60 protein-coding genes and 5 pseudogenes (2 of these 65 cut by a window edge) are annotated in these 53200 nt (G+C 62.7%); 25 read left to right on the plus strand and 40 right to left on the minus strand.

What is annotated here, in order from left to right; all coding sequences use genetic code 11:
- Positions 1-58, minus strand: the start of a protein-coding gene (locus tag MUU54_RS00585) for a magnesium and cobalt transport protein CorA (RefSeq protein ID WP_247242081.1). The gene continues 908 nt to the left of window position 1, outside the view; the window shows 58 of its 966 coding nt (coding positions 1-58); its start codon is at positions 56-58; its stop codon lies beyond the left edge, outside the window.
- A 187-nt stretch (positions 59-245) separates the two neighbouring features.
- On the opposite strand from MUU54_RS00585, the gene MUU54_RS00590 reads away from it, so the two are divergent.
- Positions 246-401, plus strand: coding sequence for a hypothetical protein (locus MUU54_RS00590; protein WP_247242082.1), 156 nt, complete (start codon positions 246-248; stop codon positions 399-401).
- Positions 402-410: 9 nt separating this feature from the next.
- Here the strand turns inward: MUU54_RS00590 and MUU54_RS00595 are convergent, their stop codons facing one another.
- From MUU54_RS00595 to MUU54_RS00610, 4 genes are all read right to left on the minus strand, one after another.
- The gene (locus tag MUU54_RS00595; protein WP_247242083.1) at positions 411-3056 is read right to left on the minus strand and encodes an outer membrane protein assembly factor BamB family protein; all 2646 of its coding nucleotides are present in this window, start codon (positions 3054-3056) and stop codon (positions 411-413) included.
- Positions 3057-3235: 179 nt separating this feature from the next.
- Positions 3236-3748 (minus strand): GNAT family N-acetyltransferase, encoded by a 513-nt coding sequence (locus MUU54_RS00600; protein ID WP_247242084.1) that lies wholly within the window; start codon positions 3746-3748, stop codon positions 3236-3238.
- 71 nt (positions 3749-3819) lie between these two features.
- Positions 3820-4488 carry a PAQR family membrane homeostasis protein TrhA gene (gene trhA / locus MUU54_RS00605; protein ID WP_247242085.1) on the minus strand — a complete coding sequence of 223 codons (669 nt, stop codon included), beginning with the start codon at positions 4486-4488 and terminating at the stop codon, positions 3820-3822.
- 75 nt (positions 4489-4563) lie between these two features.
- Entirely contained in the window at positions 4564-4941 is a 378-nt protein-coding gene (locus tag MUU54_RS00610; protein ID WP_281433160.1) for a universal stress protein, read from the minus strand.
- A 229-nt stretch (positions 4942-5170) separates the two neighbouring features.
- Between MUU54_RS00610 and MUU54_RS00615 the strand changes: the two genes are divergently transcribed.
- Together MUU54_RS00615 and MUU54_RS00620 are read left to right on the plus strand one after the other, a co-directional pair.
- Positions 5171-6034, plus strand: coding sequence for a VOC family protein (locus MUU54_RS00615; RefSeq protein ID WP_247242087.1), 864 nt, complete (start codon positions 5171-5173; stop codon positions 6032-6034).
- A gap of 55 nt (positions 6035-6089) precedes the next feature.
- Positions 6090-7247, plus strand: a complete 1158-nt coding sequence (locus MUU54_RS00620; protein ID WP_247242088.1) for an AI-2E family transporter — start codon at positions 6090-6092, stop codon at positions 7245-7247.
- 6 nt (positions 7248-7253) lie between these two features.
- On the opposite strand, the gene MUU54_RS00625 is transcribed toward MUU54_RS00620, so the two are convergent.
- Positions 7254-7649: a DUF930 domain-containing protein gene (locus MUU54_RS00625; RefSeq protein ID WP_376742030.1), complete on the minus strand. Its 396-nt coding sequence runs from the start codon at positions 7647-7649 to the stop codon at positions 7254-7256.
- A 559-nt stretch (positions 7650-8208) separates the two neighbouring features.
- Between MUU54_RS00625 and MUU54_RS00630 the strand changes: the two genes are divergently transcribed.
- The 3 genes from MUU54_RS00630 to MUU54_RS00640 all read left to right on the plus strand — a co-directional run bounded on the left by MUU54_RS00630 (position 8209) and on the right by MUU54_RS00640 (position 12179).
- A complete protein-coding gene (locus tag MUU54_RS00630; RefSeq protein WP_247242089.1) occupies positions 8209-10332 on the plus strand; it encodes a S9 family peptidase in 2124 nt (707 codons plus the stop codon).
- 132 nt (positions 10333-10464) lie between these two features.
- Positions 10465-11724: a DUF2254 domain-containing protein gene (locus MUU54_RS00635; RefSeq protein WP_247242090.1), complete on the plus strand. Its 1260-nt coding sequence runs from the start codon at positions 10465-10467 to the stop codon at positions 11722-11724.
- A 170-nt stretch (positions 11725-11894) separates the two neighbouring features.
- Positions 11895-12179 (plus strand): hypothetical protein, encoded by a 285-nt coding sequence (locus tag MUU54_RS00640; RefSeq protein WP_247242091.1) that lies wholly within the window; start codon positions 11895-11897, stop codon positions 12177-12179.
- Positions 12180-12195: 16 nt separating this feature from the next.
- Here the strand turns inward: MUU54_RS00640 and MUU54_RS00645 are convergent, their stop codons facing one another.
- Entirely contained in the window at positions 12196-12945 is a 750-nt protein-coding gene (locus tag MUU54_RS00645) for a cation efflux transmembrane domain-containing protein (protein WP_247242092.1), read from the minus strand.
- Between the two features lie 86 nt (positions 12946-13031).
- Between MUU54_RS00645 and MUU54_RS00650 the strand changes: the two genes are divergently transcribed.
- The 4 genes from MUU54_RS00650 to MUU54_RS00665 all read left to right on the plus strand — a co-directional run bounded on the left by MUU54_RS00650 (position 13032) and on the right by MUU54_RS00665 (position 15154).
- Positions 13032-13445, plus strand: a complete 414-nt coding sequence (locus MUU54_RS00650; protein ID WP_247242093.1) for a MerR family transcriptional regulator — start codon at positions 13032-13034, stop codon at positions 13443-13445.
- A gap of 586 nt (positions 13446-14031) precedes the next feature.
- Positions 14032-14520: a GNAT family N-acetyltransferase gene (locus MUU54_RS00655; protein WP_247242094.1), complete on the plus strand. Its 489-nt coding sequence runs from the start codon at positions 14032-14034 to the stop codon at positions 14518-14520.
- 22 nt (positions 14521-14542) lie between these two features.
- The gene (locus MUU54_RS00660; protein WP_247242095.1) at positions 14543-14821 is read left to right on the plus strand and encodes a DJ-1/PfpI family protein; all 279 of its coding nucleotides are present in this window, start codon (positions 14543-14545) and stop codon (positions 14819-14821) included.
- Between the two features lie 9 nt (positions 14822-14830).
- Positions 14831-15154: a type 1 glutamine amidotransferase family protein gene (locus tag MUU54_RS00665; RefSeq protein WP_247242096.1), complete on the plus strand. Its 324-nt coding sequence runs from the start codon at positions 14831-14833 to the stop codon at positions 15152-15154.
- Here the strand turns inward: MUU54_RS00665 and MUU54_RS00670 are convergent.
- Positions 15116-16072 carry a cation diffusion facilitator family transporter gene (locus MUU54_RS00670; protein ID WP_247242097.1) on the minus strand — a complete coding sequence of 319 codons (957 nt, stop codon included), beginning with the start codon at positions 16070-16072 and terminating at the stop codon, positions 15116-15118. The two genes, MUU54_RS00665 and MUU54_RS00670, sit on opposite strands and share 39 nt — an antisense overlap.
- Positions 16073-16144: 72 nt before the next feature.
- The gene (locus MUU54_RS00675; RefSeq protein ID WP_247242098.1) at positions 16145-17026 is read right to left on the minus strand and encodes a LysR family transcriptional regulator; all 882 of its coding nucleotides are present in this window, start codon (positions 17024-17026) and stop codon (positions 16145-16147) included.
- Between MUU54_RS00675 and MUU54_RS00680 the strand changes: the two are divergent.
- A pseudogene (locus tag MUU54_RS00680) lies at positions 16994-17512 on the plus strand (NmrA family NAD(P)-binding protein); the annotation flags it as partial. The gene MUU54_RS00675 and the pseudogene MUU54_RS00680 sit on opposite strands and share 33 nt — an antisense overlap.
- A gap of 53 nt (positions 17513-17565) precedes the next feature.
- Here the strand turns inward: MUU54_RS00680 and MUU54_RS00685 are convergent.
- From MUU54_RS00685 to MUU54_RS00705, 5 genes and pseudogenes are all read right to left on the minus strand, one after another.
- On the minus strand, positions 17566-18006 hold the full coding sequence (locus MUU54_RS00685; RefSeq protein ID WP_247242387.1) for a P-type ATPase actuator domain-containing protein: 441 nt from the start codon (positions 18004-18006) through the stop codon (positions 17566-17568).
- Positions 17901-18515, minus strand: a complete 615-nt coding sequence (locus MUU54_RS24745; RefSeq protein WP_247242099.1) for a cation-transporting P-type ATPase — start codon at positions 18513-18515, stop codon at positions 17901-17903. Before MUU54_RS24745 ends, MUU54_RS00685 begins: the two co-directional genes overlap by 106 nt.
- A gap of 128 nt (positions 18516-18643) precedes the next feature.
- A complete protein-coding gene (locus tag MUU54_RS00695) occupies positions 18644-19561 on the minus strand; it encodes a cytochrome c (RefSeq protein ID WP_247242100.1) in 918 nt (305 codons plus the stop codon).
- A gap of 102 nt (positions 19562-19663) precedes the next feature.
- Positions 19664-20107: a c-type cytochrome gene (locus MUU54_RS00700; protein WP_247242101.1), complete on the minus strand. Its 444-nt coding sequence runs from the start codon at positions 20105-20107 to the stop codon at positions 19664-19666.
- Between the two features lie 135 nt (positions 20108-20242).
- Positions 20243-20667 (minus strand): annotated as a pseudogene (locus tag MUU54_RS00705) (LysE family translocator).
- A 130-nt stretch (positions 20668-20797) separates the two neighbouring features.
- On the opposite strand from MUU54_RS00705, the pseudogene MUU54_RS00710 reads away from it, so the two are divergent.
- A pseudogene (locus MUU54_RS00710) lies at positions 20798-21494 on the plus strand (helix-turn-helix transcriptional regulator).
- Here the strand turns inward: MUU54_RS00710 and MUU54_RS00715 are convergent.
- On the minus strand, positions 21491-22333 hold the full coding sequence (locus MUU54_RS00715; protein ID WP_247242102.1) for a metallophosphoesterase: 843 nt from the start codon (positions 22331-22333) through the stop codon (positions 21491-21493). The pseudogene MUU54_RS00710 and the gene MUU54_RS00715 overlap by 4 nt on opposite strands.
- A 113-nt stretch (positions 22334-22446) precedes the next feature.
- The gene (locus tag MUU54_RS00720) at positions 22447-23049 is read right to left on the minus strand and encodes a superoxide dismutase (protein ID WP_247242103.1); all 603 of its coding nucleotides are present in this window, start codon (positions 23047-23049) and stop codon (positions 22447-22449) included.
- Positions 23050-23218: 169 nt separating this feature from the next.
- Between MUU54_RS00720 and MUU54_RS00725 the strand changes: the two genes are divergently transcribed.
- Together MUU54_RS00725 and MUU54_RS00730 are read left to right on the plus strand one after the other, a co-directional pair.
- The gene (locus MUU54_RS00725; RefSeq protein ID WP_247242104.1) at positions 23219-23542 is read left to right on the plus strand and encodes a hypothetical protein; all 324 of its coding nucleotides are present in this window, start codon (positions 23219-23221) and stop codon (positions 23540-23542) included.
- A 91-nt stretch (positions 23543-23633) separates the two neighbouring features.
- On the plus strand, positions 23634-24377 hold the full coding sequence (locus tag MUU54_RS00730) for a sulfite exporter TauE/SafE family protein (protein ID WP_376742031.1): 744 nt from the start codon (positions 23634-23636) through the stop codon (positions 24375-24377).
- 33 nt (positions 24378-24410) lie between these two features.
- On the opposite strand, the gene MUU54_RS00735 is transcribed toward MUU54_RS00730, so the two are convergent.
- The 3 genes from MUU54_RS00735 to MUU54_RS00745 form a co-directional block, all read right to left on the minus strand.
- The gene (locus tag MUU54_RS00735; RefSeq protein ID WP_247242105.1) at positions 24411-25289 is read right to left on the minus strand and encodes a branched-chain amino acid aminotransferase; all 879 of its coding nucleotides are present in this window, start codon (positions 25287-25289) and stop codon (positions 24411-24413) included.
- A gap of 190 nt (positions 25290-25479) precedes the next feature.
- Positions 25480-25638, minus strand: a complete 159-nt coding sequence (locus tag MUU54_RS00740) for a hypothetical protein (protein ID WP_247242106.1) — start codon at positions 25636-25638, stop codon at positions 25480-25482.
- Between the two features lie 166 nt (positions 25639-25804).
- The gene (locus MUU54_RS00745; protein ID WP_247242107.1) at positions 25805-25957 is read right to left on the minus strand and encodes a hypothetical protein; all 153 of its coding nucleotides are present in this window, start codon (positions 25955-25957) and stop codon (positions 25805-25807) included.
- 131 nt (positions 25958-26088) lie between these two features.
- On the opposite strand from MUU54_RS00745, the gene MUU54_RS00750 reads away from it, so the two are divergent.
- Positions 26089-27543, plus strand: a complete 1455-nt coding sequence (locus MUU54_RS00750; RefSeq protein ID WP_247242108.1) for a phospholipase D-like domain-containing protein — start codon at positions 26089-26091, stop codon at positions 27541-27543.
- Between the two features lie 157 nt (positions 27544-27700).
- Here MUU54_RS00750 and MUU54_RS00755 read toward each other — a convergent pair whose 3' ends face one another.
- Positions 27701-27919 carry a hypothetical protein gene (locus MUU54_RS00755; RefSeq protein ID WP_247242109.1) on the minus strand — a complete coding sequence of 73 codons (219 nt, stop codon included), beginning with the start codon at positions 27917-27919 and terminating at the stop codon, positions 27701-27703.
- Positions 27920-28249: 330 nt separating this feature from the next.
- On the opposite strand from MUU54_RS00755, the gene MUU54_RS00760 reads away from it, so the two are divergent.
- On the plus strand, positions 28250-29074 hold the full coding sequence (locus MUU54_RS00760) for an aldo/keto reductase (RefSeq protein ID WP_247242110.1): 825 nt from the start codon (positions 28250-28252) through the stop codon (positions 29072-29074).
- A gap of 78 nt (positions 29075-29152) precedes the next feature.
- On the opposite strand, the gene MUU54_RS00765 is transcribed toward MUU54_RS00760, so the two are convergent.
- Positions 29153-29542: a hypothetical protein gene (locus tag MUU54_RS00765; RefSeq protein WP_247242111.1), complete on the minus strand. Its 390-nt coding sequence runs from the start codon at positions 29540-29542 to the stop codon at positions 29153-29155.
- Positions 29543-29635: 93 nt separating this feature from the next.
- On the minus strand, positions 29636-30616 hold the full coding sequence (locus tag MUU54_RS00770) for a YihY/virulence factor BrkB family protein (protein ID WP_247242112.1): 981 nt from the start codon (positions 30614-30616) through the stop codon (positions 29636-29638).
- Between the two features lie 113 nt (positions 30617-30729).
- Here MUU54_RS00770 and MUU54_RS00775 point away from each other — a divergent pair, with 113 nt between their 5' ends.
- Entirely contained in the window at positions 30730-32268 is a 1539-nt protein-coding gene (locus MUU54_RS00775) for a helicase HerA-like C-terminal domain-containing protein (protein WP_247242113.1), read from the plus strand.
- A 33-nt stretch (positions 32269-32301) separates the two neighbouring features.
- Here MUU54_RS00775 and MUU54_RS00780 read toward each other — a convergent pair.
- A pseudogene (locus MUU54_RS00780) lies at positions 32302-32603 on the minus strand (alkylphosphonate utilization protein).
- Positions 32604-32810: 207 nt separating this feature from the next.
- On the opposite strand from MUU54_RS00780, the gene MUU54_RS00785 reads away from it, so the two are divergent.
- Positions 32811-34076 (plus strand): cation:proton antiporter, encoded by a 1266-nt coding sequence (locus MUU54_RS00785; RefSeq protein ID WP_247242114.1) that lies wholly within the window; start codon positions 32811-32813, stop codon positions 34074-34076.
- Here MUU54_RS00785 and MUU54_RS00790 read toward each other — a convergent pair.
- The 7 genes from MUU54_RS00790 to MUU54_RS00820 form a co-directional block, all read right to left on the minus strand.
- Positions 34073-34873 (minus strand): ion transporter, encoded by an 801-nt coding sequence (locus tag MUU54_RS00790; RefSeq protein ID WP_247242115.1) that lies wholly within the window; start codon positions 34871-34873, stop codon positions 34073-34075. The two genes, MUU54_RS00785 and MUU54_RS00790, sit on opposite strands and share 4 nt — an antisense overlap.
- Before the next feature lie 67 nt (positions 34874-34940).
- Positions 34941-35465, minus strand: a complete 525-nt coding sequence (locus MUU54_RS00795) for a sigma-70 family RNA polymerase sigma factor (RefSeq protein WP_247242116.1) — start codon at positions 35463-35465, stop codon at positions 34941-34943.
- An 86-nt stretch (positions 35466-35551) separates the two neighbouring features.
- Positions 35552-35794, minus strand: a complete 243-nt coding sequence (locus MUU54_RS00800) for a hypothetical protein (protein WP_247242117.1) — start codon at positions 35792-35794, stop codon at positions 35552-35554.
- A 106-nt stretch (positions 35795-35900) separates the two neighbouring features.
- Positions 35901-36245: a hypothetical protein gene (locus tag MUU54_RS00805; protein WP_247242118.1), complete on the minus strand. Its 345-nt coding sequence runs from the start codon at positions 36243-36245 to the stop codon at positions 35901-35903.
- Positions 36246-36362: 117 nt separating this feature from the next.
- The gene (locus MUU54_RS00810; RefSeq protein WP_247242119.1) at positions 36363-37175 is read right to left on the minus strand and encodes a VOC family protein; all 813 of its coding nucleotides are present in this window, start codon (positions 37173-37175) and stop codon (positions 36363-36365) included.
- A gap of 62 nt (positions 37176-37237) precedes the next feature.
- The gene (locus MUU54_RS00815) at positions 37238-37708 is read right to left on the minus strand and encodes a DUF1579 domain-containing protein (protein WP_247242389.1); all 471 of its coding nucleotides are present in this window, start codon (positions 37706-37708) and stop codon (positions 37238-37240) included.
- Positions 37709-37750: 42 nt separating this feature from the next.
- A complete protein-coding gene (locus MUU54_RS00820; protein WP_247242120.1) occupies positions 37751-38503 on the minus strand; it encodes a DUF899 domain-containing protein in 753 nt (250 codons plus the stop codon).
- A 49-nt stretch (positions 38504-38552) separates the two neighbouring features.
- Between MUU54_RS00820 and MUU54_RS00825 the strand changes: the two genes are divergently transcribed.
- Positions 38553-38996, plus strand: coding sequence for a MarR family winged helix-turn-helix transcriptional regulator (locus MUU54_RS00825; protein WP_247242121.1), 444 nt, complete (start codon positions 38553-38555; stop codon positions 38994-38996).
- A gap of 49 nt (positions 38997-39045) precedes the next feature.
- On the opposite strand, the gene MUU54_RS00830 is transcribed toward MUU54_RS00825, so the two are convergent.
- On the minus strand, positions 39046-39468 hold the full coding sequence (locus MUU54_RS00830) for an organic hydroperoxide resistance protein (protein WP_247242122.1): 423 nt from the start codon (positions 39466-39468) through the stop codon (positions 39046-39048).
- Between the two features lie 185 nt (positions 39469-39653).
- Here MUU54_RS00830 and MUU54_RS00835 point away from each other — a divergent pair, with 185 nt between their 5' ends.
- A complete protein-coding gene (locus MUU54_RS00835; RefSeq protein WP_247242390.1) occupies positions 39654-40067 on the plus strand; it encodes a MarR family winged helix-turn-helix transcriptional regulator in 414 nt (137 codons plus the stop codon).
- Positions 40068-40074: 7 nt separating this feature from the next.
- On the opposite strand, the gene MUU54_RS00840 is transcribed toward MUU54_RS00835, so the two are convergent.
- Together MUU54_RS00840 and MUU54_RS00845 are read right to left on the minus strand one after the other, a co-directional pair.
- Positions 40075-40785 carry a L,D-transpeptidase gene (locus MUU54_RS00840; RefSeq protein WP_247242123.1) on the minus strand — a complete coding sequence of 237 codons (711 nt, stop codon included), beginning with the start codon at positions 40783-40785 and terminating at the stop codon, positions 40075-40077.
- 169 nt (positions 40786-40954) lie between these two features.
- On the minus strand, positions 40955-41785 hold the full coding sequence (locus MUU54_RS00845) for a L,D-transpeptidase (RefSeq protein WP_247242124.1): 831 nt from the start codon (positions 41783-41785) through the stop codon (positions 40955-40957).
- A 269-nt stretch (positions 41786-42054) separates the two neighbouring features.
- On the opposite strand from MUU54_RS00845, the pseudogene MUU54_RS00850 reads away from it, so the two are divergent.
- Positions 42055-42633: pseudogene (locus MUU54_RS00850) on the plus strand (IS5 family transposase).
- 136 nt (positions 42634-42769) lie between these two features.
- Positions 42770-45004, plus strand: a complete 2235-nt coding sequence (locus MUU54_RS00855; protein WP_247242125.1) for a methyl-accepting chemotaxis protein — start codon at positions 42770-42772, stop codon at positions 45002-45004.
- A 39-nt stretch (positions 45005-45043) separates the two neighbouring features.
- Here MUU54_RS00855 and MUU54_RS00860 read toward each other — a convergent pair whose 3' ends face one another.
- Complete coding sequence (locus tag MUU54_RS00860) at positions 45044-45328, minus strand: hypothetical protein (RefSeq protein ID WP_247242126.1); 285 nt, start codon at positions 45326-45328, stop codon at positions 45044-45046.
- A 171-nt stretch (positions 45329-45499) separates the two neighbouring features.
- Positions 45500-45664 (minus strand): hypothetical protein, encoded by a 165-nt coding sequence (locus MUU54_RS00865; RefSeq protein WP_247242127.1) that lies wholly within the window; start codon positions 45662-45664, stop codon positions 45500-45502.
- Here MUU54_RS00865 and MUU54_RS00870 point away from each other — a divergent pair.
- Positions 45663-46412, plus strand: coding sequence for a PAS domain S-box protein (locus tag MUU54_RS00870; protein WP_247242128.1), 750 nt, complete (start codon positions 45663-45665; stop codon positions 46410-46412). The genes MUU54_RS00865 and MUU54_RS00870 overlap by 2 nt on opposite strands.
- Entirely contained in the window at positions 46318-46656 is a 339-nt protein-coding gene (locus MUU54_RS00875) for a sensor histidine kinase family protein (RefSeq protein WP_247242129.1), read from the plus strand. Before MUU54_RS00870 ends, MUU54_RS00875 begins: the two co-directional genes overlap by 95 nt.
- A 36-nt stretch (positions 46657-46692) precedes the next feature.
- Here the strand turns inward: MUU54_RS00875 and MUU54_RS24750 are convergent, their stop codons facing one another.
- From MUU54_RS24750 to MUU54_RS00895, 4 genes are read right to left on the minus strand one after another with little or no spacing between them, the layout of a single operon-like run.
- The gene (locus MUU54_RS24750) at positions 46693-46965 is read right to left on the minus strand and encodes a hypothetical protein (protein ID WP_312038787.1); all 273 of its coding nucleotides are present in this window, start codon (positions 46963-46965) and stop codon (positions 46693-46695) included.
- A gap of 59 nt (positions 46966-47024) precedes the next feature.
- Positions 47025-48650 carry a cisplatin damage response ATP-dependent DNA ligase gene (locus MUU54_RS00885; RefSeq protein WP_247242130.1) on the minus strand — a complete coding sequence of 542 codons (1626 nt, stop codon included), beginning with the start codon at positions 48648-48650 and terminating at the stop codon, positions 47025-47027.
- Positions 48650-49660, minus strand: a complete 1011-nt coding sequence (locus MUU54_RS00890) for a ligase-associated DNA damage response exonuclease (protein WP_247242131.1) — start codon at positions 49658-49660, stop codon at positions 48650-48652. The genes MUU54_RS00885 and MUU54_RS00890 overlap by 1 nt, the downstream gene beginning before the upstream one ends.
- Positions 49661-49702: 42 nt before the next feature.
- Entirely contained in the window at positions 49703-51217 is a 1515-nt protein-coding gene (locus MUU54_RS00895; RefSeq protein ID WP_247242132.1) for an MDR family MFS transporter, read from the minus strand.
- A gap of 114 nt (positions 51218-51331) precedes the next feature.
- Between MUU54_RS00895 and MUU54_RS00900 the strand changes: the two genes are divergently transcribed.
- Complete coding sequence (locus MUU54_RS00900) at positions 51332-51838, plus strand: MarR family winged helix-turn-helix transcriptional regulator (RefSeq protein WP_247242133.1); 507 nt, start codon at positions 51332-51334, stop codon at positions 51836-51838.
- A 13-nt stretch (positions 51839-51851) separates the two neighbouring features.
- Here MUU54_RS00900 and MUU54_RS00905 read toward each other — a convergent pair whose 3' ends face one another.
- Positions 51852-53200 carry the 3' portion of a diguanylate cyclase domain-containing protein gene (locus MUU54_RS00905; RefSeq protein ID WP_247242134.1) on the minus strand. 163 nt of this gene lie beyond the right edge of the window, so only the last 1349 of its 1512 coding nucleotides appear in the window; its start codon lies off the right edge, out of view — the gene reads right to left on this strand; the stop codon is at positions 51852-51854.

The raw sequence follows: 53200 nt of genomic DNA on the forward strand, positions 1-53200 counted from the left end.
GCGGAACCAGTTCGCTCCGTTTGCCGCCACGGTAGACGTGTGAGGCGATAAGAGTCATGGGAAAACCTTTAACGAAGATCTGCGGAAGCGGGCAAGACGTGAGAGGCAGCGGCTGCTCAATACACTACTCGCTGCCCGCAGCGCTAGGCGGAAGCAGACCAGCTATTCCCTCCGGTTTCTCCCGCTGATATCCAAGGCGGACGGCGGCCATCGTGCCGCCTGTCCGGAATTGCGCAGGAGAAACGATGTCGAATGTGGTAAAGTTCAAGCGCCCGCCGAAGCCGAAGGAGCCGAAGCCGGCGCGCAACCCCACCCCGGGGCTGCGCAAATTCGTCACGCTGGCCGGCGTCGTCGCCGCTTTCGTGCTGGCCTGGGCCTATTTCCAGTATGTCGGCGGCTGAGACTGCCCGTTAGCCTTCAGGCAGCGCGTAAGCGATGATGGTATCGCTGATCGGCGTTTCCATGAAGTGGTGACCGCCGGGATAGATGATCACGAACTCGCGTCCGGCGACTTCCACCACCAGTGGGTTTGCCTGACCGCCGCCTGGAAGCACGTCGGTCCACAGCGTTTCGCCGGTCTCGATGTCGATCGCGTGGATCAGGTTATCGGTGGTTGCGGCGATGAAGATCAGGCCACCTGCCGTGACGGCCGGACCGCCATTGTTGGGCGTTCCAATGGTGATCGGCAGCATGGAGGGGATGCCGAAGGGGCCGTTGCGACGCGCGGTGCCAAAGGGGCGATCCCAGACAGTGTCGCCGGTGGCGAGATCGATGGCCCGGATGCCGCCATAGGGCGGCTCCTTGCAGAGGAGTCCGGTGTATTTCACCCGCCAGCCGGCATTGACGTCGATGGCGTAAGGCGCGCCGATCTGAGGACCAGCTTCACCGAGTGGGCCTTCGCTCTCGGCCGGCGGCTCATAGATCGCCCTGAGCCCCGCTTCGTCGGCCTCTTCGCGCGGCACCAGCCGGTTGTGGTTCGGCATGTTGTTGTAGTTGGCGATCAACAGGCCCCGTTCTGGGTCGACCGCAACGGAACCCCAGTCATTGCCGCCGTTATAGCCGGGATACTGGATCCAGTGCTGGTCGCTCGTCGGCGGGGTGTAGATGCCGTCGTAGTGGGAGCGGCGGAACTGGATGCGGCACCACAGCTGGTCGATCGGCGACATGCCCCACATGTCCTCCTCCTCCAGACGCGGGAAAGCCAGCGTGTGGTAGGTGGAAAAGGGCTGGGTCGGCGAGAGGTAGTCCGGCTCGACGCCGCCCTGCGGCACCGGCCGCTCCTCGACCGGAAACAGGGATTCGCCCGTTTCGCGGTTGAGGATGTAGATGTCGCCTTGCTTGGAGGCGAGGATGATGGCCGGCACCGTGCCGTTGTCGGTCGGGAAATCGATCAGCGTCGGCTGGCTGCCGAGGTCGTAGTCCCAGACGTCGCGATGGACAGTCTGGAAGTGCCAGGCAGGTTGGCCGGTGGTGACGTCCAGTGCCACGAGCGAAGTGGAGTATTCGTTCTCCTGCTCGCTTCGGTTCGAGCCGTAGTAATCGACGGCCGAATTGCCCATTGGCAGGAACACGTAGCCGAGCTCCTCGTCGCCAGCGGCGATCGTCCACATGTTCGGCGTTCCGCGGGTATAGATTTCCTCCGGGCCGGCCTGGCTGGTATCGCCGGGGCGGCCCAGGTCCCAGGCCCACTCGAACTCGCCGGTGACGGCGTCGAAGCCGCGGATGACGCCGGAGGGGGAATCCTCGGCATTGCCGTCGGTCACCTGCGCGCCGACGACGACCACGCCGCGCACGATGGTGGGTGGCGACGACATGGCGTACCAGCCGGGCACAGTTTCACCCAGTCCACGTTCGAGATAAACCATGCCGTAGTCGCCGAACTCCAGGCAGAGCCGGCCTGTCTCGGCATCAACCGCGATCAGGCGGGCGTCGAGCGTGCCCCAGATGATGCGGGTTGTGCAAGGGTCGTAGGGATCGGCATCTGGCACCTCGAAGTAGGATACGCCGCGGCAGGTTGCGCCATAGGGAATGGCGTCTACCGGCACCTCGGGGTCGAAATGCCATTCCTCTTTCCCCGACTGCGCATCAATGGAGATGATGCGGCCCATCGGGGTGCAAGCGAAAAGCTTCTCACCGATCTTCAGCGGCGTATTTTCCGGCGAATATTTGCCTTCCGCCTCTGGTGACGGCAGGTCGCCGGTGTGGAATTCCCAGATGCGCTCGAGCTGGTCGACGTTTTCGGGTGTGATCTGCGTCAGCGGCGAATATTTCGTACCGTGCAGGTTGCCGCCCCAGGCCGGCCAATCGGCGCCTGTTTCGCGCATTGCAAGGGCCGGCCTGTCCTCTTCGGCGGACTGGCCTTCGGGCGCGGGATCACGGGGGACCTCGGGATTGATGACGACATCGCTTTCCGTATCGAGCGCGGGCTGACGTCCCGGGATCTGATCGGCCAGAGGCTCGGCAGGCTCTGCCGGAGCGACGATACCGCTACCGGCCGGCGGTGCCGGAGAGACGATGCCGCTGTCGGCCGGGGGCTGAACCGGCGTCTGGGCGGCGGGAGCGGCCCCCTCCTCCGTCTCGGCCTGGGCGAGGACTGTGGTCGGTCGAATCCAGGGGGCAGCGATCAAGCCGATACCCAGCGCCGCCAGGATGGCCATCGCGGTTGCCATTCCGTGGCGCGTGCCGGGGTGCGGGTCGCGACGGCGTAGCGCCGGGATGGCGAAGAAGACGAGCAGCAGGATAACCGTCGGTGCGACAAGGCGGGGAACGAGGGGCCATCCCTGAAGTCCAACCTCCCAGAGCGCCCAGATGACGGTAAAGACATAGGTTGCGCCGTAGACGAGCCCACTCGAATAGCGCCCCATCACCATCAGCACGCCCGAGATCAGCAGGCCGATTCCGGCGACGGCGTAATACCAGGAGCCGCCAAGCGCGATCAGCCAGATACCACCGATGCCGATCGCGAGGCCGAGAAGCACCAGAAGAGCACCAAGCAGGATGGAATACCACCGACTGACGGGATGGGAGGTGTCGCGGTGTGCTGAACGGTTACTCATAGGTGGCTGCCCCCTCGGTTGTTCGCCTTGGATCAGCTTTAGGCAACATGACAGGATACCGATTGTTCCCAATCTGGCTGCAAAAAAAGCCGCAATCGGGCAAGGGCGACAGCCAAGCTGCGTCCGCTTCGGTGGTCGGCTCAGGAGTGCCGACGACGTGGAGGCGCGGGTAGAGCTTCTCAGCCGTGCGGCGGAACCCGCAGTTCAAGGCAGGTGAGATCGAGCCAGCGGCCGAACTTCGTGCCGACCTCGCTGAAGGTGCCGACATTGCGGAAGCCTAGGCTTTCATGCAGCCGCACGGAGGCGGCATTCCCCGCTTCCACGCAGGCGATCATCACGTGGATGCTCCGCTCGCCGGCCACCGCGATCAGCGCCGTCATCAGATGCCGGCCAAGGCCCGCGCCTCTGTGCTCCTTGTGCACGTAGACAGAGTGCTCGACGGAATGGCGGAAGCCTTCGAAGGCGCGCCAGTCGCCGTAGGAGGCGTAACCGGCGACCTGCCCGCCAAGCTCCGCAACCAGCACCGGAAAGTTCTTCGCCTGGCGCGCCTTAAACCACTCCTGCCGGTTCGCCAGATCCACCTGGTTGTCGTTCCAGATCGCCGTCGTGTTGGCGACAGCGTCGTTGTAGATCTCCATGATGGCGGGCAGATCGGCTTCGGTAGCGGCGCGGATGACCGGGACGGACGTCATGTGTTTTTCCATTATAGTTGTCACATGTCCACTATAGCGGACGCCTCCTGGTAACGAAGCGTTTCAGGGCATCAAAGGCCGGCCGGCTTGAAGCTGAAGCAGGTGATGACCGCGCCGTAATGCACGGCGGAGGCCGCGACGACGAAGGCGTGCCAGATGGCGTTCTGGAAGCGCAGCTTTTCCCAAACGTGGAAGATCACCCCGAGCGAGTAGATGATGCCGCCGGTAACGATCAGCCAGACGGTGATCGGCGGCAGGTACTGCGAGATCGGCGCGGCCACAACGACGCCGCTCCAACCCATGGCGAGATAGAGGAGGATCGCCAACCGATCACAACGGCCGGGGAACAGGCATTTCAGCATGATGCCGCCCGCCGCAGTGATCCAGATCGCCACCAGCATGAACAGGATCAGTGGGTCATGCGCGCCGCGCTGAAGGAAGGGCGTGTAGGTGGCGGCGATCAGCACGAAGATGGCCGAATGGTCGAAGCGGCGCAGGATCCATTTGGTGCGCGATATCGGCCAGATATTGTAGGTAAAGGAGATGGAGAGACAGAGAAGCAGACCAAGCCCGTAGATCCAGGCAGCCGCGATCTCGCCGTAGCTCGACCAGACGGTGGCATAGAAGATCATCGCCGTCACACCGATGAGCGCCAGCACGATTCCGATCCCATGCACGATGCCATCGGCAACGATCTCGTGAAAGTCGTAAGGTCTCCCGAACCGGAACAGGTCAGTCATACATTCCTCGCAACGCGTCTCCTTCAGATTTAATGGAGAGGCGATGCGAGGCAAGTTGTTTTGTAGTCGGTTGTTTCACAATGCATTTAAGCTGGTCATATTGACGCAGCTTTTGCAGAAAGGCGTGTGCGGGACGACATCCAGCCGCTCAAGCGAAATCTGCGAAGCAAGCATGATGAGGTCGGCCTTATGCGCCTCGGCAGCCTGCAGGATTTCGCGCGCCGGTGCGCCCTGGCGCACCTCAACATCCGCCGCAGTCTCATAGTGCCCGCGGAGGTCATCAGGCTTGGCTTCCGCTTCGCGCCGCGCATCGAAGGAGATGTCGGCCGGCACCTCGGCGAGCACATAACCGGGCAGGTCTTCGACGACCGCAACAAGGACGAACTTGCCCCCCTTCGCGCAGGAGCTTCCTGGCGCGCGGGACGATCCGCTCCGCTCTCTCCGGCGCTGCAACGTCGATCGCGACGATGATGGTGTTGTTCATTGTTTGCTCCCCTGACGACGATGACCTCTGTCAGCGCCAATGTCGTCTTCGGGGGCATTGCTGCATTGATCATGATCGAGTCGGCGGGAGCGTCGTCAACATTCGCTGAACGAGCTATCAATGCTTCAGGGGCTTGGCCAAACCGTCGTGCCGCGGCACAGTGAGGCAGGCCCAGATACGGTGCCCTCGGAGCTTGGCATGAACGCGCAGAACCTCCCCTTCGCCCTTACCCGGCCGGTCCATGCGGCGCATGTACGTCTCCTCGTGTCCGACCTCGACCTTGTGTCGCGCTACTATCAGACGATGATCGGCCTGGCGCTGATCGAGAATGGTCGTGAAGGGCACGTCCTCGGTGCGGGCGGCGAGCCTCTCTTGACGCTCGTCCACATGCCGGGCGCGAAGCCAGCACCGCGCGGGACGGCGGGGCTCTTCCACACAGCCTTCCTCGTGCCGGACCGCCGTGAGCTTTCGCGCTGGCTTTCGCATGCGGCCGAACTGGACGTGCGGCTGGAGGGTGCCTCGGACCATCTGGTGAGCGAGGCGGTCTACGTCAGCGACCCGGAAGGCAACGGCATCGAAATCTACCGCGACCGCAGGCCGAACGAGTGGCGCTACAATGAGGACGGGACTGTGCAGATGGCGACGGGGAGGCTTAACCTGCACGAACTGCTCGCCAGTGCCCCGGACGAGAAATGGCGTTGCATCGCTGACGGCACGATGATCGGACACATCCACCTGAAGGTTGGCAACCTACCGAAGGCGGAGCGCTTCTATTGCGACGTGATGGGTCTCAAGGTCATGGCGCGATACCCCGGCGCTAGCTTCTTTGCCACCGGCGGTTATCACCATCATCTGGCAGCCAACATCTGGAACAGCCGCGGCGCTGCTGCGCGTGCCGACGGCATGACCGGACTGGGCGGCTACACGCTGCATTTCCACGACCAGCAGGCGCTCGATGCAGTGCTGAAAGCCGCTGCCTCTCAGGAGATATCGGTGGAGCGGACGGCGGAGGGCCACCGCCTCACGGACCCTTGGGGCATCGAGGTCACCCTTTCGTCATAGGCCGCGGAACCGGCGCCTTCCCTGCGCGTTGATGGCGCGCATCGGGGACACGATCATGGCGACTACAGGCGCACAGGGCCGGCGACAGAAAAAAGGGGCGGCCGAATTGCGTCTGGCGCGCGCCGAGGCCGCATTGCCCGGCGAAGACGCCGACATCACCGACTACACGCCACTCGGGCGCGAAGCGCTGGAGGTGGCCGCAAGCTGGGCACTGATCGGAATCTTCTGCCTGCTCGGGCTTGCCGTCGTTTCCTACATGAAGCTGGTGCTGATCCCGATCACGCTTGCCATCGTCGTCGGCATCATTCTCGGCATGGCGGCGGAGCGGCTCGGAGAGATGGGCGTGCCGCGGTTCGGCACCGCGCTCATCCTGTCCTCGGCGGTGGCCGTCGTCCTCTTCCTTCTGATCAACGCGCTTGCGGGACCGATCGGCTTCTTCGTCGAAAACGGTCCCGACATCATCGAGCAGATGATCGACCGGGTGATGCCGTTTCTGCAGCGGCAGGAGTGGCTAAATATCAGCCCCGTGACCTTCCAGACGGGTCCGATGTCGATGGAAAAGCTGCTGGAGAACAGCAGCAGTGTGCTGGCCGTGCTGACCGCTAGCCTGACGCCCGCCATCATCCAAGCGATGATCTTCTTTGCCGCGCTGATGCTCTTTCTCTATGGCCGAGTGCGTTTGCGCCGGACGGTCATCATGGCCTTCCCGCGTCGCCACCAGCGGCTGATCGCCATCCGCGTGCTGAACTCGATGGAAGAGGTTCTCGGCTACTATTTTGCCACCGCCGCGATGCTCTACCTCGCGCTCGGCGTTTCGATGACGGTGATCGCCTACCTGGGCAATCTTGGCTCTCCCGTGATGTGGGGCATCTTCGCCTTCATCTCGAGCTTCATTCCTTATCTCGGCATTACTCTAATGACGGCTTCGGTGGCTTTGGGTGGGGTTTTAACCCATGACACGCTGATCCTCGGCCTCCTGCCGGCCTTCGTCTTCTTCGTCGTGCACTTGCTGATGGAAAACCTTGTGTTTCCCGCGATCATGGGCCGGCAGTGGGAGATCAACCCCTTCCTGGTGTTCATCGCCATCATCTTCTGGACCTGGATGTGGGGGGCCGTCGGCGCCATGCTAGCGCTGCCGCTGTCGCTGATCGTCATGACGATTGCCAACGAACTCTTTCCGGAGCGCAAGACGGTACCGCATTTGCCCGGCTGAGCGCGCTTAGTCGTAGAGGTAGTACTGTTCCCATTCCCCTCGCGGGATCTTGGCGCCGACCTTGTAATGGAACGACCGGATATCCAGTCCGCGCTCACCGGTCACGCACTTGAACTTCAGGCGATACCAGTCTCCGCCACTGCGGAAGGCGGCACCGGGTGCCCTGACGGAATTGCCCTCCTCGACCGGATCGGAGAAGGTGTAGGCGATCACCTTGTCCGGCTTGAGTCCCTTCTGCTCGTCCGCAATCCGCTTCATTGCCTCGATATCACAGCGCTGCTCGCGCCGTTCCTCCGGCGCCAGCGCCTTCAACTGCTTGACGATGCGGGCATCCATGGCCTGCGCGGGACAGACGGCCGCCAGCACCAGAAGCGCCAGGGCTGCAATCTTCTTGTTTCTCAACTTGGCCTCATCCGATGGGATTCGAACGGTCGGAAACTAGGAGACGGGGGCGCAATTCGCCACCTACCAGAGCGGGAAATAGGATCTAGCGGCCGCTGTTGGAGATCATGAGATGAATGGCGTGATGCTTTCGGACGCGGAGAAAGAGAAGATTAAGCTCCGGGCAGAATTATTACGATGGCTTGGACATCGGCGTCATGTTGATTGGTGTGCTGATACCTACTACGCGGCTCATCTACGGCGACATCAGCGCAAGCGTCAGTGCGCGACCTGGCTGGTCGATTCACCGTTGCCTTGTTTCCTGCTCGGTTTGGGTCCTACATTGATTGGAGCGAAAGCACTAGAAAGGTTGAAGACATAACTGATAAACTGATCCTCTTCCTGACGCCAATCATTGGTGTTGCCTGCTTGGCCGCTTTCGTCTGGTGGCAAAACGAGCGCGATGCCGCTTTGCGCGAGTCTCACAGCGAGAAAAAGTAACCCGGTTCTACACGCCTTGCCTCTCGGCAAGCCGCCTCCTATCTCTGGCACTCCCTTCCGTACCAACCGGAGTGCTTCCTTGTCCGTCTCCCGCAAGCCCGTCTTCGCCGACCTTCCCTCCCCGCCCGCTGCTGAAAAGAAGCCGGCATCGGACACGCGCCACGGCATCACCCGCACCGACGACTATGCCTGGATGCGGGCGGGAAACTGGCAGGCGATGTTCAAGGACCCGAGCCTGCTCAACCCCGAACTGCGTGCGCACCTGGAGGCGGAGAATGCATATGTGGGCGCCGCCATGGCGGACACCAAGGCGCTGCAGAAGACGCTGTTTGCGGAGATGAAGGGGCGCATCAAGGAAGACGACAGCTCGGTGCCGATGAAGGACGGTCCTTACGCCTATGGGACCTCCTTCGTCACCGGGGGGGAGCAGCCGCGATATTTTCGCATTCCGCGCGACGCCGACCACAAGGATGAAGCAAGCCGGAAGCTGCTGCTCGATGGCGACAAGGAAGCAAGCGGCAAGGACTATTTTCGCCTCGCCGGCCTCGACCACACCACCGACCACCGCTTCGGCATTTGGGGCTATGACGACAAGGGATCGGAATATTTCACGCTGCGCATCCGCGATCTGGAGACCGGCGAGGATCTCTCCGACGTTATCGAGAACACCGGCGGCGGTGGCGTCTGGGCTCCGGACGGCAAGAGCTTCTTCTATACGCTGCAGGACGAGAACCACCGGCCGTCCAAGGTCTTCCACCACATCGTGGGCCAGCCGCAGTCAGAAGACCGGCTGGTCTACGAGGAGAAGGACCCGGGCTTCTTCATGGGGGTCGGCGGCTCGCTGCTCGACGACTTCATCTATATCGACGTGCATGATCACGAGACGTCGGAATATCGCCTGCTCTCGACGAAAGACCTGATGGCCGAACCGACACTGGTGGCGGAACGGGTCGAAGGCATCGAATATTCGATGACGGAAGGCGGCAACGTCTTCTATATCCTGACCAACGACGGCGGCGCCAAGGATTTCAAGATCATGGAAGCGCCGGCTGATGCGCCGACGAAAGAGAACTGGCGCGAGGTCGTGCCGCACGAAGCGGGACGGCTGATCATCAGCCATATGGCCTTTGCCCGCCACCTCGTCTGGCTGCAGCGCAAGGACGGCCTGCCGCAGATCGTCATCCGTGATAGGCAAAGCGGCAACGAGCACACCATCTCCTTCGACGAGGAAGCCTATTCGCTTGGCCTTCAGGGAGCCGCGGAATACGACACCGACACCATCCGGTTCTCCTATTCGTCGATGACAACGCCGTCGCAGCTCTACGATTACAACATGGCGACGCGCGAGCGGACGCTTCTGAAGACGCAGGAAGTGCCCTCGGGGCACAATCCGGACGACTACGTTACCCGGAGGGTGATGGCGCGGGCGCATGACGGCGAACTGGTGCCTGTCTCGCTGCTCTACCGGACGGATACGCCGCTCGATGGCTCTGCGCCCTGCCTGCTTTACGGCTACGGTGCTTACGGTATCACGATTCCAGCCAGCTTCTCCACCAATGCGCTGTCGCTCGCCGACCGCGGCTTCGTCTACGCCATTGCCCATATCCGCGGCGGCAAGGACAAGGGCTTTTCGTGGTACGAAGACGGGAAGATGAAGAAGAAGGAGAATACCTTCAAGGACTTCATTGCGGCGGCTGATCATCTGGTGGAAGAGAAGTTCACGTGCTACGCGAACATCATCGCCGAGGGCGGGTCTGCCGGCGGCATGCTGATGGGCGCAGTCGCCAACATGGCGCCGGAGAAATTCGCCGGCATCGTCGCCGCCGTTCCCTTCGTCGATGTGCTCAACACCATGCTCGACGACACGCTGCCGCTCACCCCGCCGGAATGGCCGGAATGGGGCAATCCGCTGGAATCGGAAGAGGAGTACAGCTGGATCGCCGCCTACAGCCCCTACGACAATGTCGCGACCAAGCCCTACCCGCCGATCCTGGCGATTTCCGGCCTGACGGACCCTCGCGTCACCTATTGGGAGCCGACCAAGTGGATCGCCAAGCTGCGCGAGACGGCGCCGGAAGCAGGCCCCTATCTGCTGAAGACCAACATGGCGGCAGGGCACGGCGGCAAGTCCGGACGCTTTGAGCGGCTGGAGGAGATCGCCTTCGAATACGCCTTCGCCATCAAGGTGGCGGGAAAGATGTAATATCAACGGCTCCAGCCAACCTCGGGGCCGCTTCCTCTCCTCTAAACTCGACAGGAGCCTTGACGTGACGCCGCGGAACCGGAACGCTGCGGCGGAATTATCCGCTGGAGCGGACATGGAGGCAGCCGGGGCGTGATTTCAAAGCAGTGGTGGATCCTTGTGCGGTTCCTGCGCCGGCTATGGGTGCGGGCGACGCTCTATTGCGTCGTTGCGATATTCGTGGCGCTCGCCGCCATTGCGCTTGATCCCTTCATGCCCTCGGAGCTTCCGCGCAAAGTCGGCACGGATGCCGTCGATGCCATTCTTTCCATCATCGCCTCGAGCATGCTGGCGGTGACGACCTTCTCCATGACGACGCTGGTCTCTGCCACCACGGCTGCCTCCAACAATGCGACGCCGCGCGCGACATCCCTCCTGCTGGAGGACAGCACTTCGCAGAGAGCGCTTTCCACCTTCCTCGGCAGTTTTCTCTTCTCCCTCGTCGGGCTGATCGCGCTCAACACGGAGCTCTACGGGGCCGGCGGTCGCTTCGTTCTCTTCATTGCGACATTGGTCGTCGTGGCATTGATCGTCGTCACGCTCCTCCAGTGGATCGACCACCTGGCGGGGCTCGGGCGGGTCGCGGAAACCATCAGCCGAGTCGAACGTGCCGCTTCCAAGGCCTATCAAGCCCATCGTCGCATGCCCTATCTGGGCTGCGTGCCGCTGCGGGGGGAGGTTCCGGACGGTGCGATCGAGATCCAGCACAACCGTGTGGGCTACCTTCAGCATCTCGACATACAAGCGCTGTCTTCAATTGCCGAGGAGGCAGGTGCCGACATCTATGTGAGGCGCAGGCCCGGCGGCCTTTGCGATCCCTCAACGCCCATTGCCGGTTTGGTTCTGCGTGACAGTGGCGCAACCTACGACCCCAGCCTGACGGAACGCATCCGTGCCGCCTTCACGCTTGGCGAGCGCCGCTCCTATGACCAGGATCCCCGCTTCGGGCTGATTGCGCTTTCCGAGATCGGGTCGCGCGCCCTCTCCCCCGGACTGAACGATCCAGGCACTGCGATCGATGTCCTGGCGACGCTGGTGCGGGTGCTGCTTCCCGATGCCGAGGAGGAGGAGCCGGAAGATCACGAGGTGCAGCATCCGCATGTCCACCTGACGCCGCTCAGCGAAGATGACCTGATCGATTCGGCCTTTATGCCGATCTCCCGCGACGGGGCCGGCATGATCGAGATCGCGATCCGACTGCAGAAGGCGCTCGCGGCCGTCGCCGCTGCGGCCCACCCGGATCTTCGCCTCGCCGCAACGCGATTATCCAAGATTGCCGAGCGGCGGGCACTGGAACACCTGGACTTCGAAGTGGACCGGGAACGGCTGACAGCCGAGGTGGCGAAGCTCTAAGTCTCTGCCCGACAGTCGCCTTGCGCTGCACAACCAGCGGGCGCAAATCACCCACATTCTACTCTTCACCATCTGTCAAGCCACCGATTCGGCTCCGCCACGGTCGTCGCAAGCCTCGCGCAAGGTTCCCGCGTTAACCATTTATTAACGATTGAACCAGGTGTCTTCCCATGAAGATCGACAGCGGACTGAGCAGCTACAACTACCAAAGCCGATCCTCAGATGTCGAGCGGCGGCCGGAAGAGACTGCCCTGCGCGAAAGTGAAACGCCGAAGCGAACGAGTTCCTTTACTGTTGAGAGCAGCACCCTTCTTTCCACCTCGCTGGCCAATGCTCTGTGGATGGTCGGTGATGCGACGAAGCCTGCAACCGAAGCTCCGGCCCCCGTGAATGCAGCGGCAGCTCCGCAAGGCGAATGGGTTGCAGAGCGCTATCGAGAGTTCAGCGAGTTCTGACTTCGGCTTGCGCCCGTCAGTGACTGTGCGCTCGTGCCGCCGTTGAAGATGCGCAGCACTGAGCTTCTCCACGCTCATCATCGACCGTTTTTGCCAAGGCTTGCTCAACTGATCCATGACTGTGGCCGGCATGGGGGTCGAGGGTGACCTCGCCGCCCGACTGCCACTCCTTCCATGACTGGCGCAGGATCTGCAGCGAAGAAGACAGGAAGAGGCCCGCCATGATGGTAGCGACGGCAAGATCCGGCCAGGCGGTGGCGGTGCCCCAGACGCAGAGAGCCGCTATCATAACGATAACATTGCCGATCGCATCATTGCGCGAGCAGAGCCAGACGGAGCGGACATTGGCGTCGCCATCCTTGTAGCTCATCAACAGCAGGACACTTAGAAGATTGGCGGCGAGCGCGAGCAGGCCGATCAGTCCCATCACCGGCGCTTCCGGCACGCCGTTGTAGAACACGCGCCATATCGTCGAGCCGAAGACCCAGAGCCCCATCAGGAAGAGGCTGATCCCCTTGGCAGCAGCGGCCGTGGTGCGGATGCGGATCGATGCGCCGATGACGGCGAGCGAGATGCCGTAGGTGACGGCATCGGCGAAGAAGTCAAGGGCATCCGCCTGCAGCGCCTGCGAGCGTGCCATCTGTCCGGCCGTCATCTCGACGAAGAACATCAGGCCGTTGATGGCGATGACCGCCCAGAGCCGGCGCTTGTAATCGGCCGAAAGGCCTTCGAAGGTAGTGTTCTCGTGGCCGCAGCATGCACTCATGGTCGTCACCTTTTCCTTGCAGAACTCTTGATGACGCCATAGCTAATCCCTCTAGCCACTATAGGTTCAAGAGGGAATTTTGCAAAATGTACTCCATCGGGGATCTCTCACGGCTCACGGGTGTGAAGGTGCCGACCATCCGTTACTACGAGCAGGTGGGGCTGATCAGTGCAGCGCAGCGGTCGGAAGGCAACCAACGGCGCTACGAAAAAAACGATCTCGAGCGCCTTGCCTTCATCCGCCACGCACGAGACCTGGGCTTCGACGTGCCCGCCATCCGAGACCTTATTGCGCTAAGCCACCATCCCGATGCACCCTGCGCCGGTGCCGACAGGATCGCCGAGGACCATCTCGCTGCCGTGCGCGAAAAGATTGCCAAGCTCAGGAAGCTCGAGCGGGAACTGGAGCGGATCGTCTCCCATTGCAGCGGCCATTCGGTGGAAGACTGCTATGTCATACGGGCGCTGTCCGAGCACGGGCTCTGCGAGGCAGAGCATTGACGAGGTCACGCTGTTGTAGCGAACTTCAACAATGAAGGCGAAGGTCGCCATGGACAGCTTTGATGTCGCGGCCGACCCGCCGCGGCGCACGGCCATAGCGCACTGACCTGCCATTGCCTGGAGGGTAACCAAACGCTTCGCCGTTCGCGCCTTCCAGAGAAGTTCGACTGAGGCAAAGTCAATTCACGTCCCCTGAGCCTGCCCGCGGAAGGCGGCAGCAACCTGCCTTCTGGTTTCCTCTATGGAGGAAAGGCCAAGTGTCAACACCGATCGCGATCATTCATCCATAGTTCCACCTCCTTCCAGGAATCACCCTGTAGCCGCTCCAAGTCCACAAAGGCGATTGTACCCTGAAGGCGGCATAGCCGCATGCTCTGCGAATGGTAGACACGCTTGACAACCTCCGCAATCCGGCGCATCAATCGCGGCATGATCGACGCACGCGCACCCATCTCCTGCACGTATTTTTGGGCCTACCGGTAACGGGCGGCTCGACAGATCACAATGTCAACAAGCCGCCGTCAGGCGGCTTTGTTGTTCCAAGACGGCTCCTCCTGACGGCAGAAGAACCAGAAGGAAGCCAAAGATGACGGAAGATACCGAAACTACACTGCCCCGCCCGCCGGTCGTCACCATTCGTGCCGCCAAGCGCCATGACCTGCCGGAACTGAACGAGATGATCATGGCGCTCGCCGCCCATCATGGTGATGCTGCGGGCATGACACAAGACAAGCTCGAACGCGACCTGTTTGGCCCCTTGCCGTGGATCCAGGCGCTGGTGGCCGACAGCGGCGATGGGCTGATGGGCTACGCGATCCTGGTGCCGCTCTACAGGGCGCAGGAAGGTCGTCGCGGCATGGACCTGCATCACCTCTTCGTCCGGGACGGCCAGCGCGGCAACGGCATCGGCCAGCACCTCGTCTCGCGCGCCAGGGAGATTGCCCGCAGCGCCGGCTGCGATTTCCTTTCCGTCAGCGCCGCCACCGGCAATGTCGCCGCCCATCGCTTCTACGAGCAGATGGACTTCCTGGCGCGCCCCGTGACCGGTATGCGTTACATGCAGGCGCTCGCCTGATCGCCCCTGACGGAGGCCTTGCATGGCTCGCATGGCAATTGCACTGACACCGGAGTTCGCCAACTGGGAAGCCGCGCTGCTAATAGCGGTGGCGCGCGGCTATCTCGAGGTGGAGATCATTACCGCTTCGCCCGACGGCGAGCCCGTCACCTCCATGGGTGGGCTCAAGGTGGTGCCGGACATTGCTTATGCCAGCCTCGATCCGGCAGCCTTCGATGCGCTGGTCATTCCGGGCGGTCTTGCCTGGGAAAAAGGTGCGGCACCCGATTTCACCGACCACGTCCGCTCCTTCCACGACTGAGGCAAGGTGGTGGCAGGCATCTGCGCGGCGGCCAGTGCGATCGCGGGAACCGGCCTGCTGAACAGCGTCGCCCATACCGGCAATTCGCTTGCCGCACACCGGCAATACCCTGGTTACGCAGGAGACACACTTTATCGCGACCAGCCGCAGGCGGTCTCGCATGCGCGGGTGATCACCGCGCCCGGCTCCTCTCCGGTCACGTTCACGAAGGAAATCCTCAAGCGCTCGATCTCTGGGGGGCGGAGGCGGAAGCCGCAATCGCCGCGTTCTCCCGCGAACATTGCTGACCTTTCTTCAATCAGCGTGCGCGTGACCCCCACTCTTGGAAGATGACCTGATCGCATGCCCTATCTTGCGGGCATCGTCGCCATTGCAGCAGGCATGTCTGGCCAGTTCCAGCGTGGAGTGTCCGATGCCGAATTCCTTAGAGGCGAGCTCCTTCAGCCGCGCTTTGACCGCCTCGGCCGCTTCTCCGTGCCCCTCCGCCAGCACGACATGTGCTTCCATCGCCGCCAATTGCTCGTCGATCGCGAAGACATGCACGTGGTGGATGTCCACCACGCCCTCCACCCCTGACAGCCGGTCGACCAGTTGCGTCACGTCGATATCGGAGGGCGTGCCGAGCATCAGCATGCGGATCGCGCCGCCAATCTCGGCGAAAGCCTGCCAGAGGATGTAGGCCGCGATAGCCAGCGTCACGATCGGATCGACGATCTGCCAGTCGTAAAGCAGGATCAGCGTGCCGGCGACGATGACGCCGACGGAGCCGAGCGCATCGGCAACATTGTGCACGAAGGCCGCACGGATGTTCATGCTGCCCTTCGACATGGCATAGGTGAGAAAGGCCGTTACCAGATCGACCACCAGCGCCACGACGGCCACCCAAACGACGATCCAACCCTCTACCGACTCCGGCGTGATGAACCGCATAACCGCCTCGTACACGAGGTAGAGGCCGATCACGATCAGGGTGGTGTAGTTGATCAGCGCCGCCACCACTTCCGCCCGCACATAGCCGAAGGTCATCGCCGCATTGGAGGGCCGGCGTGCAATGCGACGGGCATAGGCGGCGATGCCGAGCGAGGCGGCATCGCTGAAATTGTGAAGCGCATCGGCGATCAGCGACAGGCTGCCGGACAGGATGCCGCCGGCAATTTGCGCAAAGGTCAGGCCGACATTGACGAGGATGGCAAGCACCATGCGCTTGTCGCCGCTCGCCGCTTCGGAATGGTGATGATGGTGGTGCGCCATGGGAGATCCTTTCGCCGATCAACCGGTATGCGGCAGGCTTCGTTCCACTCAAGCACTTCTGCGGCGTCTGCATCAATTGACAGCGTATGCCGAGAGTTCTTCCGGATCCCCATTCGGAAATGCCGCCTTCAGATGATCGAGGAAGGCCGAGACCCGGGCATTAAGCAGGCGTCGTGACGGGTAAAGTGCCCAAAGCGAAATGTCGGAGCCTTCCACGTCTCCCCAGCAGACGAGCCGTCCGCCGGCAAGATCGCGGCTGACGAGAGAGATCGGCAGGCGCGCAGCACCCACCCCCGACCGTACGGCATCCCGGATCATCAAAAGCGACGACAGGTGAAGGACGGGCTGAACGACAATCTGAGACTTGCCGGCTGAGGTGGAGACCTGCCACTCGCTCAGCTGTCGGCCACCACTGCGCACCACGGCAGGGGTGGCCGCTTCGTCCCGTGGTGCACACAGGCCAGGGCTCGCGACCACCACCAGCCGGTCGTGCAGGAAGACGCGGCCGACGAGCGTCTCGTCGGGATCCGGATTGACCCGAATGACGAGATCGTAGCCCTCCTCGATCATGTCGACCGGCCGGTCCTCCGTCGTCACCTCCAGCTGCACCTGCGGATGCTTAAGCGCGAATTCGGCGGCGAGCTTGCCCATGGCAGTCTGCGAGAAGAGCAAGGGAGCACTGATGCGCAACCGGCCGCGCGGCGTGCTGCCACCGGCCGCGATCGCGGCCGCCGCCTCATCCAACTCAGTGAGCAGGGCCGCCGTGCGCTGGAAGAGTGCCCGGCCTTCTTCCGTCAGCTTCAGCACCCGGGCGCCGCGCTCGAAAAGGCGCAGATCCAGTGCGGCTTCCAACTCCGCCACGCGGCGCGACAAGGTCGCCTTCGGCCTACCGGATGCTCGCGCGGCTTTGCCGAAACCCCCGTGGAGCGGATGATCGAGCAGATGGGACTGCACGCCACGATCCTGCGGCCCGCCTACTTCATCGGCAACGACCTGACGATCAAGGACGTGGTGACGCAGTACGGCATCTACCCGATGCCGATCGGCAACAAGGGTCTGGCGATGGTCGACACGGCCGACATCGCCGAAGTCGCAGCGCTCGAACTTATCCGGCGAGAGCAGTCGGCGGATGTCCTGCCGCTCGAGCGGATCAATGTCGTGGGTCCTGACACGTTGACCGGGACGGATGTCGCTGCGATCTGGACAGAGGTACTCGGCCGCCCGATCGCCTACCCGGGCGACGACACGGCCGGCTTCGAGCAGACGCTGCGCGGCTTCATGCCGGGCTGGATGGCCTATGACATGCGCCTGATGAGCGAGCGCTTCCTGACGGATGGCATGCTGCCCGAAGAAGGTGATCGCGAGCGGCTGACGGCACTGCTGGGACGTCCGCTCCGCTCCTATCGCGACTTCCCCGCCAAGGTCGCAACCTCGGCCTGACGGCCAAGACGCGGCGCTCGGGCGCAAGCATTCATCCGCCCGACCCGCCGCTATCACTCAACCGCATGAAGATCAAATACGGGCAGGCCTTGGCGCCTGCCGATGGGAGTAACGACCATGCAGATATCCGACAAAGAACCCGTCTCATCTGTCCGCCGCAAGATCACCATGAAAGTTTCGGCAAAATCACGATGGCCGACGAAATAGGCATAGGCGAGCAGCAATGCAGCGGCGAGAAGGATCAGGAAGGACAGCCAGCGGGCGAAATGATCCATCTGCTGCACCAGCGGCGTGGTGATCTGCTCCACCCTCGCCAGCAGGCCGCCGATCCGGCCGATTTCTGTCGCTTGTCCGGTCGCCACTACCAGCCCGCGCGCCGTCCCCTGCGTCACCAGCGTGCCCGACCACAGCATCGAGTGGCGGTCGCCGAGCGCCGCATCCTCAGCCACGGCGGGAACGCACTTTCCGACCGGCACGGATTCCCCTGTGAGGATCGCCTCCTGTGCCGCAAGCCCGTGCGCATCGAGGATGCGCAGGTCCGCCGGCCCTTGTCGCCGGCTTCCAGAAGGACAATGTCGCCGGGCGCGAGGTCTGCCCCCTCCACCGTCGTGCGCCGGCCGTCGCGCAGCACCGCTGCCCGGGGCGCCAGCATGTTGCAGATCGCGGTCATCGCCGCCTCGGCCTTGCCCTCCTGGATGAAGCCGATAACCGCATTGGCGAGCACCACCGCCAGGATCACACCGGTATCCACCCAGTGCTGGAGAGCCCAGGTCACGCCGGCCGCCGCCACAAGCACGTAGATCAGCACATTGTGGAACTGCAGGAGGGAGCGTCGTAAAGGGCCCGGCCCTGCGGCGGTGGGAAGCTGGTTGGGGATATAAGCCGCCAGGCGCTGCTTAGCTTCGGAATCCGTAAGCCCCTGCGGACCCGACGCCAGGGCCGTGAAACGGTCTTCAGGCGGCCTTGCATGCAGGTTCGGGAGATCGGCAAGGTTGACGGTCATAGTGGCGTTCTCTCCCGGGTGCTGGCGTGTGTCAGGAGACGCCAACTTAAGGAAAACTAACCGTGCACTCTTGATCAAGATCAACTTGGCCGGAGCCAGATCTCACTTCAGCTCTGATCCACAGGCCGCTACTCCCGCGCCGGCACCGCCTTCAGATAGGCCGCGATCGCCTGCAGGTCCGCCTCCGGCAGATGAGAGAGGTTCTTCTGCACCTCCACCATCGACCCGCCGGCGGAATCGTAGTCGGGGGTGAAGCCGGTCTGGAAATAGCTGACGAGATCGGATTGGCTCCACGAGCCGACGGAGTCCGAGCCGGGGGTGATGTTCGGGATCCGGCCCTCCCCTTCCGGATTGGGTCCACCGGCGAGCCACAGGTCCGTCTGGAGGCCGCCGAGCGCATTGCGGGGCGTGTGGCATTCGCCGCAATGGCCGGGGCCTTCCACCAGGAACTGGCCCCGCTGTACCGTTTCATCGGCCGAGGCAAGCTCCACCCGCGGGCCCTTGTCGAAGAACAGGAGCTTCCAGGGCCCAAGCGCAATGCGCATATTGTAGGGGAAGGAGAGCTCGTGCGGCGGCGCCACATTGTCGCTCGCCGGCAGCGTCTTCAGGTAGCCGTAGAGGTCGTTGATATCCTCCGGGCTCATGCGGGCATAGGAGGTATAGGGGAAGGACGGGTAGAGGTGCTCGCCCTCGCGCCCGACGCCCTCCGTCATGGCGTTGCCGAAATCGGCAAGCGTCCAGGCGCCGATGCCGGCTTCGGGATCCGGCGAGATGTTGGGCACGTGGAAGGTGCCGAAGGGGCTGGTCAACGCCAGGCCTCCGGAAAGCACCTTGACCTGATCGCCGCTTGCGCCGTCGGCCGCATGGCAACCGGTGCAGCCGCCGGCCCAGAAGAGTGTTTCGCCGTGGGCGAGGTTCGGCTCGCCGAGGCCCTCCCAGCGATCGGCGGCCACAGTCTTTGGCGCCGCAAGATACCAGACCGCAACCGCGCCCAGCGCGATCACGGTCGCCCCGGCACCCATCACCCGTCCCCAACGCAAAGCCATGTATTCTCCAGCTCGCTTGTCGTAAGAGACCGGCGGCAGAAGGCCCGCCGCCAGTCATGCTCAAGTTATTCCACGTGCGCCGACCCTGCCGGCCGCACACCCTTAGCGCTTGAGGCGGTAGGTTTCGTGGCAGGTGCCGCAGGTGGAGCCGAGCGTTTTCATCGCGGCACCGACGGCAGCCTGGTCGGCCGGCATGGAAGCGAGCAATGTCTCAGCCTCGCTCGAGAGTTCTTCTGCCTTCGTGCGGAAATCCTCCATATTCTCCCAGATCGCCGGGGCGGCTTCCGTTTCCATGCCCGTCTCGGAACCCTCAGGGAACTGGTCCGGGAACGCCTTCGCATTGGTGGCGATGGTTTCCAGCGCCGTCTGCACGACGGAGGCCTCGTACGGTTTCTCGCCCTTGGCGATCGCGCCGAGAGCGCCCATAGACCGCCCGATTTCCTTCATCAGGTTCTGGCGAACCACCTGCGGCTCTTCCTGAGCGGCGGCGGGCGAGAGACAGAGGCAGCCGAGGGCGGCCGCGAGTGCGAGAGACGTCAGGCGCATGCAGTGATTCTCCTTGATGACAGCGGACCGAGAGGGCCGCGAGAGCGCGCCGCAGCATCGCCTTCCGCGCCGCCGGAACAAAGTAACAAAGCGGTGATATCGTCAAGAGAATCAAGCGGCTATGTCGTCCTTCCGTCACGTGCGCCAGCTGGCAAAACCCTCCCACAGCGTGACTATCGATACCACCACGAGGAGCAGCCCCGCGCTGCGGCCGATCCAGATGGTGAGGCCGTCATTGCCGACAATTGCCTCTCTGGCCTTGCCGGCGGCAAGCGCCAATCCGCCATAGACCACAACCTGGGTGGCGGCGGTCATCAGCGCCATGGCCAGCGCCTGCGGCGCAAGCGGGCCGAATTCCGGCCGCAGGAACTGCGGATAGATCGCCAGCATGAAGAGATAGGCCTTGGGGTTCATCAGGCAGGTGATCGCTCCACGACGGAAGGCTTGCCAGTGGCTTGCTGGAGCGAGTTCGCAAGCACGAAGATCATGTCCATCCCCGGCACGACGATAACGCCAAACAACAGGGTGAAGAAGAGCCAGAGATTTTCGCCGTAGGTCATGTCAGTTGTTCCTGTCTGCCGGCCCTCCCGAGAAGAGCGTGCAGCTTGTGTTTCAAGCAGATGTGAGGCGATACGGCAGGCCAACTGACAGCGTTCTGTCAGTTGCGGTGAGGGCGGAGGATGGGGAAGCATGCGCAAGGCGTCACGGCTGTTCGAGATCATCCAGATCCTGCGACTTGCCCGCAAGCCGGTGACGGCGGCTCAGATTGCGGCGCAGCTGGAGGTAACGGTGCGCTCCATCTACCGCGACATCGTCGCGCTGCAGGCGATGCGGGTACCGATCGAGGGCGGGCGCGGCATCGGCTATATCCTGCGGCCCGGCTTCACGCTGCCGCCGCTGATGCTGACGGTGGACGAGACCGAAGCGATTCGTGCTGGCGCTGGCGCTTCTGGAGCGGACGGGCGACACGGGGCTCCGGCAGGCCGCGAAGCAGGTGAACCGCAAGATCGCGGGCGCCGTGCCGGCACCGCTTGCCGCAACTTTTTCCGGCTCCGCGCTCCATGCCTGGGGAAGCGTCGCGCCTGCCCCCGAAGCCGCGGACCTGGCGCTGATCCGCCGCGCGATCCGGTGTGAACAGAAGCTCCTCCTCGATTACCGCGACGAGTTCGGCCGGCTGACGGAGCGGATGATCCGGCCGATTGCGCTGATCTATTATTCGCAGACCGCCAATATCGTCGCCTGGTGCGAGCTGCGGCAGGCGATCCGCAACTTCAGGACGGACAGGGTGGAGCACTGCGATCTGGCCGACGACTTCTTTCCTGGCGAGGGCGAGGCGCTGCGCAAGACCTGGATGGACGGGTGGCGGCAGGACGCCGGGGCAGCCTAGAACGGCAGCGTGCGGCTTTCCTCGCGGCCGAAGCCGGTGATCTCCAGCCGGTCTTCATGTATGGCGACCACGGCGAAGGTGTTCTCCGACTCCGTGTCGACCATGCCCTTAAAGTTGACGTACCAGGTCGAGCCGTGGCGCCCGAGATTGCCGACATGGTTGTGGCCGCTGAGATAGACGAGCACATTGCCGGAGCGTTCGAAGAGGCCGACCAGTTCCTGCCATTCCCACAGGTTGTGGGAATTTTCCGGATAGAGCGGGTAATGGCCCATGACGACAACCTTTTCACCGGCCGCCGCGGCATCCGCGAGCACGTTGGAGAGCCAGGCGAGCTGCTCGCGGCTGATGCCGCCGTTCCAGGTCTGGGCGTTCATGGCGCTTGCGGCTTCCAGTGCCGCCAGCCGGGCGACGGCCCGCTCTCGGCGCGGATCGTCCTTGGCCGTATAGAAAAGGCTTTCCTCGTTGCCGTCGATGACGACAAAACGCAGGCCGTTGCGTGAGAAATGGTGATAGGGCGCCGGCATGGAAAGCTTAGCACGAACGTCCGGCAGCTGCTCCGGCGCGACGATGAAATCATGGTTGCCGGGCAGGAAGATGCTGTCGTGGCGCAGCGGCGCGTAACGGGCGAGCACCGCGTCGAAGTTCTCGAACCCCCGGTCGACGAGATCGCCTAGCGTCACGACGAAGGAGAGCTCCTCGGCGTTGAACGCGGCGACGGCCTCGTCAAGCTTTGCCAGACTGTTGGCGAAGTAGCGATTCAGTCCGAGATTGGGCGGCAGCGGCGCGTATTGCGGGTCGGCAATGACGCCGAAGCGGATGAGAGGTATTTCGTGAGGCATGCGCGGCAGTTAAGCCCCGGCCGTGACATCCGTGTGACGTACAACGCGGGCCATGACAAAGGCCCGGGCAGTGACTGCACCGGGCCTTTGATCAAGAGCTTTGAGGGACGCGCTTACTTTGTCGCGGCTTCGTAGCGCTCGAGCACGTAATCCCAGTTGATCAGGTTGTCGACGAAGGCTTCCAGGTACTTCGGACGCGCGTTGCGGTAGTCGATGTAGTAGGAGTGCTCCCACACGTCGACGCCGAGGATCGGCTCGCCACCGTGAACCAGCGGGTTTTCGCCGTTCGGAGTCTTGGAGATTTCCAGCTTGCCGTCCTTGACGGAGAGCCAGGCCCAGCCGGAGCCGAACTGCGTGGTGCCGGCGGCAATCAGGTCGGCCTTGAACTTGTCGTAGCCGCCGAGATCGGAAGCAACCGCGCTTTCCAGTTTGCCCGGAAGCTTGGTGCCGCCGCCGTCCTTCTTCATCCACTTCCAGAAATGGATGTGGTTATAGTGCTGGGCGGCGTTGTTGAAGAGCGTCTGGTGCGTGCCGTAGGATTTCTTGACGACTTCCTCGACCGAAAGATCGCCCATGCCTGCTTCGGACGCCAGCTTGTTGCCGGTGTCGACATAGGCCTTGTGGTGCTTGTCGTGATGGTATTCCAGCGTCTCTGCCGACATGAAGGGCGAGAGAGCGTCGTATGCATAAGGGAGTTCGGGAAGTTCAAAGGCCATGATCTTACTCCTTTTCGGCAAAAGCACCGCAAACAGCGTCGAGCTGGAACATAGGTTCCAAGCGGAGCCGAGGCAACGGGCGGTTTGCCAAAAATGAGGTGGAACGGGGCAAAGACTTGCTGCACTCTCCGGACGGAACGAAACCGCTTGGTACCCAAGGACGACCATCATGCGCCTCCCCTTCCCGCTTGTCGCCTTTGCCATTCTCGGCACAGCAACGACTGCAGTCGCCTCATCGGATGACGCGTGGAAGGAATTTGCGGCCACGGTGGAGCAGAAATGCCTTGCGGCTGCCGGAGACATGCTCGACGCGCCCGAGGCGGTCGTCGATCCCTTCGGAAGTGCGCGCTTCGGGCTGGCGATTGTTACCGGCAAGGCGAAAGGCACCGACACCATGGCCAGCCATATCTGCGTGTTGGACAAGCAGAGCGAGACGGTGGAGATCGGCAGCGAGCTTTCGGCGGAGCAGGTGCGGATAAAAGCTGATAAATGAGCCCTACGCTCCGCCGCGGCACAATGCCCCTTGCGGAACCTTGCGATAGTCGGCGAGTTTGTGGCGACCCCAACGGCCGAGGCTGAACGTGATGCCTGACCTGCTGAGTTCCGAATTCCTGACCTTCGTCGCGATCGGGTTTTTCGCACAGATCATCGACGGTGCGCTCGGCATGGCCTTCGGGGTGCTCGCCACCACCAGCCTTCTGGCGGTCGGCATGCCGCCGGCGGTTGCCAGCGCCATGACGCATGTGACGGAATGCTTCACCACTGCGGCATCCGGGCTGTCCCACCTCTACCACCGCAATGTCGACTGGCGCCTGGTGGTACGGCTCGCCCCGGCCGGCATGCTGGGCGGCGCGATAGGCGCCTATCTTCTCTCCAGCATCGATGCCGAGATGATCGCGCCGCTCGTTTCACTTTACCTGATCGGGGTCGGGATCTTCATCCTCTACAAGGCCTTCCGCCCGAGATGGCCGCGCGACGTGCGCGACTGGATCATTCCTTACGTCGGGGGTGCCGGCGGCCTGCTCGACGCCATGGGCGGCGGCGGATGGGGGCCGATCGTGACTAGCAGCCTTCTCGGCCGCGGCCACGACTTGAAGAAGGTGATCGGCTCGACCAACCTCACCGAATTCGCCGTCACCACAGTGATCTCCCTCACCTTCATCCTGGCGCTCGGCTGGTCGGAACTGTCGTCGGCGCTCGGCCTCATCCTCGGCGGCGTCGTCGCCGCCCCCCTCGGCGCCCTCGTCGTCAACAAGCTACCGGTCAAGCCGCTGATGATCGCCGTCTCGCTGATCATCATCGGTACGGCCGCGGTCAGGCTGTTTTAGGCGGCGCAATCGGCGCCGCCTGCAGATGACGCCTCAAGCAGCCGTCGTGCGGGCCCAGTCCATGTAGAGTTCGAGCGCCTTGCGGGCGACGGGGCCTTCCTGGAGGTCGTGGTCGTCGAGCTTGGTCACCGGGACGATCTTGGAATAGTTGCCGGAGGCGAATATCTCGTCGGCATTCTTGAAGTCTTCCACCGTCAGCGTCACCTCGCGCACGTCTAAACCCGCCTGGCGCAGCAGCGTCATGACCCGCGAGCGGGTGATGCCGGAGAGGAAGGTCCCGTTGGCGATCGGCGTCATCACCACGCCGTCCTTGACCATGAAGATGTTGGAGGAGGCCGTTTCGGCGACATTGCCGTTCAGGTCGCGCATCAGGGCATTGTCGAAGCCGCGGCCCCTCGCCTCGATGATGGCGCGGCCGCTGTTGGGATAAAGGCTGCCGGTCTTGGCGCTGGTCATCGCCACTTCCGGGTTCGGGCGGCGGAAAGGCGAAACGGTGAGCGAGGAGGGCTTTGCCGTATTCATCGGCGCCTCGAACAGGCAAAGGGCAAAGCGGGTGGAGCCGGGATCCGGCGCCACGACGCTGAAGGCGGTGCCGTGTTCGGCCCAGTACATCGGCTTGATGTAGATCGCCGTCTTGCCGTCGAACTTCTTGACGCCTTCGAGCGCCAGCCGCTCGATCTCTTCCGCCGTCATCGTCGGCTTCATGCCCATTGCGGTGGCCGAGCGGTTGACGCGCTGGCAGTGCAGGTCGAGGTCCGGCGAGATGCCGTCGAACCAGCGCGCGCCATCGAACACGGTGGAGCCCAGCCACATCGCATGTGAGGTCGGCCCGATCAGCGGCGGATTTCCTTCCAGCCATTCACCCTCGACAAAGGTCCAGGTGGCGGTGCGGGGGGCGGTATTCACGGGCATTTCAGTCTCCTTGCGATCTCGGGCGAGTGAAGGCTCGCGACGCCCGCGAGGTCAAGGGGATTTTTGCCCGCAAGCCGCCGCGCTGAAGCTCATTTCACCCACTCCACACGTTGAATTCTAACGATATTTTCTGATCCACCGCACCACGGCAAATAAGTGCATCACAAAAAATCATGCAATGAAGAGATCATCAGGAGCGAGAAGGCAGCGGCACAAGGAGGTGCTGGCGGGGCTCCACCGACTCGAAAGGTCCAAGCTCCATACGCGAAGTGGCGACGCGATCGAGCAGGACGAGGCTCAGCACGCTAGCCAGCAGGAACAGAAGGAAGACGAGAAAAGGCCAGCGCATGACGGCTCTCCGGGTTGGAACGCAAAACAAATCCACGGATGACGGCCAGCCGCGGATGCTCCGCTGCCGGCAAATCCAGTTCAGCGCAGAATTGCGTCCACCCGATGGCGAGGCCCGGGAGCGGGCCCCGCCCGCTCCGCCTTTGGTTCAACTTGCGGGTTGCCGCTTACGGTATGGCGGACAAGGCCTCTTCGCGCTGCAGAATGGTCGAGGTGGTCAGCGGATCAACCGTCTCCACCGGCTGCGGCGCAATCATCAACAGTGCGCCAAGTGCTAGGATCATCAGCAGGAGCAAGGTCACCGGAAGCGCCATCTGCATCGATCTTCCCCCTTTTCCCGCATTGCACAGCCCAGCCACCCGCGGAACTCTCGGATAATTGATACGTTCCCGGATTGGTAAGCCGCTACGGCGGCATCAGGCGATATTTCAGAGGACTGGGGCTGCACACCATGACGACGATCCTGGCCGAGGGCGAAAGCTGCTGGCAGAAAGCCCGCGCCGACCGTTTCTCGGTGATCATCGATGCGGCGGACTTCTTCAGGTTCGCCAAGCAATCCATGCTGAAGGCAAAGCGGTCGATCTACCTGATCGGCTGGGACTTCGACACGCGCATCAGGCTCGAGCCCGGCAACAAGAACGCCGACCGGCCGGACAAGCTCGGGCGATTCTTGAGCGCGCTTGCCAGGAAGAACAAGGACATCGACATCCGCATCCTCAAGTGGGATCTCGGACTGATCGCCTCGTTCACGCGCGGAGAGACCCCCTTCTACCTGCTGCGCTGGCTGTTCAACAGCCGCATCCACCTGAAGCTCGATGGCGCTCATCCACCGATGGCGGCGCATCACATGAAGCTTCTGGTGATCGACGACAAGGTCGCCTTTTGCGGCGGGATCGACATGACGATCTGCCGCTGGGATACGCGCGAGCACAAGGAGAACGATCCTGCCCGGCATTCGCCGCGGGGATATCAAGAACCGCCCTGGCACGACGCCACCTCCTGCTGCTCGGGCGCGGCGGCCGCAGTCCTCGCCAATCTTGCCCGCAGCCGCTGGAAGATGGCGACGGAGGAAGAGCTCGAGCCGACGCAGGCGGATGGCGACCCCTGGCCGGACGATCTCGAGGTGGAATACAAGGATGTCGAGATCGGTGTTGCGCGCACGGCACCCCGCTATGGCGGACGCGAGCAGGTGGTGGAGATCGAGACCGTGACGCTTGCCATCATCGCGGCGGCACGGAAATCCCTCTATATCGAGAGCCAGTATTTCGCGTCGCGGCGGATTGCCGAGGCGATCGCCAAGCGGCTGAAGGAGCCGGATCCGCCGGAGGTGGTACTGGTAAATCCGGAGAAGGCAGATGGCTGGCTGGAATCCAAAACGATGGATTCGGCGCGTGTCCGGCTGATGAAGCTGGTCAAGGATGTTGATCACCGCGACCGCTTCCGAATCTTCTACCCCGTCAACGCGGCCGGCACCTCCATCTATGTCCATGCCAAGCTGATGATAGCCGACGACCGCATCCTGAAGATCGGCTCGGCCAACCTCAACAACCGCTCAATGGGCTTCGACACCGAATGCGACGTCATCCTGGAGGCCAAGGACGACGAGGCGGACCTGCAGCAGAGCATCCTCAACGGGCGCAACGGACTGCTTGCGGAGCATCTCGGCCGCTCGCTGGAGGAAATCGAGGCTGGGCTCGTCGCCTCCGGCGGGTCGCTGATTGGGCTGATCGACAAGCTGAACCGGCCGGAAGGCCGAAGCCTGCGGGCGGTGCCGATGCGCGAACTGACGGCCGACGAGCAGATGGTGGCGGAATCGAACATGACGGACCCGGAACGTCCCTCCGGCGTGCACTATCGGCCGTCCCGGTTTTTGCGCAACAGGTTCCGCCAAAAGGCCGCCGTCTAGGCGGCGGGCGCGCCATCAACTCCGACGTCGGATGGCGGTTGTGCCCGTCAGAACCGGGCGCCTCCCGAGCGGCGCGGCCAGAGTTCGCGCACCGGGTCGGCCGGCTCATCGCTTTCCGTCAGCGTGCGGAACTCCTTGAAGATCGCCCACATGATCTTCACCTCGCTCTGCAGGATCGCGGTAGGGCGATGCCGCCGCTGGCAAAGTTGCGGTACTTCTCGCCATAGGCCCTGAGGAAGGCGGTCGCGGCATCGAACATTTCCATGGCCTTGGCCGAGCGCCGCTGCAGATCCACATGTTCGCGGTCGAGCGCCTCGATACGCTCAAGCAGCAGGCGCACCTCCGAGACGTCCAAGGTGACGGGCGCCGCATTCATCTCTTCGAGGTGAGCACGCAGGCGGCGGCCTCTTGATGAGTCTTGCTCATGGGCATTTCTCCGGCGGAGTGTCTGGTGATTCCTATCAAAGTCGCGGCTGCCTGGCTGCTGCGTTCTGTGACGCTCTTGTGCAGGAAGCGTCGCTCCAGCGTCTTTGGCAAGACCGGGAATCGGCGGATGACGCTTCTATGAGACCTTCGCCCGCTCCGCCAGAATTCACGCGCCTTCCCGGCACTGCCGCACCGGTTGAACGACGGTCCGTGCGCCCCATGTAAAGCATGCCTCTTTCTTCCCGGCCCCCGTGGCGGCGCATACCCAAAGGAGCTTTTCATGCATTCAGTCAGCGCCAATGGCGCCAATATCCCGGCTCTCGGCTTTGGCACCTTCCGCATGCCCGATGAGGACGTCTACCGCATCCTGCCGGAGGCCCTGAAGCTCGGCTTTCGCCATGTCGACACCGCCCAGGTCTACAAGAACGAGGCGTCCGTCGGCGATGTCATCCACAAGTCAGGCATTGCCCGCGCCGACATCTTTCTCACCACGAAGGTGTGGGTCGACCGCGTCGGCCACGACGCCTTCATTGCCTCTGTGGACGAAAGCCTGACGAAGCTGAAGACCGATTATGTCGACCTGCTGCTCCTCCACTGGCCGCAGAGCGAGATGCCGCTTGCCGACCGTATCGGAGCGCTGAACGAGCTGCGCCAGGCGGGCAAGGTGAAGAACATCGGCGTCTCAAACTTCTCCACCGCACTGATGGCCGAGGCGGTTCAGCTTTCGGATGCGCCGATCGTCACCAACCAGATCGAATACCACCCCTATCTCGACCAGACCAAGGTGATCGAGGAAGCGCGCAAGACCGGCATGTCGATCACCGCCTACTACCTGATGGCCGACGGAAAAGTGCCACAGGATCCCGTGCTGAAGGAGATCGGCGCGCGCCATGGCAAGACGGCCGCGCAGGTGGTGCTGCGCTGGGCCGTGCAGCAGAAGGACGTGATCGCCCTTTCCAAGACCGCAACCGAAAGCCGACTTGCCGAAAACTTCGACATCTTCAACTTTGCCCTCGGCGATGGCGAGATGGCCGAGATCCACAAGCTGGCCCGCCCCGACGGCCGCATCGTCAGCCCGGGGCATCTGGCACCCGAATGGGATTGATTTACATTGATGGTCAGCCCTCAACGGAAAAGCCGCCGGGCAGCCCCGGCGGCTTTTCAATGGACGTTGATCAGCAGCTCAAACGAACTGGCTGAGCCCTGGAACCGAGGCGACAACGGTGTCGACCGTTTCGTCGCCAGCGTGCTCGCGGGCGACCTTGATGGTTTCCTTGGCAAGCGAGGTGATCTCGCCCATGCCGAGACCGAGGCTCATCAGCTGCTGGCCGAGCGCCATCACGCCGCCGCCGAAGCTCGACATCAGACCACCGAGCAGGCCACCGCCACCCTGGCCTTCGCCGTTGAACTTCGCCACGAGTTCTGGCGCGCCGGGGATGGACTCGATCATCCGGGCAACCGCGGCCTCGTCGGCTTCACGCTGCAGGAAGCCGAGCATCATGCCGACGGCCTTTTCCGCCGTGTCGGGAGCGATGCCAACATTATCGGCGACGCGGGTGACGAGTTCGTTCATCAGTCATTCTCCTCGATATTTGACGTTGACGTCAAGGTAATACGGAAGCGCGCACGGCGTCCAGCGGCAAATGCGCAGATCGGCTGGGTTCGATCAAGAGGATGCCTTGCCCACGTGGTCGGCCATGTAGGCGCCGCGCTCGCCCATCGGCTGCTCTGCCCCAGTAGTGGTGTCCTGCGCCGTCTGGTGCTCGAGTTCGGCATTCAGCTCGGCGCCGATGATGACGATGATCACCGAGATCCAGGTCCAGAACATGAAGCCGATCAAGGCCCCCAGCGTGCCGTAAGTGGCGTTGTAATTGGCGAAGTTGGCGAGATAGTAGGAGACGGCGATCGAGGCCAAGAGCCAACAGATCGTGGCAAAGGCCGTACCCCAGCTCAACCAGGGCGCCCGAGCCGGCTCCCGACTCGGCCCGTATCGGTAGAGCAGTGCAATGCCGCCCATCACAAAGAGCAACAGCACCGGCCAGCGCAGCAGGCTGATCAAGGTCTCGGCCCAGCTACCGATCGACAGGAAGGTGAGGATCGCCGGGACCACGCCAACGGCCACGGTCAGGACGATTACAAGGATCATCACACCGAGCGTAAACAGCAGGGAAATGCCCGTCAGCTTCAGGAAGCTGCGCTTTTCGTCCTCCTCGTAAGCCACGTTCATGGCCTGGAAAAGCGCCTTCATACCGTTGTTGGAGCTCCACAAGGCGATGCCAAGACCGGCAAGCAGGCCGATGCTCAAGGTAGAGCTGTCCTGGCTGGCGAGCGAACGCAACTGCTCGATGAAGATGTCGAGAGCATCGCTCGGCATGACCGTGCTCAGGAATTGAATGCGCTCCGCGATCTGGCTTGGATTGGCAAAAAAGCCGTAGAGAGAGACCAGCGCCGAAATGGCAGGAAACAAGGCCAGCAGCAGATAATAGGTTACCCCCGCAGCAACCAGCATCACGCGATCTTCGTTGATCGCGGCATACAGGCGCCAGAAGACGTCCTTCAGGCCCTTGGAAGGAATCTGATGCGGATTCTTCGCTTCCCGCCCACGACCTGGTTCACGCTTTTCGGCCTTGACTGCGTCGTCCTGCACATCCCTGCTCCCTTACCCTTTGACTCGCAGGTGCTTTTGGGCAGCCGTTGCCGGGCCCTGCTGCGCCATCTATAACCCTTGGCAGCCTAACGCCGCGAGGGAGGGCCGGTTGCATGACGGATGAAGGAAAACTGTTTCTCGGCGGCAGCCGAAACCCCGACGATTCCTTCAAAAAGGCCGAATATCTGGAGCTGAAGTTCGGCAACCGCCACGGTCTGATCACCGGCGCCACCGGGACGGGCAAGACGGTGACGCTGCAGATTCTGGCAGAAAGCTTTTCCAAGGCGGGCGTGCCGGTCTTCTGCTCCGACATCAAGGGCGACCTTTCCGGCATCGCCATGCGCGGGGAGGAAAAGGACTTCCTCCTCAAGCGTGCCGAGCAGATCCAGTTCTCCGACTACGATTTCGCTGACTTTCCGACGATCTTCCTCGACCTTTACGGCGAGAAGGGCCACCGCGTCCGCACCACGATTGCTGAGATGGGCCCTCTCCTGCTCGCCCGGCTGATGGATGCGACGGAGGCGCAGGAAGGCGTTCTCAACATTGCCTTCAAGATCGCCGACGAGGGCGGCATGGCACTGCTCGACCTCAAGGACCTGCAGGCGCTGCTGAACTACATGGGCGAGCACACCAGCGAGATCTCGAGCCGCTACGGCTTCGTTTCCAAGGCTTCTGTGGGTTCGCTGCAGCGCAACCTGCTGGTGCTGGAACAGCAAGGCGCGGAGCATTTCTTCGGCGAACCGGCGCTCGACATCCGCGACCTGATGCGCACGGCGCAGGATGGGCGCGGCATGATCACCGTGCTTGCCGCGGAAAAGCTGATGAACAATCCGCGGCTATACGCGACCTTCTTGCTCTGGCTGCTGTCGGAACTCTTCGAGGAACTGCCGGAGGTCGGGGATCCGGAAAAGCCAAAGCTCGTTTTCTTCTTCGACGAAGCACATCTCCTGTTCAACGAGGCGCCGAAGGTGCTGACCGAACGCATCGAGCAGGTGGTGCGACTGATCCGCTCCAAGGGCGTCGGCGTCTATTTCGTCACGCAGAACCCGCTCGATGTGCCGGAGACCGTGCTCGCACAGCTCGGCAACCGTGTTCAGCATGCGCTGCGTGCCTATACCCCGCGGGAGAAGAAGGCGGTGAAGACTGCGGCGGAAACCTTCCGCGCGAACCCCGCTTTCAATACGGAAGAGGCCATTACCGCACTCGGGACCGGGGAAGCGCTGGTTTCGACGCTGGTGGACGAGGGTGCGCCTTCCATGGTGGAGCGGACGCTGATCCGCCCGCCCTCCTCCCGCATCGGGCCGCTCATCGAGGCGGAGCGGCAGCAGGTGATCAACCGCAGCCCGATTGCCGGCCAGTACGACCGCGATGTCGACCGGGAGTCCGCCTACGAGATCCTGATGGCGCGGGCGAAGAAGGCGGAGGCGGAAAAGCACGAGAGCGAGGCTGACGGCAGCGCCGCCGGCCGATGGACTCTGCCGGGCTTCGGCGACGATCCGGAGGACAAGCTGGCATCGCGGCGCAGTGCCGGCCGCTCGGGCTATCAGCGGGAAACCGTGGTCGAAGCGGCGATGAAAAGTGCGGCACGCTCGATGGCCAACTCGCTTGGCCGTGCCATTGTACGCGGGATATTGGGCAGCCTGAAGCGCTAGGAATAAAGGCGCCCGCGTAGGCCGCCTGGCGGCTTAGCGTTTGCGGACGAACTCCGTCCGCAGCACGAGCTCCTTGATGCAGCCGTGGCGGCAGTCGATCTGTCGGAATCGTCCGTGAGCCGGATCGACCGGATGACGGTCCCCTGCTTCAGCGTCTGGCTGGCGCCCTTGACCTTGAGGTCCTTGATCAGCGTGACGGAATCGCCATCGTGCAGGAGGTTACCGGAAGCGTCGCGAACCTCGACCGCATTCATTTCGGCGGCGGCAGCCAGTTCCGATGCCGGGCGCCATTTGCCGCTCGCTTCGTCATAGACATGATCGTCGCCGGCTGCCATGGATCGATGCTCCTTCGAAAGATCGTTTGTCTGCAGCGCTATATCAGCCTTGAGGTCGAGCACAAGCCGAGACGGGGACCCGCGATCTGCGGAACTCGCAGGGCGGTGTAGCGAATGGCGCCGCCGCCGGGGAACGGGAGAACGGCAAGAGCCGTTACTGTCACAATATACGGTCTCTCCTCGTACAAACGGAACACCAGCAGACGCATGGACGCTTACATCATCATCCTCACGCTGTTTGGCGCGGTCATCCTGCTCACGGCGTGGCTGCCGATGGTGCTGCGCGAACTGCCGCTGTCGCTGCCGATCTTCTGCATCGTGCTCGGCGCTGTGTTTTCCTGGTCGCCGGTCGCGCCGTTTGCGGTCAATCCGCTGGAAAATCGCTACCTCACCGAACACCTGACGGAATTCGTGGTGATCGTCGCGCTGATGGGTGCGGGCCTCAAGCTCGACCGACCGCTCGGCTGGAAAAGCTGGCGAGTGACCTGGCGGTTGCTCGGGATCGCCATGCCGCTGACGATCGCAGCCATCGCCGCCTTCGGCGCCGGGCTGCTCGGCCTGCCTCTGGCATCCGCAGTGCTGCTGGGTGCGGTTCTGGCGCCGACCGATCCGGTGCTTGCCTCCGACGTACAAGTCGGGCCGCCAAAGACGGGAGAGGAGGACGAGGTACGTTTCTCGCTGACCTCGGAGGCCGGCCTGAACGACGGATTGAGCTTTCCCTTCGTTTATCTTGCCATCGCACTGACCGCCCTCGGTGACGGATATGGCGAAATCATCGGGAACTGGCTGGCGGTGGATGTCATCTGGCGTCTTGCAGCCGGTGTTCTTGTGGGCTGGCTGACGGGACGCATCCTGGGATACCTAACCTTTCGCCTGCCCCAGCGCGCCAGCCTGTCACGCACCGGGGACGGGCTCGTGGCGCTCGGGATCACCTGCCTCTGCTATGGCGCGACGGAACTGGTTCACGGCTACGGCTTCTTGGCCGTCTTCGTGGCGGCAGTAACCCTGCGATCGGTCGAGCGCCACAACGCCTATCACAAGAGCCTACATGATTTTGCCGAGCAGATCGAGCGGCTCTTGATGATGCTGCTGATCGTCTGCTTCGGCATGATCCTTGGCGACGGGCGCATCTTCGAGGTGATCAGCTGGGAGATCGTTGCAGTGGCGCTGGTCTCGCTGTTCGTGATCCGGCCGGTGTTCGGCTGGATCAGCCTGATCGGCCTTCCCCACCTGCCGAGCGAGAAGGCGGTGATCAGCTTCTTCGGGATCCGCGGGCTCGGATCCTTCTACTACCTCGCCTTTGCCACCGGCCAGGCTGAGTTCGGAACCGAGCCTAAGCTCTGGGTCACCGTCTTCCTGATCGTCCTGATCTCCATCATCGTTCATGGCGTGGCGGTGACGCCGGTGATGCGCCGCCTCGACCAGCAGCGGTGGGACGAGGAAGCCCCCCGCAGCAAGGGAACCGTTGGCTAATCGCCGTCATCCGGGATCTTGAGGATATTGCCGCAGGCCTTGCAGTGGACTGCATCGCTTTCGTGGCGCTGCAGGCCGCACTTCGGACAGGGGTAGTTCACCTTGTAGGGCCGTACCACTGCTTGCGCCAGCCGCACGAAGAGCGAGATGCCGACGATCATGGTGACCACGGATGTCAACTTTCCTGCAGTGCCCGGCAGGGTGATGTCGCCGAAGCCTGTCGTGGTGATGGTGGCGACGGTGAAGTAGAGGGCGTCGACGAACCCCTCCTCGCCCGGCCGGTTGTAGAAAAAGCTAGTGTAGACGAAGCCGGTGACGACGAAGAGGAAGATCAGCAGGTTGATGAAGGCACGCACAACGTCAAGGAGGTGCGGGTAACCCATGCGACGCAGGCCGACGCGCAAGAGCGTGCTGTTGCCGATTGCCCATAGGCGCAGGGCGCGCAGGAAGGCGAAATTGTAGAGCGTGTGCGGGAAGAGCAAGGTTGCCAGGATGATAACGTCGATCCACGTCATCGGGCGCCGGAAGAGAGCGCCCCAGCTGTGCGCGGCGATGATGCGCAGCAAAAGCTCGGTGCCGATCCACACGGCCACGAGATAATCGATGATCAGGTAGGAGGGCCCGGAGCGCAGGTACGGGCCGAAGAGGAAGAAGGCGAGGATGGCAATATCGACGATGGCAAACAACGCCTGCCAGCGGAGCGCCATCGCATCCCGTCCGCGCTCTACTCGCTGAAGTGTATTGCGGAAGGAATGATATCGTGGCGTCGTGCTCGGCTCGGATGGCTGGAATGTCATCCTGGGGAAGATAGCTGCCACAGCGCCGGCATCAAGGCTTGGCTCTCTGCGAGCGCGAGTGAAAGCGCTACTGGATTCCCATAGTCCCCTTAACACCGTCTTCGCCAAGGCTCTTCAGGATGGCGCTTCGCGCACGATTGACGCGGCTCTTGATCGTACCGATCGGACAATTGCAGCGAAGTGCCGCCTGCTCATAGCTTTCGCCGCGCATCAGCACCGTTTCGAAGGCATCTCGATAATGTTCCGGCAGATCGGCAAGTGCCCGCTGGAACTCATGCGCCCGCACCGACCACTCCTGCGGCGCGTCGATGGCCCGGTGGAGCGAGGCGCAGTCTTCGATGCCGACGAACTCGCGCTTACCCTGCCCGTACCGGGTGCAGAAGGTGTTGCGCATGATGGTGAACATCCAGGACTTGAGGCTGGTGCCGGGACGGAACTTGTCGAGATTGGCAAACGCCCGCAGCAGCGTTTCCTGGACCAGGTCATCGACATCGTGCGGGTTGGGATAAAAGCGCCGGGCAAAGCTGCGAAGCGCTGGAACGAGTTGAAGGACTTCCACCTGGAGGTGGGCGAGGACGGCTTTGTCTGTCATGGAAAAGCTCCCGTATCTGTGAGGCTGAATTCATCAGCCCCGCAGATCGTTCCGTTCACCCCCGATTTTTTTCGCACCGAACATGTTCAAGAGACGCGTCGCGCCATCGTTTCCCGGTCTGCCATCATGCCGGCGAGATCGCGCAGCTTGCGCGGCGGCTCGGTCAGCCCGATACGGTAGAGCCTGAGGACAAGTCTGGCGACATCCTGAGGGTCACGCGCAGGGCGGTGGGCGCCTTTTTCCCCCAGAAGATCGTGGACCGTCGCATGCATTAATCCGATCTCTTCAGAGGAAAGTATTTCTGGAAAGAAATTGCGTTGATCTGACATGGAAGCTCCTCCCGGAGAGGCCGACCTTGGCATGGGCCGCCCGTTGTCGCCTCCATCACGATAAGCTCATATATTCAGAGATCAACGCCAAAACGTCAGCAGAGCATCACTGGAGCGTCGTCTGGTGCGAACCGAGCAGTTGATGAACAATCGCATTGATGTTTGCTGGAGCCGCGGAAAACGTAAACCCGCCATGGGAGTCGGCCACCGGTCCCGCAAACAGCGCAGGAATGGCCAGGCTGTCGAAGATCTCCACCGCACCAAGCAACGACACGGCATCATAGCCGACATCGATGATCGCGCCGTCGACCTGTGCGCCCAACGAGGCCTTGGCCAGATCCGCAGCGGCAACCGGCCCCTGCAGATCAATGCCTGCATTGGTCCAAGCCTGGCGCACCGCCGGCGATAGGAAGGAAGGTGGCCCCACCACCAGCAGCCTTATCCTGCGCATCGTTACCTTTGTCGTCTGACCACCCCTCCGCCGGATCGGCAGAGAGTTCATCCCTAAAGTGTAGCGAGCGTTGCATGAACCTAGTTTTAACGGAGCGGCAGCCACCTTACTCGATTGCTATCTGACCCGCGCCACAAGGCAGAACATCGCATTCTGCGGATCAAGGCATTGAGCAATCCAGCTTCCGCCAGGCACCTCATTCGGGCCGTTCACCAGCTTCCCGCCACCCTGCTTCACACGTTCCAGAGCTGCATCCAGTCTGTCGACATTGAAGTAATAGACCCAGCTGGGTGCGGGAAAACTCTCCGGCCGCTTCATCATGCCGCCGACGGCTTTACCGTGCTCGGCAAAGATGCGGTACGGGCCCATCGCGCCCATGTCGAAGTCCTGATCCTTGGTCCAGCCGAACATCCGCCCGTAGAAGCCGGTCGCGGCATCGACACTCTCGGTATAGAGCTCGTACCAGGCGGCGGTTCCCTGCGCGCCCTCCGGCGCCGGAGGCGGCATGTCGTCCATCGGCAACGGCGTCATGATGTTGAGGACCGCGCCGTCAGGATCGGCTACGACGGCGAAGCGACCGACCTCTGGGATGTCCTCCGGCTGACGATGCACAATCCCGCCATTTTCCTTGAAGTCGCGGGCCATCTGATCGACATCGTCGACGGCCACATAGCCGCTCCAGCTCGGCGGCATGTGACCGGCGAGCTCGGCAGGCATTGGCATCATGCCGCCGATACCGAGGCACTTTTCGCCCTCGCCGATCTCGAACAGATAATAGGGGTGGTCAACGTCCATGGACAGCGGCTTCACCGACCAGCCGAGGACGGCCCTGTAAAAGCGTCCCGCCGCCTCCGTGTCGGAGGTCATCAGCTCGCACCAGATGAACTTGCCGTGGGTGTCGCTTCGCGTTTCCAATGCGGTTTGCAGCATTTCGACCTCCGTTGTTCGGCCGCGGCCGAGGTTTTGCGTGATCGACGTCGCAGCGGTCCTTTTCAGGACATGCGGGTGTAATGGGCTTCCATGAACTGGCTCCAGCTTCCGTCAGTCTGACGAGCACTGGAGGTGAAGATCCGGTTGTTATCGTCTTGGAAGAGGATCTGCTCTCGATACTCGCCTGTCTTTGCGGGATCCTGAAAATCCGGCCCGGTGGTATAGAGGCTGAGCGTGTTGCCATCTGCCGAGATCTCGCCTTCATAGACCCACATGTGGGTCATCATCGAGCCTATCCAGCTGCCGACATACTTGCCCTTTTGCGGGTCGAAGCCAAGCGTGAGAACTGTGGTTGCGGGGCCGCCGCCGTCAGGCGTTTGGCCCCTGCCCTCCGCCACGAACCAGATGTCCTGTAGCGAGCGCACTTCCTCCGTCCAGGGCTCGTCGCCGGTCATGTCCTTGGCGGTCACCCTCCACGTCCCGACCAGTCTTTTCAGAAACGAGTGCTCGGCCTGCGGCCTTGCCATCTCCATTGCCATGACCTTCCCTCCAGGCTTGAAAGACGATGCGCGCCATTAATGGCAACAGGATGAAGCTTCGCTCTCCATCGCCGGTTCGTATTCGTCATGACGCATGACGAAGTCCATCGTGCCCTCCTCGTTGCGGCCGAAGCGCGCAGGATCGAGCACCATCAGCGTGCCGATCAGTTCCTCGCCGCCGCGGGCGTAGGTGGAGTAGGTGTGAAAAATGTCGCCCTTGTCGTTCCTGTAGAAGGCTGAAAGGCCGGGCAGCTCGTCATGGGCATCAGCCGACGGCGTTGCACGGAAGTTGTAGTAGACCGTCTTCTTCGCCAGATCCTCCGGAGTGAAGGAGACGTGGAAGTCGAAGTTGAAATCCGAGCCATGCGAGGAGACCCAGGGGAATTTCCAGGCCATGCGCGCCTTATAAGCCATGATCTTGTCGATCGGCGCGCGGGAGACCGCGACATAGGTCACATCGTGATGATTGAGATGCGCGAGCGTGCCGTCGACATGGTCAGAGTGGAAGGAGCAGCCGACGCAGCCGGCATCCCACTCGGGTCCCATCATGAAGTGATAGACCAAAAGCTGGCTGCGGCCGTCGAACAAGTCGGAAAGGTGCTTCTCCCCCTCCGGCGTCTGGAAAACGTAGTCCTTGTCCATCTTCACCCAAGGGAGTGCGCGGCGCTCAGTGCGCACCTTGTCGCGCAGACGGGTCTCCTCCTTTTCCAGCTGCAACAGCCGGCGACGGGCCTCCAGCCATTCCTCCCGGGACACAACAGGGTTCATTGGCGACGCAACAACGTTCATGCGACCTCCTTTTGCTTGACACTTAGGTTGATATCAACATATTTGAGCCATGTCAAACAGCATGCTGATTCCGTTTTCCACCACACTGCACGTCCGCGACACATGCCTTTGCCTTCATGTCCAGCGGGCGGCGCGCTTGCTCGCCCGCCGCTTCGACATCGCACTGAAGCCGCTGGGGCTGAACAACGGGCAGTTCTCACTGATGATGTCCTTGAACCGGCCGGAGGCCGCGCCGATGGGTGCCGTCGCCGAGGTTCTCTCCATGGACCGCACGACGCTGACGGCTGCGATCAAGGTGCTGGAACGGCGCGGGCTCGTGGAGACACTGCCGGACCCCAAAGACCGGCGCAGCCGGCTGATACGGCTGACGAACGAGGGAACCTCCCTGCTCTCCGCGGCGCTGCCGATCTGGCAGGAGGTTCACGGCGCGCTGGACGACGAACTGGGCGCGGAGATGGCGCCGCTGCGAAAGACGCTGCTCGCTATCAGGTGAAGAATGGCCAGGGCCAGGGGAACGAAGACCGCTCCCTGGCTCGGCAACGTTAGGCCACGGAAACCGGCACTTCCGTGGAGGTGCGCATGGCGTGGCTGTAAGGGCAGACGATGTGGGCCTTTGCGACCAGATCTTCCGCCTGCGCCTTGTCGAGGCCCGGAATGTCGACGACGAGCGAGACTTCGATGCCGAAGCCGGTTCCATCCTCACGCGGGCCGATGCCGACGGTGGCGGTTACCTTCGCATCGTCCGGAATCTTCACCTTTTCCTTACCGGCGACATTCTTCAGCGCACCGAGGAAGCAGGCGGAGTAGCCGGCGGCGAAGAGCTGCTCCGGATTGGTCCCAGTTGCACCATCGCCACCGAGTTCCTTCGGCACGGTCAGCGCCACATCCAGGACGCCGTTTTCCGAGACAGCGTGGCCCGAACGGCCACCGGTGGCAGATGCTTTGGTGGTGTAGAGGATCGGCATGGCAGGTTCCTTCCTTCAAGGTGGGATGGCTTTCGCACTTAGATTGTGCACAATTCAATTACCCGCATTGCATTCCGGCGTCAAGCCTGAGAAGATACGCCTGTCGAAAGATAGAGCAGGATGCCGTGACGTCAGGTCGCAAGACGAAAACGCCGAAGAGTCCAACGCCCGCGCCGGTGGATGCGATGCTGTGCTTTGCCATCTATGGCGCGGCCCACGCGTTCACACGCGCCTATAAGCCTTTGCTCGACCCGCTCGGGCTGACCTATCCGCAATACCTCGTGATGCTGACCCTGTGGGAAGAGGACGGACAGTCGGTCAAGACGATCGGCGAGCGGCTCGGCCTCGATTCCGGAACGCTTTCCCCTCTCCTCAAGCGCCTCGAACAGGCTCGGCTCGTGATGCGGCGGCGCTACACCCAGGACGAGCGGCAGGTACGTATTCAGCTGACGCCAAAAGGCGATGCCCTGCGGCAGAAGGCCGTCGGCGTCATGCAGGAGATCGGCTCAGCCACCGGCTGCAGCCTGAACGAGGCGGAGACGTTGCGAGAAGGTCTGGTGGATCTGAGGCGTCGACTGCTGAAGCAGCCGACGACCTGATCTTTGATCACTGCCAGACGACGATGCGGGCGTTTTCCGGGACGCGCTCGTAGAGGTCGATGACGTCCTGGTTCATCAGGCGCACGCAGCCGGAGGAGACGGCCTTGCCGATGGAATTCCATTCCGGCGAGCCGTGCAGGCGGTAGAGCGTGTCCTTGCCGCCCTTGAAGATGTAAAGAGCGCGCGCGCCGAGCGGGTTGTTGAGGCCCGGGGGCATGCCGCCATTGTCAGCCGAATACTTGGCGAGCTCCGGCTGGCGGGCGATCATTTCCTGCGGCGGGGTCCATTTCGGCCACTTCTGCCGCCATTCGATGACGCCCTCGCCTTCCCAGGCGAAGCCTTCGCGACCGATACCGACGCCGTAGCGCATGGCGGTGCCGCCGGGCTCGACGAGGTAGAGGAAGCGGGACGCGGTATCGACGACCACGGTGCCCGGCCGCTCGCCCGTGGGGTCGACGACCTGCTGGCGGTAGTAACGCGGATTGATCTCCCAGTAGGGGACGGCCGGAATGACGTAGCCGTTGTCGACGACGGTTCCATACATGGCGTCGAGTTCAGCGGAACGGCCGGAAGGAAGCTGCGGCGGCGGCGCAAAGGCCACCGGCGTTGCGGAAATGGGACGCGGGCCACTGGAGGCGCATCCGGCAAGGGTCGAAGCTGCACCCGCCGCAAGAAGCGACAACACGCTCCGGCGGGAATAGATGGTAGTGCTGTTCATATTGGGAAACCGCCCGATTTCTCGTTCTTTGACTTGGCCATCAACGGCAACGGCGGCGCAATTGTTCCACCGGCAGACGTCCGTATCACGGCATGCTTTACGCTTCCCTACGTCAGCGTCGCTACGAACGGAAGGCACGTTCCCGTGAGCCTAGGCGGCGGCCGGTCTCTCAGAGTACGACGATGGGCGTGGAATCGGGAACCCGATCATAAAGGTCGATGACGTCCTGGTTGAGCATGCGCACGCAGCCGGACGAGGTGGCTTTGCCGACCGACTGCCAGTCGGGCGTACCGTGGACGCGGTAGAGCGTGTCCTTGCCGTCCTTGAAGATGTAGAGGGCGCGCGCCCCGAGCGGGTTGTTGAGGCCGGGATTCGCACCGCCTTCCGCGGCCGCGAACTGGCGCAGCTCCGGCTGGCGGGCCACCATGTCGCTCGGCGGCGTCCAGCGCGGCCACTTCGCCTTCCACTGGATGACACCGCGGCCGGACCAGGCAAAGCCTTCCTTGCCGAGCCCAACACCGTACCGGATCGCCTTGCCGCCGGACTGCACGAGATAGAGATACTGCTCTCTCGTATCGACGACGATGGTGCCGGGGGCCTCCGTCGTCTGATAGGCCACTTCTTGGCGCAGGAAGCGCGGATCGATGCGCAAATAGGGGATGGCGGGAAGCGTGTGGCCACCATCGTTGATCACCCCGTACATCACCCGGTGGACCGGGTTGGTGACCGGCAGGCCATAGGTCGGGCGATAGGTCTGGTGGAAATAGGTGGGATAGAGCTGGCGCCGGTGCGGGATGCCGCCCGGCATCGGCGGCGGCTGGTTCGTCGGCGGGTCGACATAGGGCGGAACGTAGAAGACGGGCGCCGTCTCCTGCACGAAGACGTCGGGGTTCATTCGGCTGGTATCCGTCACCAGGATGCAGCCGCTCAGCGACGCTGCGGCAGTTCCGGCGGCAAGCAGGGAAAGGCTTCGGCGCAGAGTGTGAGGCAAAGACGACATGAAAACCCGATTCCGGCAGATGATCCCATGTCCAACATGCGCGACGCGGCTGGTGCGAAGCTGACGGCGGGGATGGTTTGCCGCTGCGGGTGCGGAGGTGGAGACTGCAGCGATCTACCTGTCTTGCCATGGCGGGAGGCGCAAGCAAGCGCACAGCGATTAGAGCCATTTGGCTTTCGCTGGCGCATTAGGGTCGAAACCCGATGGTCATGTTGATTTGCCGCGGAAAATCAGATTCAAGATTTCCGATCAATGGATTGGAGGCTTAAATGGGTCGCTTGTTTTGGCTGTCGGATGAGCAATGGGCGGTGATCGAGCCCCTGTTGCCGAGGAACAAGGGCGGGGCTCGCCGGGTCGATGATCGTCGAGTGATCTCCGGCATCATCCACGTTCTCAAGGTCGGCTGCCGGTGGTGCGATTGTCCGCGCGACTATGGCCCTTCGACCACGGTCAACAACCGCTTCAATCGTTGGTCTCGCAAACGGTTCTGGACTGAATTGGTCGAGGCGCTCGCGACGTCCGGCGCGGTCACCAAAAGCACCTCCATCGACAGCACCTACGTCAAGGCGCACCGCTCGGCCCATGGCGGCAAAGGGGGGCGAAAAATCAGGCTATCGGACCTTCGCGCGGCGGGAAAACCACCAAAATCCACGTCCTCACCGACGTGATCGGACGCCCTTTTGCGTTCATGCTGATACGACGCCGAAGGCTACAAGAGCCGCCACCTCATCGAGAACGCCTTCTGCCGACTGAAAGACTTCCGACGCGTCGCAACACGTTACGACAAGCTCGCCAGAAACTTCCTCTCCGCAGTCGCCTTGGCTACCCTTGTCGCATTCTGGCTATGAATTCAGTCTCAACCTCAGAGATTGCTCCGCACTGCAACAAATCACCATGTACTTTCAGGTAGCCATTATTATTAGAAATTGAATCTTTCCCGTCCACCAATAAGCCACTGTCAAATGGGCACAGGTCGGGAAATCAATGTCGGAAGTTACCATCAAGCGTCCTCTCTGGATGACGATCACAGCATGCGGTTTTGCCGCCGTTCTCTTTACAAGCATCGCGATCGGGGGGACGGCGTGGCACCGCCAGTCGCTGGCGTCGGAAGATGCGCTGCAGCGGGAAATGGCGAGCGATCTTGCGCTGATCGAAACGGACATGGCCGCGCAGAAGAAGGCTGCCTCGGCACTGGCGTTGACGCTGGCCGCTGAACCTGAGGTTGCCGGCCTGATCACCAGCAATGCGCGCGAGGCCATTGTCACTCGCCATGCGGCGGCACTTCCTGCTGTCGTGAGCGAAGGAGGGCTTCAGCTCATTACCTTCATCAACGCCAACGGCGAAGCCGTTGCCCGCATCCATACTCCGGAAAAGTTCGGCGACGACATGAAGGGCCGCCGCAAGACGGTAATCGAGGCGCTCTCCAGCGGCAAGCTCGTCGCAGGCATTGAGCCTGGCCGCACGGCCGTTAGCATGTTCGCAACGGCTCCAGTATTGGCCGATGGCAAAGTGGTCGGCGCCGTCGACGTCGGAACCAGCCTGACCAACGCCTACTTCGAGCCCCTCGCTGCCCGGATCGGCGGTGAAGTGGCCGTTTACGTCATGGTCGACGGAAAGCTTGAGAAGCAGGCTTCCACCACGGACACGACCCTTCTTTCCGACGAAGAACTCAAGGCCGCCTTTGATGGCCAGCCGGTCAAGAAACGTCTCACGGAAGGCGACCTCACCTATGCCGTACGGGCCATGCCGTTCAACAACTACTCGGGGGCGAAGATCGGGATGATCGAGATCGCAGCCGACGTTAGCGACATGGTCAATGACGGCAAAACGGCGCTGTGGATGACGATCGGCGGCTCCATCGTTGTCTCTGTCCTCTCGCTTCTTGGCTTCTATCTGTTTGCCCGAGCACTGGCACGCACCCTCGGTCGCCTGACAGGAACGATGACGAGCCTTGCCGCCGGCGATCTCAACGCGACGATCGAAGGAGAAAACCGCCCGGACGAATTGGGTGCCATGGCGCGTGCCGTGCAGGTATTCAAGGACAATGCCCTCAAGACGGTCGAGATTGAGCGCCGGGCCGAAGCCCAGCGCAACCAGACCGAGGAGCAGCGCCGCCAGATCGCCGAGCAAGAGCGTATCCGTGCCGAAGCGATGGCACAGGCAACCTCGGGGCTTGCTGGCGGACTGAAGCAACTGGCTGCCGGTGATCTTGCAGTCCAGCTGAACCAGCCGTTCGCGGAAGAGTTCGAAGGTCTACGTGACGACTTCAACCGTGCCATCGAACAGCTGCGCTCGGCGCTGACATCCGTTGCCGGCTCCACCAGCTCGATCGACAGCGGCTCGCGCGAGATCAGCCAGAGCGCGGAGGATCTTTCCAGGCGCACCGAGCAGCAGGCCGCTTCGCTGGAAGAGACCGCAGCCGCGCTCGACCAGATCACCGCCAATGTCGCCAATTCTTCCAAGCGGGCGGAAGAGGCCCGCACGGTGGCCATCCAGGCGAACGAGAGTGCGCGCCAGTCAGGGGCGGTCGTTGCCAATGCGGTCGATGCCATGGGCAAGATCGAGCAGTCGTCGAACCAGATCTCCTCGATCATCGGCGTGATCGACGACATCGCCTTTCAGACCAACCTCTTGGCCCTCAATGCCGGTGTGGAAGCCGCCCGCGCAGGCGAGGCCGGCAAGGGCTTTGCGGTCGTTGCCCAGGAGGTGCGCGAGCTCGCCCAACGCTCGGCGACCGCTGCCAAGGAGATCAAGGACCTGATCCGCAACTCTTCCGTCGAGGTGGAGAACGGCGTCCATCTCGTCAGCCAGACGGGCGAGGCCTTGAAGACGATCGAGACCTATATCGTCTCGATCAACCAGCACATGGATGCAATCGCCACCTCGGCGCGCGAACAGTCGGTCGGCCTCTCGGAGGTGAACACCGCCGTCAACCAAATGGACCAGGTGACGCAGCAGAATGCGGCGATGGTGGAAGAAGCCAATGCCGCCGGCGCAACGCTTGCCACCGAAGCCGGCCGCCTGCGCGAGCTCGTGTCGCAGTTCCAGCTGGGTGGCGCCTCGTCCGGCTATGCGGCGCGGAGCTCGGCTGCGGCAAGGCCGAGCTCGGCGCCGGCGGCCTCGCCTGCTCGCGGCATGGTCAACAAGATCGCCCGCGCCTTCACCGGTAAGAGCGCCACCGCCGCCGCCGTCAGCAATGACAGCTGGGAAGAGTTCTGAGGCCTCAGAGCATCAACGTTGAACTGAACGAAGGCGGGCTCACGAGGCCCGTCTTATCTCTTTTTTACGGGTCTCAGCGACGGCGCGTCTGCTCTCCCGGAACTTCTTGTTCTTCAGCAGGTTCTCCACGATACGCGGATTCCGCGCGTGGAGGAGCAGGCCGTGGATCGGGACGTATTTCTTGCGCTCTTTGCCCTTGTCATCGTGACGTCGGCGGTGATGCTGCTGATCCCAAGCTGACGGGCTACCGTAACGAGGCAAAATTGCCGACCCTGAGGACACAGAGGCCGGAGCGATCGCAACGCGCCCACGTGCCTTGCGCATCGGTTGTCTCATCGGCAACCGTGCCATAACTCCAGATCCCTTCGCAATCTTACGGCACATCGCACCGTTCCTGGAGTTCCCATGGTTGACCCAAGGAAGCAGTCATTGGACCGGGAGCAGTTCTTGAAGCGCCAGCAGGTGCTGGCCGAATTCGGCGATTTTGCCATCCGCTCAGACGATCTTGACGAGGTGCTGACCGAGGCGTGCCGGCTGGTCGGCGAGGCACTGCAAACCTACCGCTCCAAGGTTGCTGGAGATCCACGGGGGCGAGGACAAGCTCCGCGTCCGCGCGGCAGTAGGCTGGGATCCGGAGAGCGTCGGGGTCGAGCTCGACATGAGCGAACACTCCTCGGAAACCTATTCGATCCGATCCGGGGCGCCGGTGATCACGCAGGATATCTCCAAGGAAGACCGCTTTAAGATTCCTCATTTCATGAAGGATGCAGGCGTTGTCGCGCTTGCCAATGTGCCGATCTTCGTTCCGGGCCGCGAGCCCTACGGGCATCTGCAGGTCGACAGTCAGGAACCGCGAAGGTTCGATGACGTGGACACCCAGTTTCTCAGGACCTATGCCACCATCCTCGGGCCGGTGATCGACCGACTGCAGAAGCTGGAGGCGTTGAAAGCCAGCGAGGAGCGCTTTGGCCTGATCGTCGAGAATGCCCGCGACTACGCGATCTTCGTCTCCGACGCCAACGACCGGATTATCGACTGGCACAAGGGTGCGGAGGTCGTCTGCGGGTGGACGGCGGAGGAGGCGGACGGCATGTGCGCCAGCAAGCTGTTTACCAAGGAAGACCGGGCGCACGGCGAGGACAGGAACGAAATGCGCACCGCCATTGAAAAGGGGAAGGCGCCGAATGTTCGCTGGCATCTGCGCAAGGACGGGAGCCTCGTGTTCATCGAGGGCTCGGTGACGTACCTGCACGGCAGAGCTTTCAGCGCATTCCAGCGGCCGGGCGAAGATTACGCTCGAGGGGGCCCAAGAGTTGCGGCTGCGTTCGCGGGCCATCCAGACCTTCGCGCTGGCGCTGCACGAGCTTGCCACCAATGCCGTCAAATACGGCGCCCTGTCGGCGCCTGAGGGTCATCTCACCATTCGCTGGCGCATCGAGCACGAGGGGGATGCGCCGCTCCTGTCTCTCGAGTGGTTGGAGACGGGCGTTGACGACATGCCGGCGGTGGATGCGGCGCCTCTGGGCTCCGGCTACGGGCGGGAACTGATCGAGCGCGCCCTTCCCTACCAGCTCAAGGCAAGGACCACTTACGAAATGGGTGAAGACGGCATCCGCTGCACCATCCGGGCTCCCATCACCTTCGATCATTAGGAGAATCATCTGTGGCGGGAGGCATACTGGCTGATCTTACTGTCCTGGTGTCGAAGACGAATACTTCATCGCCGACGAACTCGGAGGGGACTTGAGGACGCAGACGCCGCGGTTCTCGGCCCTGCCGGGACGCTGAACGATGCCGGTGCTCTTCTGGACGGTGGCGAGAGTGTCGGATTCGCCCTCCTCGACGCGAACCTCAACGCTGAAAGCAGCTTTCCGATCGCGGATCGGCTGATCGAACGTCAGATCCCCTTCATCTTCGTTACCGGCTATGGCGACAGCAGCATTCCAGCCCGTTTCTCGCACGTCACGCGTCTGGAGAAGCCCGTCGATATGCCAAGGATCATCGACGCCATACGGGGCGGTTAAGCCTCGCGCGCCTCGACCATGGCCGTCAGCGTCGAGAGACGGTCGGCGTCGCGCGGCAGCTTGTCCACTCGAAGGCGGGCGATGCGGGGGAAGCGCATGGCGACGCCGGACTTGTGGCGGGTGGAGCGGTTGATCCCTTCAAAAGCGACCTCCAGGACAAAACCGAAATCCGGTTCTGCCCGTACGGCCCGCACGGGTCCAAAACGCTCAACCGTGTTGTCGCGCACAAACTTGTCGAGAACTTCGAGTTCGGCATCGGTGAAGCCAAAATAGGCCTTGCCAACCGGCACCAGCTGTTCGCCGTCTGGCGTCTCCGACCAGACTCCGAAGGTGAAGTCGGAATAATAGCTGGAGCGTCTACCGTGGCCGCGCTGAGCATAGAGCATCACCGCATCAATATTGTAGGGATCGCGCTTCCACTTGAACCAGGGGCCTTTGAGTCGCCCAGCCTGGTACGGGCTGTCCTTGCGCTTGATCATGACGCCCTCGATCACCGGATCGGGTGGATTGACGCGCAGACGGTCGAGCTCCTGCCAGTCAGAGAATGCAACGAGATCCGACAGGTCGAAACGGTCGTGGGGCGCCTTGCTGATCACCTCGCCCAGCAGCTCACGGCGCTCAAAGAAGCTGCGGGTGCGGATGTCCTCGTCGCTCTGAAACAGCAGGTCATAGGCGCGCACGAAGGCTGGATAGTCGTCGAGCATCCGGCTGGTCACCGTCTTGCGGTTCAGCCGCTGCTGCAGGTCGGAGAAGGTGCGGGTCGGGCTGTTGGAGCGCATGGTGCCGCCAACCAGAAGCTCGCCATCGACCACGCCCTCGAAGTTGATCGCGTCGACGATATCGGGAAAGGCGCCGGTGATGTCGTCGCCGGAGCGGGAATAGAGTTTCTTGGTACCGCCATAGCTCGACATCTGGACGCGGATGCCGTCCCATTTCCATTCGGCGGCGTAATCCTCCGGATCGAGCTTTTCAAGATCGCCCTCCTCGACGGGGTTGGCGAGCATAACGGAATGGAAGATCGCGGGTGTGGCCAGCACCGGCTTCTCCGCCCTCCCCTCTAGCCAGGCGAAGAGGGGTTCGTAGGGCGGCCCGAGCCCGTGCCAGAGCGTCTCGATCTCCGTCACGTCCTTGCCGCTCATATCGGAGAGGGCCTGCTTGGCCAGGCGGGCGGAGACGCCGATGCGCAGCGATCCGGTGGCGAGCTTCAGGAAGGCGAAGCGGCTGGAGGGATCGAGGTGGTCGAGCAGGTCGCGCACGGCGGCGCGCACTTCCGTGCGGCCAAGCGAGTTCATCATGGCCACGACTTCGGAAAGCCGCGGCTGCTCCTCGTCGGTCGTGTCGTCCTTTTCGCCGTCGTCCCAGACCAGCGCCATCGTTTCGGCGAGGTCGCCGACGTAATCGTAGGAATACTGGAAGAGCACCGGATCGAGCTTTTCCAGCACCAGCTCGCGCAGGAGCGCCGGCTTGATGTTTCTAAGATCGAGCGTACCGGCGAGCGCCGCGAGGCCATAGCCGCGGTCGGGATCGGGCGTGTCGCGAAAATAGTCGGCAAGCAGCTTCAGCTTCCCGTTGCGCGACGGGGTCAGGACGAGGCGATCGAGAAGCGTGGCGAAGGCTTTCATCAGTCCCTCTCGTCCTCGTAGCCAACAAGGTGCAGCGGGCGGGCCGGGAAGCCCTGCAGTTCGCACCAGCGCACCAGCGCCTCCTCGCGGCCGTGCGTCACCCAGACCTCCGATGGTCCGACCTCCTTGATGGTTTCAAGAAGTTCCGGCCAGTCGCAATGATCGGAGATCACCAGCGGCAGCTCCACCCCACCCTGCTTGGCCCGCTGCCGCACCATCATCCAGCCGGAGGCGAAGGCAATCAGCGGCTCGTTGAAGCGGCGCGCCCAGCGATCCTGGAAGGCTGACGGTGGTCCGACCACCACGGCCCCTTTGAAAGCATCGGGATCCTTCTTCTCCAGCGTCGCCGGTCGAATGTCGCCAAGCTCGATACCCTGGTCGCGGTAGTAGTCACAGAGGCGAGACAAGGCCCCGTGAATATAGATCGGCTCGTGATAGCCGCAGTCGCGGATCAGCCGGATGACGCGCTGCGCCTTGCCGAGCGCATAGGCGCCGATCATGTGGCTGCGCTCGGGAAACTGCTTCAGAGAGGTGAGCAGCTTGCCTATCTCGCTTTTCGGGTCCGGATGATGGAACACCGGCAGGCCGAAGGTCGCCTCGGTGATGAAGACGTCGCAAGCCACGGGTTCAAAGGAGGCGCAGGTCGGGTCGGTGCCCCGCTTGTAGTCGCCGGATACATTGATCCTCAGCCCGTCCCTCTGGATCAGGATCTGCGCCGACCCGAGCACATGGCCGGCTGGATGGAAGCAGACAGTGACGCCGTCGACATCGACGCTTTCGCCGTAGCCGACCGCCTGTTCAGACCCGCAGAAATCCTCGCCGTAGCGGATGCGCATGATGTCGAGCGTCTGGCGCGTGGCAAGTACCTTTCCGTGGCCGGAGCGAGCGTGATCGGAATGGCCATGGGTGATCAGCGCCCGCTCGACGGGCCGCACCGGATCGACATGGAAACGGCCGATGGGACAGAACAGCCCGGCCGCAGTGGGATGAAGCAGCGCCTCTGGTTTCATGCCCAGAAAAATAGGGCGGCCGGACCGGGATAGAAGAGCCGGTCAGGCCTTGGTTTCGCCGGCTGCAGGCAGCCGGACGTTCTTCAGCATCAAGCCGGCGACAAGGCCGACAAAGGCGATCAGCGCGCCGGTCTGAAACAGGCTCTCGAAGGCATTGGCGTAGATCATGCCGATCTGGTGCTGCACCTCGGGCGAAAGGGTCGCGAGGAGCTTCGGCGTCAGCGTCGCCGGGCTTTCCACGCCCGGCAGATCGAGGCTGACACTGCCGAGATAGGTGCCGATGATGGCGCCGTAGATGGAGATCGCAATTGCCGCGCCGCCCATGCGGCTCAGCGTGACGGCGCCAGTCGCAGCGCCGGTGTCCGCCTTCGGCGCGCTGTTCTGCACGCCAATCACCGGCGCCTGCTGACCGAAGCCGATCGCCAGTCCCTGCATCGTCAGCAGCAGGCCGACCAGAACGAGCGGCGTGCCGGCCTGAAGCTGCGACATCAAGAGGAGCGAGACGATGTTGAGCGTCAGCCCCGTGACGACAAAGGGCTTGTAGCGGCCATAGCGGGCGATCAGCCGTCCGGCCGAGAGCGAGCCGCAGACGATGCCACCGGTCGCGCAGATGAAGAACAGGCCCGCGACGGTCGGCGAAAGGCCGGTCGTTGTCTGCAGGAAGAGCGCCAGGTAGTTGACGAGACCGATGCCGATGCCGCCGCTCGTCAGCGAAATGACGATCAGCAGTGGAAAGGTCGGATCCTTGAACAGGCGCAGCGGCATGACCGGCTCGGACACACGCCTTTCGACCACGACGAAGAAGATGGCGCACAGCATTCCGGCGGCAAGGACGAGCAGTGTCTGCCAAGCGAAGAAGGCCTTGAACAGTTGCACGGCATCGGCAGCAAGCACGATGGAGGTGGTGACGCCGGCGAGCAGCAGCGCACCGAAGACATCGATCGTCGGCTGACGCGTCGGGCGCCGGTGCGGCAGGAGGAGGGCGATGCCGGTGACGATGACGATGCCGATCGGGAGATTGATCAAAAAGATCGAACGCCAGCCGAAGAGATCGCTCATCGTGCCGCCCAAGGTGGGGCCGATGCTGCCCGAGGCCATCAGCATGAGGCTCGAATAGCTTTGGTAGCGGGCGCGCTTGCGCGGCTCGAAAAGGTCGGCGTTGATGGAAAAGATCGAGACCATGATGCCGCCGCCGCCCAGGCCCTGGAAGATGCGGGCGGAGATCAGCGAGTCCATCGACCAGGCCAGCCCGCAGAGCAGGGAACCTGCGACAAAGATGGAGATGGCGGCAAGCATCACGTATTTGCGGCCGAACAGATCGCCGAGCTTGCCGTAGACCGGCATCACCGCACTCATCGCCAGCAGATAGGCCGAGCCGACCCAGCCGAAACGTTCGAGTGCACCGAACTCGCCGACGATGGTCGGCAGCGCCGTGGAGACGATCTGGTTGTCGAGTGTCGCCATGAACAGCGCCGCCATCAGAAACCAGAAGACGACGAGGCGCCGCCGATGATCCTCGATCAAAGGGCGCACAGGCGCCGCAGCCGTCATGTCCATTGAAGTCGCTCCTTAGCAGAGCGGGATTTATGTGCGTTTAGCATATATTTGTCAATGGCACTTGCTTGCTCGCAGCAGAGGACTTTGCCAAAGTGGGAAGAAAAAGGAGGAGCTATGACGTCGCCAGATCGATCCGCTACATCCGCGCCGCCAGACCAGTTGCAGCATATCGCCCAGACGCTGACGCGCATGCGGCTTTTGATCCGCAAGCGAACGATCGGCCGGATGGCGATTGCCAAGGTCTCGCCCGGGCTGGACGTCTCGCATCTCGACGTGTTGGAGGCGATGCGGATCATCGTGGCCGAGGGTGGCGAAGTGACCGTCGGCGCGATTGCAGAAACTATGCGCATCGACCCGTCGCGCGGCAGCCGCATGGTGACCGAGCTCGTTTCACGGGGAATTCTGGAGCGGGGTGTGTCGCAAGCGGACGCCCGACGTTCGATCGTCAATCGCACCCATCTCGGGGATCGGCTTCTTCAGGAGCTGCGCGAGGTCAAGCACGCGCTGGTCGCGGAAGTGCTGGCGGGGTGGACGGACGAGCAGATTGCAACCTTCGCAGAACTCTTCGAGCGCTTCACCGCCGGTTTCGAGGCATCGGCATCGAAAAAGCCTGAGGGATAACGGTTGGGATCATTCAGGTAGGCCTGCGCCAGATCTGCAGCTGATCTCGACCGCCGCTCTTGGCGGCGTAAAGTGCCTTGTCGGCCTTGGCGAGCAGCGCCTCCGGTGTCTCGCCGTCTTCCGGGAAGAAGGCGACGCCCATGCTGCAGGTGACATGCACATCGGCGCCGTCGATTGCCACAGGAGTGGAAAGAGTTGCACGGAATTCCTGGAGGCGCAGGACGACATCGCCGTTCTGCTCGTGGCGGGGATTGCTAAAGACGATGGCAAATTCGTCGCCGCCCAGCCGGACGAGCAGGTCGCTTGCGCGGATGCACTGGCCCAGCCGGTCGGCGAGCGTTCTCAAAACCTCGTCGCCGGCCGCATGGCCCAGCGTGTCGTTGATCTGCTTGAAGTTGTCGAGATCGATATAGGTTGCGGTGACGCGGCGCTGCTCGCGTCTCGCTTCGACGATTGCCCGGTTGAACTGGGCCCAGAAGAGGCTGCGGTTCGGCAGACCCGTCAGCGCATCGTGATGCGCCATGTGGCGGATGCGCTCTTCCGTGCGAGTGCGCTCGATAGCGATGCCGGCAAGGTCGGTTGCCATGGCCGTCAGTTCCCGCTCACGCGGCGTCGGCTCCCGCACGGTGTTGGAATAGAGGGCAAAGGTGCCGAGCAGGATGTCTTCCGCAGAGATGATCGGCGTGGACCAGCAGGAGCGGAAGCCGAACTGAAGCGGAAGATCGCGGAAGTCTTCCCACAGCGGGTCGTTCGCTACATCGCTTACAATTACCGGCTCCCGCCGCCAGGCGGCCGTACCGCAGGAGCCGGCACGCGGACCGATCGCCATGCCGTCGATGCGCTGGCAATAAGCCTCAGGCAAACCGGGGGCAGCGCCGTTGCGCAAACGCTCCGTGCCGTCCTCCGTCAGCAGCACGGCAGCCGTGATGCCGTCCAGCTGCTCCTCCACCAGTTCGACTAGGCCGTGAAGAACTCTCTCCAGCGGCTGCCCGCGGGCGATCATATCGAGAAGCCTTGCGTGGCCGCGGCGCAGCCCGTCCTGGCGTTTGCGCTCGGTAATATCTCGGGAGAGGCCGATCAGACCGACGATCTCGCCCTCCGGATTGCGCAGGGCCGTCTTGGTCGACTGGAACCAGTGCAACCCTCCGCCGATTTCCAGCTTGTGCTCGATATCGGCCAGCGGTTCCCCGGTCGTCATGACAGTCTGCTCCGCGAGAAAGAGCTCTTCCGCCGCTTCCCTGCCGAGGAAATCGAAGTCCGTCTTGCCGAGAAGGCTGGTTGCACCGTCGAAGCCGTGCGCCCGCGCCGTTGCGGAATTGGCAAGCACGAAGCGGCTGCGCCTATCCTTGACGTAGATATAGT

The organism is Pseudorhizobium tarimense (genome assembly GCF_022968135.1).
Lineage (GTDB): Bacteria > Pseudomonadota > Alphaproteobacteria > Rhizobiales > Rhizobiaceae > Neorhizobium > Neorhizobium tarimense.

Excerpts from the sequence above, each read along its gene's own strand:
- MUU54_RS00695 (WP_247242100.1), bottom strand. The coding sequence starts at position 19,561 with ATGGCTTTGCGTTGGGGACGGGTGATGGGTGCCGGGGCGACCGTGATC.
- MUU54_RS00885 (WP_247242130.1), bottom strand. The coding sequence starts at position 48,650 with ATGAAAGCCTTCGCCACGCTTCTCGATCGCCTCGTCCTGACCCCGTCG.
- MUU54_RS00645 (WP_247242092.1), bottom strand. The coding sequence starts at position 12,945 with ATGAGTGCATGCTGCGGCCACGAGAACACTACCTTCGAAGGCCTTTCG.
- MUU54_RS00870 (WP_247242128.1), top strand. The coding sequence starts at position 45,663 with ATGAGCGAACACTCCTCGGAAACCTATTCGATCCGATCCGGGGCGCCG.
- MUU54_RS00795 (WP_247242116.1), bottom strand. The coding sequence starts at position 35,465 with ATGACAGACAAAGCCGTCCTCGCCCACCTCCAGGTGGAAGTCCTTCAA.
- MUU54_RS00620 (WP_247242088.1), top strand. The coding sequence starts at position 6,090 with ATGGCGACTACAGGCGCACAGGGCCGGCGACAGAAAAAAGGGGCGGCC.
- MUU54_RS00800 (WP_247242117.1), bottom strand. The coding sequence starts at position 35,794 with ATGTCAGATCAACGCAATTTCTTTCCAGAAATACTTTCCTCTGAAGAG.
- MUU54_RS00825 (WP_247242121.1), top strand. The coding sequence starts at position 38,553 with ATGTCAAACAGCATGCTGATTCCGTTTTCCACCACACTGCACGTCCGC.
- MUU54_RS00640 (WP_247242091.1), top strand. The coding sequence starts at position 11,895 with ATGAAGATCGACAGCGGACTGAGCAGCTACAACTACCAAAGCCGATCC.
- MUU54_RS00785 (WP_247242114.1), top strand. The coding sequence starts at position 32,811 with ATGGACGCTTACATCATCATCCTCACGCTGTTTGGCGCGGTCATCCTG.
- MUU54_RS00830 (WP_247242122.1), bottom strand. The coding sequence starts at position 39,468 with ATGCCGATCCTCTACACCACCAAAGCATCTGCCACCGGTGGCCGTTCG.
- MUU54_RS00865 (WP_247242127.1), bottom strand. The coding sequence starts at position 45,664 with ATGTCGAGCTCGACCCCGACGCTCTCCGGATCCCAGCCTACTGCCGCG.
- MUU54_RS00890 (WP_247242131.1), bottom strand. The coding sequence starts at position 49,660 with ATGAAACCAGAGGCGCTGCTTCATCCCACTGCGGCCGGGCTGTTCTGT.
- MUU54_RS00660 (WP_247242095.1), top strand. The coding sequence starts at position 14,543 with ATGGCTCGCATGGCAATTGCACTGACACCGGAGTTCGCCAACTGGGAA.
- MUU54_RS00775 (WP_247242113.1), top strand. The coding sequence starts at position 30,730 with ATGACGGATGAAGGAAAACTGTTTCTCGGCGGCAGCCGAAACCCCGAC.
- MUU54_RS00765 (WP_247242111.1), bottom strand. The coding sequence starts at position 29,542 with ATGAACGAACTCGTCACCCGCGTCGCCGATAATGTTGGCATCGCTCCC.
- MUU54_RS00855 (WP_247242125.1), top strand. The coding sequence starts at position 42,770 with ATGTCGGAAGTTACCATCAAGCGTCCTCTCTGGATGACGATCACAGCA.
- MUU54_RS24745 (WP_247242099.1), bottom strand. The coding sequence starts at position 18,515 with ATGACCGTCAACCTTGCCGATCTCCCGAACCTGCATGCAAGGCCGCCT.
- MUU54_RS00720 (WP_247242103.1), bottom strand. The coding sequence starts at position 23,049 with ATGGCCTTTGAACTTCCCGAACTCCCTTATGCATACGACGCTCTCTCG.
- MUU54_RS00820 (WP_247242120.1), bottom strand. The coding sequence starts at position 38,503 with ATGAACGTTGTTGCGTCGCCAATGAACCCTGTTGTGTCCCGGGAGGAA.
- MUU54_RS00790 (WP_247242115.1), bottom strand. The coding sequence starts at position 34,873 with ATGACATTCCAGCCATCCGAGCCGAGCACGACGCCACGATATCATTCC.
- MUU54_RS00615 (WP_247242087.1), top strand. The coding sequence starts at position 5,171 with ATGAACGCGCAGAACCTCCCCTTCGCCCTTACCCGGCCGGTCCATGCG.
- MUU54_RS00835 (WP_247242390.1), top strand. The coding sequence starts at position 39,654 with ATGCTGTGCTTTGCCATCTATGGCGCGGCCCACGCGTTCACACGCGCC.
- MUU54_RS00670 (WP_247242097.1), bottom strand. The coding sequence starts at position 16,072 with ATGGCGCACCACCATCATCACCATTCCGAAGCGGCGAGCGGCGACAAG.
- MUU54_RS00810 (WP_247242119.1), bottom strand. The coding sequence starts at position 37,175 with ATGCTGCAAACCGCATTGGAAACGCGAAGCGACACCCACGGCAAGTTC.
- MUU54_RS00845 (WP_247242124.1), bottom strand. The coding sequence starts at position 41,785 with ATGTCGTCTTTGCCTCACACTCTGCGCCGAAGCCTTTCCCTGCTTGCC.
- MUU54_RS00595 (WP_247242083.1), bottom strand. The coding sequence starts at position 3,056 with ATGAGTAACCGTTCAGCACACCGCGACACCTCCCATCCCGTCAGTCGG.
- MUU54_RS00755 (WP_247242109.1), bottom strand. The coding sequence starts at position 27,919 with ATGAATGCGGCGCCCGTCACCTTGGACGTCTCGGAGGTGCGCCTGCTG.
- trhA (WP_247242085.1), bottom strand. The coding sequence starts at position 4,488 with ATGACTGACCTGTTCCGGTTCGGGAGACCTTACGACTTTCACGAGATC.
- MUU54_RS00700 (WP_247242101.1), bottom strand. The coding sequence starts at position 20,107 with ATGCGCCTGACGTCTCTCGCACTCGCGGCCGCCCTCGGCTGCCTCTGT.
- MUU54_RS00815 (WP_247242389.1), bottom strand. The coding sequence starts at position 37,708 with ATGGAGATGGCAAGGCCGCAGGCCGAGCACTCGTTTCTGAAAAGACTG.
- MUU54_RS00745 (WP_247242107.1), bottom strand. The coding sequence starts at position 25,957 with ATGCAGATGGCGCTTCCGGTGACCTTGCTCCTGCTGATGATCCTAGCA.
- MUU54_RS00735 (WP_247242105.1), bottom strand. The coding sequence starts at position 25,289 with ATGCCCGTGAATACCGCCCCCCGCACCGCCACCTGGACCTTTGTCGAG.
- MUU54_RS00725 (WP_247242104.1), top strand. The coding sequence starts at position 23,219 with ATGCGCCTCCCCTTCCCGCTTGTCGCCTTTGCCATTCTCGGCACAGCA.
- MUU54_RS00860 (WP_247242126.1), bottom strand. The coding sequence starts at position 45,328 with ATGCGCAAGGCACGTGGGCGCGTTGCGATCGCTCCGGCCTCTGTGTCC.
- MUU54_RS00650 (WP_247242093.1), top strand. The coding sequence starts at position 13,032 with ATGTACTCCATCGGGGATCTCTCACGGCTCACGGGTGTGAAGGTGCCG.
- MUU54_RS00730 (WP_376742031.1), top strand. The coding sequence starts at position 23,634 with ATGCCTGACCTGCTGAGTTCCGAATTCCTGACCTTCGTCGCGATCGGG.
- MUU54_RS00715 (WP_247242102.1), bottom strand. The coding sequence starts at position 22,333 with ATGCCTCACGAAATACCTCTCATCCGCTTCGGCGTCATTGCCGACCCG.
- MUU54_RS00840 (WP_247242123.1), bottom strand. The coding sequence starts at position 40,785 with ATGAACAGCACTACCATCTATTCCCGCCGGAGCGTGTTGTCGCTTCTT.
- MUU54_RS00740 (WP_247242106.1), bottom strand. The coding sequence starts at position 25,638 with ATGCGCTGGCCTTTTCTCGTCTTCCTTCTGTTCCTGCTGGCTAGCGTG.
- MUU54_RS00655 (WP_247242094.1), top strand. The coding sequence starts at position 14,032 with ATGACGGAAGATACCGAAACTACACTGCCCCGCCCGCCGGTCGTCACC.
- MUU54_RS00900 (WP_247242133.1), top strand. The coding sequence starts at position 51,332 with ATGACGTCGCCAGATCGATCCGCTACATCCGCGCCGCCAGACCAGTTG.
- MUU54_RS00750 (WP_247242108.1), top strand. The coding sequence starts at position 26,089 with ATGACGACGATCCTGGCCGAGGGCGAAAGCTGCTGGCAGAAAGCCCGC.
- MUU54_RS00590 (WP_247242082.1), top strand. The coding sequence starts at position 246 with ATGTCGAATGTGGTAAAGTTCAAGCGCCCGCCGAAGCCGAAGGAGCCG.
- MUU54_RS00895 (WP_247242132.1), bottom strand. The coding sequence starts at position 51,217 with ATGGACATGACGGCTGCGGCGCCTGTGCGCCCTTTGATCGAGGATCAT.
- MUU54_RS00600 (WP_247242084.1), bottom strand. The coding sequence starts at position 3,748 with ATGACGTCCGTCCCGGTCATCCGCGCCGCTACCGAAGCCGATCTGCCC.
- MUU54_RS00760 (WP_247242110.1), top strand. The coding sequence starts at position 28,250 with ATGCATTCAGTCAGCGCCAATGGCGCCAATATCCCGGCTCTCGGCTTT.
- MUU54_RS00805 (WP_247242118.1), bottom strand. The coding sequence starts at position 36,245 with ATGCGCAGGATAAGGCTGCTGGTGGTGGGGCCACCTTCCTTCCTATCG.